This window comes from Streptomyces sp. MZ04 (assembly GCF_004684775.1).
Lineage (GTDB): Bacteria > Actinomycetota > Actinomycetes > Streptomycetales > Streptomycetaceae > Streptomyces.
The window spans coordinates 1-46,560 of the sequence record NZ_SRIC01000035.1; the positions used below are offsets into that span (position 1 = coordinate 1).

Below are 46,560 nucleotides of genomic sequence, written 5' to 3' on the forward strand. Positions count from 1 at the left end.
GCGCTGGTGGGGGCTTGGGTGGGGACGCGGTTGAAGGAGCGGTCGACGTAAGTGGTACCACCATGACCCCATCGGTAGTACCATCGCGGTATGGCTATGAACCTTCGTATGCGCGACGATCAGCAAGAGGCCCTCAAGGCGCGTGCCGAGGAAGAGGGCCGCAGCATGCACGCCATAGTGCTTCAGGCGATCGACCGGTATCTGGAGCAGGAGGCGGACCGGGCGACGGTTCGCCGTCTGGGGGCGAAGTACGCGGCGGCCCACTCTGACCTGCTGAAGCGGCTGGGTGAGTAGCCGATGAAGTACCTCACGGTCCAGGAGGTCCTGGACCTGGCCGAAGTCGCCTGTGGGGAGCAGCAGATCGCAGTGCGCGATCTGGGGCTGCTCACCTCCGCCGTTCATCGCCCGCAGTCCCAGATGTACGGCGTCGAGGCGTATACGGACCTGTTCGAGAAAGCCGCGTCACTGCTTCAGTCGCTGGCCACCAACCGTCCACTGGTGGACGGCAACAAGCGTATGGCGTGGATGAGCACGGCCGTGTTTCTGGACTTCAACGGCACCGACATGGTCGGTGTGGACCAGGACGAGACGTACAAGCTCGTCATCGAAGTGGCCAGCGGTGTCCTGGAGGACGTGGAGCTGATCGCCCGGCGTCTGCGGGCACTGCACGAAGGCATGTGACACCTGTCGCACCCCGGGGCGGACCCGAGCGTCTGCCCCGGGGCGCGGTCATGTTGACCGGTAGGGTGGCCCGGTTGTCATACGTGCAGCCGAACTGCGAACCCGGAGACCGTGACTACCACCGCCGCCGCCGCCAACTCCTCCTCCCACCACCTCTCTCCCGCCTTCCCCGGCCGCGCCCCCTGGGGCACCGCCAACAAGCTGCGAGCCTGGCAGCAGGGTGCGATGGAGCGGTATCTGCAGGAGCAGCCGCGTGACTTCCTCGCCGTCGCGACGCCCGGCGCCGGCAAGACGACCTTCGCGCTGACGCTCGCGTCCTGGCTGCTTCACCACCATGTCGTGCAGCAGGTCACCGTGGTCGCGCCGACCGAGCACCTGAAGAAGCAGTGGGCGGAGGCCGCGGCCCGCATAGGGATCAAGCTGGACCCGGAGTACAGCGCGGGCCCGCTGAGCAAGGAGTACCACGGCGTCGCGATCACGTACGCGGGTGTGGGCGTGCGGCCCATGCTGCACCGCAACCGCGTCGAGCAGCGCAAGACCCTCGTCATCCTCGACGAGATCCACCACGCGGGGGACAGTAAATCCTGGGGTGAGGCTTGCCTGGAGGCGTTCGAGCCCGCGACGCGGCGCCTGGCGCTGACCGGTACGCCGTTCAGGTCCGACACCAACCCGATCCCCTTCGTCACGTACGAGGAAGGGAACGACGGCATCCGGCGGTCCTCCGCCGACTACACGTACGGATACGGCAGCGCGCTCGGCGACGGCGTCGTGCGGCCGGTCATCTTCCTCTCCTACTCCGGCAACATGCGGTGGCGGACCAAGGCCGGTGACGAGATCGCCGCCCGGCTCGGCGAGCCCATGACCAAGGACGCGATCTCGCAGGCTTGGCGGACGGCCCTCGACGCGCGCGGCGAGTGGATGCCGAACGTGCTCAAGGCAGCCGACCAGCGGCTCACCGAGGTCAGGAAGGCCATCCCGGACGCGGGCGGGCTCGTGATCGCCTCCGACCAGGACTCCGCGCGTTCCTACGCCAAGCTGATCCGCGAGATCACGGGGACGAAGGCGACGGTCGTCCTCTCCGACGACACCGGCGCCTCGAAGCGGATCGACGACTTCAGCGACGGGGACGACCGCTGGATGGTCGCGGTCCGGATGGTGTCGGAAGGCGTCGATGTGCCACGCCTGGCGGTGGGCGTGTATGCCACCACCATCTCCACCCCGCTCTTCTTCGCCCAGGCCGTGGGCCGCTTCGTACGCTCCCGTCGGCGCGGCGAGACGGCGTCCGTCTTCCTGCCCACCGTTCCTGACCTGCTCGGCTTCGCCAACGAGATGGAGGTCGAGCGCGACCACGTACTCGACAAGCCGAAGAAGGAAGGGGAAGAGGACCCCTACGCCGAGTCCGAGCAGGAGATGGACGAGGCGAACAAAGAGCAGGACGAGGACACGGGAGAGCAGGAGCAGTTCTCCTTCGAGGCGCTCGAGTCCGACGCCGTGTTCGACCGGGTGCTTTTCGACGGTGCCGAATTCGGCATGCAGGCCCACCCGGGGAGCGAGGAGGAGCAGGACTACCTCGGCATCCCCGGTCTCCTCGAACCCGACCAGGTGCAGATGCTGCTCCAGAAGCGGCAGGCCCGGCAGATAGCGCACAGCAAGAAGCGGCCGGACGAGGAGGCGGATCTTCTCGAACTCCCGGCCGAGCGGCGGCCGGTGGTCTCCCACAAGGAGCTGCTCGAACTGCGCAAGCAGCTCAACACGATGGTCGGCGCGTACGTCCATCAGAGCGGGAAGCCGCACGGCGTGATCCACACCGAGCTGCGCCGCACCTGCGGTGGCCCGCCGAGCGCGGAGGCGACGGCGGGGCAGCTGCGCCAGCGCATCGCGAAGGTCGGGGAGTGGGCCACGCGGATGCGCTGAGGTCTGCTCGCGGTCCCTTGCGCGGGCCTTTGCGCGGCCCGCCACGGAAGGGTGTGTTCCATGTGGAGAGGTGGTGCACACCACGCTGCGCGCGCCCCGCGTAATGGGGCAATGAGGGGCGCAGCTCCCGTCGCGGTGCCCGGATTCTGGACGGAGTCTTCCGCTGAGCGGGACGACCTCGCTACTGTCCCCGCAACATAACCGCCCCGTGGCAGCGCCGCCGCGGAGCGCAGCCGGAGTTCCGACCGGCGGCCTCTGACGCGCGTCGCCCACGGGACCGGCGACGCAACCGCCGCGTCAAAAGGCCGCCGACCCTCACCTAAGGAGTGGGCGTCGTGACCGCGGAGACATCCCAGACGCTCGACCGAGGACTGCGTGTCCTCAAACTGTTGGCCGATACCGATCATGGACTCACCGTCACCGAGCTGTCGAACAAGCTCGGTGTGAACCGCACCGTGGTGTACCGCCTGCTCGCCACGCTTGAGCAGCACGCCCTGGTCCGCAGGGACCTGGGCGGCCGCGCCAGGGTGGGCCTCGGGGTGCTCAGGCTCGGCCGCCAGGTGCATCCGCTGGTGCGGGAGGCCGCGCTGCCCGCGCTGCGCTCGCTCGCGGAGGACATAGGGGCCACCGCCCACCTGACGCTGGTGGACGGCACCGAGGCCCTCGCCGTAGCCGTGGTCGAGCCGACGTGGACGGATTACCACGTGGCCTACCGGACGGGCTTCCGGCACCCGCTGGACCGGGGCGCCGCGGGGCGGGCCATTCTCGCCGCCCGGCAGGGCTCCGGCACCGATCCCGGCTATGCGCTGACCCACGGCGAGCTGGAGGCCGGCGCCAGCGGGGCTGCCGCCCCCCTGGTCGGGGTGACCGGCATAGAGGGCAGCGTCGGTGTCGTCATGCTGGCGGACTCCGTGCCGGAGCGGGTGGGGCCGAGGGTGGTGGACGCGGCCAGGGAAGTGGCGGACGCCTTGAGGTGAGGCGAGTGTGTCCTGAGGTGAGGCGAGCGTGTCCTGAGGTGAGGCGAGCGCGCTGGACCGGTCACGTTAGATTGATCCCGTGTTCTCCCTCTCCAGCCTCTCGCGCCCCAAGGCCCTCGCCGTCTGCGCCCTCCCCGTGGCCGCCCTGCTCGCCGTCGCGGGCCTCGCGCCGCTGCCGTTCGCCGTGGCCCAGCCGGGGTCGACGGCGAACGTACTCGGGAAGAGCGACGGCAAGCGGGTCATCACGATCACCGGCGCCCCCACCCGGGAGCCGAAGGGGCAGCTGCGGATGACGACGATCGTGGCGACGGGCCCCGAGACGGACGTGAGCCTGAGCGACGTGGTGGACGGCTGGTTCCGTACGGACCGTTCCGTGATGCCCAAGGACTCGGTCTACCCCACGGGCGACGACGTCAAGGAAGTCGAGAAGCACAACCTCGGCGACATGAAGAAGTCGCAGGACACGGCCACGCGGGCCGCGCTGGCCTACCTCGACGAGAGCGGCGTGGACGGCACGGACAAGGTGAACGTCAAGGTCGACCTCGGCAAGATCGGCGGCCCCAGCGCGGGCCTCTTCCTCTCCCTCGGCATCATCGACCTCCTCGACGGCAACGGCAGCGGCGGCGACCTCACCGGCGGCCGCGCCATCGCGGGCACCGGCACGATCTCCGACGACGGCAAGGTCGGCCCGGTCGGCGGCGTCTCCATGAAGACGCAGGCGGCAAGGCGGGACGGGGCGACGGTCTTCCTGGTCCCGAAGGCCGAGTGCGGGGACGCGGAGGCGGAGAAGCCGAAGGGCCTTCAGCTGATTCCGGTCACGACGCTGACGGGCACGATTGACGCGCTGCGTTCCCTGGAAAAGGGCGAGAAGGTCCCGAGCTGCTGACGAGGCGGAGGCCCAACTCGACCATCGTCCAGCCGAGTTGAGTGCGCAGATGGATGCGCGGTTGTCGTGCGGGTGCCGCCTGCTGTAACTCCTTGGCGCGGTCGTGATGCAGCATCAGGTGTATGTCAGGGTGCATGACCTGCCCCTCTCAGTCGCTGTCGGCCATCGGCCGTGTCGGGAAGATGTGGGAGTGGACGCGCACCTTGGCCGCGTCCGGAGTGCCTTCTTCCGGCGCCAATGCGCGGTAACTCTCCATGAGGTCATGGACTTTGCGGCTCAGGTCGGAGGCGAGTGCGGGTGTCAGCTCCAAGGTGAAGTCGCTGGTGTCCGCGGCCTCGCCCCACTCCTGTGACCACTCGTGCCTCGTGGCGATCCAGGTGGATACCTCTTGCGCGCGCTGTGTCGCGTACTCGTGCAGGAGGGTGTTGAGGGCGCCGCGCACCTCCGGGTTCTGGTCGCGAAAGAGGTCCTCGCCGGTGTACGTGCCCTGGTGGACGGACCGCCACCACCGCTCCCGCCCCTTGCCTCGCTCCGGATCGTCCTCGACGAATCCGTACTCCCCGAGTTGCCTCAGGTGATAGCTGGTGGCGCCGCTCGACTCTCCCATCCTCTCGGCGAGTTGGGATGCGGTTGCCGGGCCGTCCAGTCGCAACGACCAGAGCAGCCGCATCCGCAGTGGATGCGCGAGCCCTCGCAGGGAGCGGGCGTTGAGATGGTGGATCTTCCGAGTTGGCGGGATCGGCTGTTCGGTCATGCCGTCAGCGTAAGCATGCAAAGACTCCGTTGCAACGTCTCCTTTGCAACGGAGTCTTTGTAACGGAGTCTTTGTAACTCACCGTCAATACCTGCCAGTTGTGGCTACTCCTTGACGAACCCCTCCTCGATCAGCCAGTCCTTCGCCACCTCATGTGGATCCTGGCCCTCCACGTCCACCTTCGAGTTCAGCTCCTGCGCCACCGTGTTGTTCAGCTTCCTCGTGATCGGGGCCAGGACCTCCGCCATCTCCGGATACTCCTTCAGCGCCTTGCTGTTGATCTCCGGGGCCGCGTTGTAGTTCGGGAAGAAGTGCTTGTCGTCCTCCATCGGCGTCAGGTTCATCGCCTTGATGCGGCCGTCGGTGGTGAAGACCTCGCCGAACGTGCACGTTCCCTTGGCGACCTGGGTGTAGATGATCCCGGTGTCCATCTTGGTGATGTTGGAGTTCGGGAGGCTCATCCCGTACGCCTTCTGCATGCCCGGCAGACCGTCCTCGCGCGAGGCGAACTCGCTCTCCACGCACAGCGTGACCGCCTTCGGGTCCGACTTGGCGAGGGCCGCCACGTCGGACAGGGTCTTCGTCTTGTACTTGGTTCTGTTTTTCTGGTTCATGGCCAGTGCATAGGTGTTGTTGAGCGTGGACGGCGCCAGCCAGGTGACGCCGTTCTTCAGGTCCGCGTCGTGCACCGCCTGCCACTGCTTCTGCGGGTCGTCGATCGGCTCGGAGTTGCCCTGGTACGTGATCCAGGCGGTGCCCGTGTACTCGTACATGGCGTCCGCGTCGCCGTTCTTGACGGCCTCGCGCGCGCCGATCGAGCCCTGGATGCCCGTCCGGTCGAGGACATCCGCGCCCGCCGCCTCGAAGGCGATGCCCATGATCGCGCCGAGGATCAGCTGCTCGGTGAACTCCTTGGAGGTGACGGTCAGATCGGCGCCCTTCAGAGGAAGCCCCTCGCCGATCGTGCCCGGCTTGACGTCGTCCACCATGGGGCTGCCGCTGGTGAGACCGCAGCTCACGAGCAGGGCCCCGCCCGACACGCCGACCGCCACCGTACGCAACGTGACCCTCATGACCCCGCCTCCAACCCGCGCGGACGCAGGACAAGTTCGGCCAGGGACGCCAGCCAGTCCACCAGGAGTGCCAGCGCGATCGTCAGGATCGAGCCGAGCATCAGCACCGGCATCCGCTGCGTGGTGATGCCGGTGGTGATCAGGTCGCCGAGACCGCCGCCACCGCCGAACGTGGCGAGTGTCGCCGTGCCGACGTTCAGGACGAGCGCGGTGCGCACACCCGCGAGGATCAGCGGTACGGCCAGCGGGAGTTCGACCTTGCCGAGGACCCCCCACGCCGACATGCCGATGCCGCGCGCGGCCTCCATCAAGGTCGGATCATTGGCGTTCAGGCCCGCGATCGTGTTGGACAGGACCGGCAGCACGGCGTAGATGATGATGCCGATCAGGGCCGCCTTCTCGCCGATGCCGATCCAGATCACGAGGAGGGCGAGGAGGCCGATCGCCGGGGTCGCCTGGCCGATGTTGGCGACGGCCATGGCGACGGGCGCCGCCTTCCGCAGCTTCTTGCGGGTCAGCGCGATGCCCAGCGGGATCGCGATGATGAGGACGAAGAAGGTGGAGATCGCCGTCAGTTGGATGTGCTGGCGGAGCCGCAGCCACACCACTCCCTCCGCCAGCGCGTTCTTGGAGATCGAGTCCAGTTCGGCCTGCTCGAACCACCACCAGGTGAGCAGCAGGACAAGCGCGAGGAACGCGGGCAGGAAGGTGAGCTTCTGCCAGCCGATCCGCCGCGCCCCGGACGTGTCCGCCGGTGGCGGCGGCTCCTGTTCGCCGTCGCCGATGTCGCGGAACGGGTGGCCCTTGACATCGTGCTCGCCCTCGGGCCGGTCGTCGTCGGCGCCGTTGCCGTTGCCGGGCGACGGCTTGTGCTCGGGGATCCGGGGAGTGCTCCCGGGGATGCCGCTCACGCCTTCGCCTCCCCTCCGTCGCCCTCCTGCTCGTGATGGGTCAACAGGGCGCGCTGCTCCTCCAGTTCATGCTGGTGCTCCACGGCGTCGAGCCGGTCGGCCTCCAGCATTTCGTGGACGGAGTTCATCAGCGTCTCCATGTCCACCACCCCGGTGTACTCGCCGCGCCGCCCGGTCACCGCGACCCGCCCCGCGTTGTCCGTGAGGACCGCTTCGAGCGCGTCGCGCAGCGTGGCGTCACGGGTGACGGTGTCGTGCACGAGGGTGCCCGCGCGAGCCAGGGAGCCCTTGGCGCGCATCAGGTCGCCGCGCCGCAGCCACTTGTAGGGGCGGCGGCGCTTGTCGAGCAGCAGCAGTTCGTTCGTGCCGCTGGCCCGCAGCTTGTCGAAGATGTCCTGGAGCGGATCGTCGACGGTCACCGTCGCGAAGTCCGCGATCTCCACATCGCGTACGCGGGTGAGGTTGAGCCGCTTCAGGGCCGCGCCCGCGCCCACGAAGCCCGACACGAAGTCGTCGGCGGGGTTGGTGAGGATGGCCTCCGGGGTGTCGAACTGCGCGATGTGCGAGCGCTCGCGCAGGACCGCGATGCGGTCGCCCAGCTTGATGGCCTCGTCGAAGTCGTGGGTGACGAAGACGATCGTCTTGTGCAGCTCGTGCTGGAGCCGGATCAGCTCGTCCTGGAGGTGGTCACGGGTGATCGGGTCGACGGCGCCGAAGGGCTCGTCCATGAGGAGAACCGGGGGATCCGCCGCCAACGCCCGCGCCACGCCCACGCGTTGCTGCTGACCGCCGGAGAGCTGGCGCGGATAGCGGTGGTGGAACTCGGCGGGATCGAGCCCGACCAGGTCGAGCATCTCCTCGATCCGGTCCTTGATCCGCGACTTCCCCCAGCCGATCATCTTCGGTACGAGCGCGATGTTCTGAGCCACCGTCATGTGCGGGAAGAGCCCGGACGACTGGATCGCGTAGCCGATCTTGCGGCGCAGTTTCACCGGATCCATGTCGGTGACGTCCTCGCCGCCGATGCGGATGCGGCCGCTGGTCGGCTCGATGAGCCGGTTGATCATCTTCAGCGTGGTCGACTTACCGCAGCCCGACGGGCCGACGAGGATGACGATCTCGCCCGCCTTGATCTCCATGCTGACGCTGTCCACGGCGGGGTCGCCGCTGCCCGGATAGTGCTTGGTGAGGTTCTCCAGCTCGATCGTCGCGCCGGTCGTGGCAGCCGTGCCTTCGGCCGTCGTCGTATCGGCGGAAGTCGCGGTGGTCTCAGACACGGATACCCCTCGGGATCGTCAGCCGGCCGATCAGGACGTACGCGGCATCGAAGAGCAGCGCCAGGATGACGATCCCGAGCGTGCCCGCGAGCACCTGGTTGAGCGCGTTCTTGCTGCCGAGCGAGCCGATGCCGCGGAAGATCTCGTTGCCGAGGCCGGGGCCCGACGCGTACGCGGCGATGGCGGCGATGCCCATCAGCATCTGCGTGGACACGCGGATGCCGGTGAGGATCGGCGGCCAGGCGATCGGCAGTTCCACCCGCACCAGGCGGGTCATCCGCGACATCCCGATGCCCTTCGCGGCATCGACCAGGGAGGGGTCGACGCCGCGCAGGCCGACGATGGAGTTGCGCACGATCGGAAGCAGCCCGTAGAGGGTCAGCGCGATGACGGTCGGCGCGACACCGAGCCCGACGATCGGGATCAGCAGACCGATCATGGCGAGCGACGGGACGGTCAGAATGGTGGAGGTGGCGGTCGTGGCCAGATTGCCCGCCCACTCGCTGCGGTACGTGATGACGCCGATCAGTACTCCGATGACGGTCGCCACGACCATGCACTGGAATACCGCGCTGGCGTGTTGGTACGCGTCCGCCAGCAACTGCTGGTGGCGGTTGACGAGGTAGTCCCAGAAGTCCACTGAACTGCTCACCTCACCCAGGCGCGGGTTCAGACGGCACCGGGAGGCTCCCGGCGCCCGCGTGCTGCGTACGACGCTCGCTGTTCGTATCCCTACCTACCCGCGTCAGGCATCACCTGACGCCTGTTCGACCAACGGGATGATCCGCAGCGGAACAGGGTTCTCCATGACGATCGCCGTGGAGGCCCGGACGATGCCATCAAAACCCACCACCCGGTCGATCACACGCTGGAGATCCGCGTTCGACCGGGCGACCAGACGGCAGAGCATGTCGCCGTGGCCGGTGATGGTGTGCAGCTCCAGCACCTCGGCGACGGTCGCCAAATGCGCCCGCACATCGGCCCCCTGACCTTGTTTGATCTCCAGCGTGGCGAAGGCCGTGACGGGGTAGCCGAGGGCCGCCGGGTCGACCTCCGGGCCGAAGCCCCGGATGACTCCGTTCGACTGAAGCCGGTCCATCCGGGCCTGTACGGTGCCGCGCGCGACGCCGAGCCGCCGGGACGCCTCCAGGACGCCGATACGGGGCTCGCGGGCGAGCAGCACGATGAGCCTGCCGTCCAGATGATCGATCGTCATGGTGGCCCTGTCTCCCCTGCGGCGGTGGTCATCATGTACAGATAGCCCCGCCATACTGACCCGCGACTGGCCAGATTGCCCAGCGAAAACGCGAACTATTGCGCACCTTGCGATACGGCGGGAGCCTGCGGATATGGCAGCTACCGCGAACACCCAGCCCACCTCGGCCACCTCTGGCACCCCCCACACCGCGCGCGAGGCAGATCCCTTCCCGGTCAAGGGAATGGACGCGGTCGTCTTCGCCGTGGGCAACGCCAAGCAGGCGGCCCACTACTACTCGACGGCCTTCGGCATGAAACTCGTGGCGTACTCCGGACCGGAGACGGGCAGCCGCGAGACCGCTTCGTACGTGCTCACCAACGGCGCCGCCCGCTTCGTCCTCACCTCCGTCATCAAGGCCTCGACGGACTGGGGCCAGTTCCTGGAGAGCCACGTCGCCGAGCACGGCGACGGCGTCGTCGACCTCGCCATCGAGGTGCCGGACGCGCGTGCGGCGTACGCGTACGCCGTCGAGCACGGGGCGCGCGGGATCACCGAGCCGTACGAGCTCAAGGACGAGAACGGCACGGTGGTGCTCGCCGCCATCGCGACGTACGGCAAGACCCGCCACACGCTGGTGGAGCGCGCCGGCTACGACGGCCCCTACCTGCCCGGCTTCTCGCCCGCCTCACCGATCGTCGAGCCGCCGGCCAAGCGGACCTTCCAGGCGATCGACCACTGCGTCGGCAACGTCGAGCTCGGCAAGATGAACGAGTGGGTCGCCTTCTACAACAAGGTCATGGGCTTCACGAACATGAAGGAGTTCGTGGGCGACGACATCGCGACGGAGTACAGCGCGCTGATGTCGAAGGTGGTGGCCGATGGGACGCTGAAGGTGAAGTTCCCCATCAACGAACCCGCCATCGCCAAGAAGAAGTCCCAGATCGACGAGTACCTGGAGTTCTACGGCGGCGCGGGCGTCCAGCACATCGCGCTCGCCACGAACGACATCGTGGAGTCCGTCCGCACGATGCGCGCGGCGGGCGTCAAGTTCCTGGACACCCCCGACTCCTACTACGACACCCTCGGCGACTGGGCCGGTGAGACCCGCGTCCCCGTCGAGACCCTGCGCGAGCTGAAGATCCTGGTCGACCGGGACGAGGACGGCTACCTGCTGCAGATCTTCACCAAGCCGGTCCAGGACCGCCCGACGGTCTTCTTCGAGATGATCGAACGCCACGGCTCGATGGGCTTCGGCAAGGGCAACTTCAAGGCCCTGTTCGAGGCGATCGAGCGGGAGCAGGAGAAGCGGGGGAATCTCTGACCGAGGGTTTCTGAGCGGCCGGGCCCGCCTGCTTCGGGGCCGGGGCGTACATCTGCTCCGGGCCCCCCTCCGGGGGGTCGCCCAGGGACTCCAGGGCCGAGTGGGCCGCCGGGGCGAGCAGCGGGGAGAAGTACGGGTTGATGCGGAGGGCCTCGCCGATGTGGCGGCGGGCCGCTCCGTACTTGCCCAACTCCCGCTCGATCTCGCCCCGGTGGTAGGCGAAGGGGGCGCTGCGCGGGCCCTTGTCCGTCGCCTTCGTGGCGTACTTGAGGGCCTGTTCGTCGTCGCCGGCGCGGTGCAGCGCCCAGCCCAGCGCATCCGCCGCCTCCGGGCTCGCATGCCGCTTGAACTCCGCCCGAAGGCGCCGCACCGCCTCGTCCGCGTCGCCGTGGTCCGCCTCGAACAGGCCCAGGATCCGTTCGTCGTTGACGCCGTCGACCTCCTCCTGTTCCACCCGGGCCCGCAGCACGTCGTACTGGGCGCGGGCCGCCGGCGTCAGGTGGAGCGACTCGTACAACTCGCCAAGCGCCAGGGCGTATTCAGGTGCGGGCTGACGGGTCAGCGCGCTCCGGTACGCGTTCAGGGCCTCCGGCGTACGGCCCAGGGCGGCGAGCGCGCGGCCCTTTCCCGCGAGGGACGGGTGGTGGTCCGGGTCCGCCGCGAGGGCCGCCTCGTAGTAGCGCAGGGCCTCCGCCGGCTCTCCTCGCTCCCACGCCAGCTCGCCCACCCGGTGCAGGCACAAGGCCTTCTCCGCGGGCCCTTCCGCCAGCGCAGCCGCGTCCGTCAGCGTCGCCGCCGCGTCCTCGCGCCAGCCGCGGTCCCGGTAGACCTGCCCGGCCCGCGCCATCACCGGGCTGCCCGAGCGCAGCTCCTGCAGGGCGTCAAGGGCCTTGCCCACCGCCTTCGCGTTGCCCAGGCCGCTGTACGCGTCGATGAGCACCGCATACGTCGACCACCGCTTCGGCGACTCCTTGACCGCGCTCTCGCCCCACTTCCGCGCCCCACGGAAGTCGTGCCGCGCGTTCGCCAGCGCCGCGAGCCCCGTCAGCGCCTCCACGTTCCCGGCGGGCCGCGCCTTCAGCGACGTATGCAACGCCTGCTCGGCCTTGGGGTAGTACGCGGTGTCCGCGGTCCGCCGGCCCCGATCGACGTAGGCGGCCCCGAGCACCGCCCACGAGTGGTCGTCGGCCGGATGCGCCCGCAGATGCGCCTCGCGCTCCCCGATCAGCACCGCGAGGTCGGGCAGCGAGGCCGGAACCCCCGCACCCGCCGCCGCCATCGCCCGCCCGGCGGGCCCCAGCGCGGGCGGCGCCGCCTTCCCGCCCGATCCGGGCAGCACCACGAGTACGCCGCCGAGCACCACGCACCCGGCGACGGAGGCGATCAGTACGCGCTTCACCGAAGGCTTCATGACGCACACTGTGCGTCACGGTCCGTCTATACGAAGAGCACATCCCGGCGTGTGGACGGGCGTCGCCCACGGGTTCACACCGATGGCCCCGGGTGCGAGGCTGTGATCATGAGCCGCACACTCATCGAACTCCTCTGTGTCGGTCGCGAGGCCCTCCCCGCCGACGCCGTCCTCACGGACCCGGACATCACGTCCTCGTACGCGAACGACATGGCGAGCTTCTGCGACGCGGGCACCCCGGCCGTCGTCGTCCTGCCGCGCACCGTCGAGCAGGTCCAGCACGTCATGCGCACGGCAACCGAGCTGCGCGTCCCGGTGGTCCCACAGGGCGCCCGCACGGGCCTGTCCGGCGGCGCGAACGCCAGCGACGGCTGCATCGTGCTGTCCCTGGTCAAGATGGACCGCATCCTGGAGATCAACCCCGTCGACCGCGTCGCGGTCGTCGAACCCGGCGTCGTCAACGCCGCCCTCTCCCGCGCCGTGAACGAACACGGGCTCTACTACCCGCCGGATCCCTCGAGTTGGGAGACCTGCACCATCGGCGGGAACATCGGCACGGCCTCGGGCGGCCTGTGCTGTGTGAAGTACGGGGTGACGGCGGAGTACGTGCTCGGCCTCGACGTCGTCCTCGCCGACGGACGGCTCATGAGCACCGGTCGGCGTACGGCCAAGGGCGTCGCGGGCTACGACCTCACGCGCCTCTTCGTCGGCTCCGAGGGCAGCCTCGGCATCGTCGTCCGCGCGACCCTCGCCCTGAAGCCGCAGCCGCCCCAACAGCTCGTCCTGGCCGCCGAGTTCGGCTCGGCCGAGGCCGCCTGCGACGCCGTATGCAAGATCATGGAAGGAGGGCACGTCCCCTCGCTCCTGGAGCTGATGGACCGTACGACCATCAGGGCCGTGAACGCGCTGGCCGACATGGGCCTCCCCGAGACCACCGAGGCGCTGCTCCTCGCCGCCTTCGACACTCCGGACCCGGCGTCCGACCTCGCCGCCGTCGGCGCGCTGTGCGAGGCGGCGGGCGCCACCCAGGTGGTCCCCGCCGACGACGCCGCCGAGTCCGAACTGCTGCTGCAGGCGCGGCGGTTGTCACTCACCGCGCTGGAGGCCGTCAAGGGCACGACGATGATCGACGATGTGTGCGTACCGCGCTCCAGGCTCGCGGACATGCTCGCCGGCGTCGACCGCATCGCCGATAAGTACAGCCTCACGATCGGGGTCTGCGCGCACGCGGGCGACGGCAACACCCACCCCACCGTCTGCTTCGACGCGGCAGACCTCGACGAGGGCCGCCGCGCCCGCGAGTCCTTCGACGAGATCATGGCCCTCGGTCTGGAACTCGGCGGCACGATCACCGGCGAGCACGGCGTGGGCGTCCTGAAGAAGGAGTGGCTGGCACGCGAGATCGGCCCGGTGGGCGTGGAGATGCAGCGCGCCATCAAGACGGCGTTCGACCCGCTCTCCCTTCTCAATCCGGGCAAGCTCTTCTGATCCGCCTCCGCTGTCGCCCCCGTGGCTGCGGAGCTCACTCACCGTCCTTGGACTCGTCGCTCGGCCACGGGTCGCGCAGCCAGAGATCGTCGGCCGGGGTCGGCGTGAGCAGCTCGGCGAGGCCGTCGTCGATGCCGAGCCGCTCAGCCTCAGAGCCCGGAGGGACCACCCGCAGCGTGCGCTCGAGCCAGGCGGAGACGGCCGGCGCGGGCGCCTCGAGGAGCGCGTCACCGTCGGGTGAACTCAGCGCCATCAGGACGACGCTGCGCCCCTCGACCTTGGTCGGCCAGACCCGGACGTCGCCGTGGCCGCAGGGCCTGAACACCCCCTCGACAAGCAGCTCGCGGGCGAACGTCCAGTTCACCGGGTGCTCGGAGCCGATGTGGAAGGCGATGTGGACGGCGTAGGGATCGTCGGTGCGGTAGGTGAGGCGGGCCGGGACGGGAATGGCGCGTTCCGGAGAGAGGACGAGTTTGAGCTCAAGCTCGCGTTCCACCACGGTGTGCATGTCGGTGCGTTCCTTCCTTGTTCGGGGCCCTGGGAGCGGACCCGTGCAAGGAGAGAGCGCGAGGCGGCCGGAGCATTACGCGACTTCCGGAAAGTTTTTTCGCGGAGGTTCTCGGAGGTTCTCGGAGGTTCTCGGAGGGGGTCGGGGAACCGCTGAACTGTGCCCCGATGGGGGCCGGAAGGGCGGGACCCGCACAGGCGGAGGCGGAGGTCTGATAGATGTGGAGCCTCAAAAAGACCCCCGAGCAGATACGGGACGACGGACATGAGCGCCCCAACTCCGGCCCCAGGCGACGACAGGCCCCGCGAAGGCTACTACCCCGATCCGTCCATTCCCGGATATGTCCGGTACTGGAACGGCGCGGCCTGGGTGCCCGGTACGAGCCGTCCCGCCCCGTCCGACGGCGAAACGCTGCCCGCGCCGCCCGGCGCGGGTGCGGCAGCGGCGACTCCGGCGGCTCCCGCGGCTCCCGCTGCGGAGGAGACCGGTCCGGTCTTCTTCGACGAGGAGCCGATGCCGGAGGCTCCCGAGGGTGCCGCCTCTGCCGCCTCTGCCGCCTCTGCCGCCGACGCGCAGCACGGGGCGAGGCCCGAGCCCGCTTCGGCGTGGCAGGCGGACGCGGGCCGGCAGACCGGTCTCGGCGGTGAGCAGGACCGGCGGGTGTCGTGGGGTGGGGCAGGGCAGGGCGATCCGAGGGACCCGCGGGTGCCGAGCGAACGCCCGCAGCAGCAGCCGGAGCCTTCTTCCCCGTCCCCGTCCCCGTCTCCGTCTCCCTCTCCGGGAGAGGAGGGTCCTGGCACGGTGCAGATCCGTGCGATCAAGCCGGGTACGTCGGGTGCATCGGGTACGTCGGATACGTCGGGCACATCGGGTACGCCTGCCAAGCAGCCGCCTCCTGCGACCGACGGCACCGTCACGTTCCGCAGGCCCAGTGGGCCGGTGCGGCCCACTCCGGCGAACGAGCAGCCGTCGGCCGGTACCGAAGGCACCATGGCGATCAGGGCCCTGCGCCCGAAGTCCTCACCGCCGCAGGCCGCTGTTCCTCCGCAGGCCGCTCCCGCTCCCGCTCCCGCGCCGACGCCCGCGCCCGCGCAGCCTTCCGTTCCGCAGCAGGGCGGTGCGCACGGCGGCAGGCCGTCGCCGGTGACCTCGGGGCCCGGTGGCGGCTCGCCCTCGTGGGCCCAGCAGGTCCACCAGCTCGCCGAGTCCGACGGTCAGGCGCAGCAGCAGCCGGTGGTGCCGTGGAAGCCGGTCGCCAACGATCCGTTCCTCGCGGCGGCGCAGGCCCAGGCGGCGGCGCGGCCCGCGGGGATGGGCAAGCGGTTCGTGGCGCGGCTCATCGACACGGTGGTGCTCGCCGCGGTCACCGGTGCGGCCGCGCTGCCGCTGGGTACGAAGGCCGCCGATCACGTCGACAGCAAGATCGACGCGGCGAAGATGTCCGGCGAGAAGGTCACGGTGTGGCTCCTGGACGGCACCACGGCGGGGTACCTGGGCATGGTCCTGGCGGTCCTGCTCGTCTTCGGCGTCCTCTACGAAGCGGTGCCGACCGCCAAGTGGGGTCGCACGCTGGGGAAGAAGCTGCTGGGGCTCGAGGTGCGGGACATGGGCGAGCACGAGGCGCCGTCGTTCGGGGCGGCGTTGAAGCGGTGGCTGGTGTATGCGGTGCCGGGGGTCCTGGTGATCGGGCTCGTGGGCATCCTGTGGGGCCTCTTCGACCGCCCGTGGCGCCAGTGCTGGCACGACAAGGCAGCGGGCACGTTCGTGGCGGGCTAGCGTTTCCCACCGGCTCCGCCGAGTTCGTCCTCAAACGCCGGACGGGCTGAATGGTCTGCGGCCGGGCTGGAAGACCTACGGGTGGGCGGGGTTCTTAACCCGTACAGCCGCTCGCCGCGTGCGGACGTACCCCCTTCGCGGTCGACTCGCCCCATGAGTACCGAACCGCCGCCGTACCCGCCGCCCCCCGACGACGACGACAACGACAACGACCCCTTCAAGAAGCAGCCCCCGCCGAGCCCACCGCCGTACGGCGGCGACGGCGGTGATCCCTACGGCGGTGGCGGATACGGCGCGCAGGATCCCCTCGCCGGGATGCCGCCCCTGGCCGACAGCGGGAAACGTGTCCTCGCCCGCATCATCGACATGATCCTCGTCGGCGTGGTCGTCTGGTTGCTCTCCTGGCTCTTCCGTACGAACGAGTTCGATGTCGACCCGGACAAGGTCGAGTTCGGCAAGAGTTTCGGGCAGTCGCTGCTGGCCGCCGTGCTCTACATCGCGTACGACAGCTTCCTGATCGCCAAGACGGGCCAGACCCTCGGCAAGAAGTGGCTGGGGATGCGGGTCGCGAACCTCAACGACGGGGCGACGCCCACCCTGCAGACCGCGCTCGCCCGCGCGGCCGTCCTCTGGATCCCGTTCGCGTTCTGCTGCGCCTGCATCTGGACGGCCATCTGCGGCGGCTGGAGCTTCTTCGACAAGCCCTACAAGCAGGGCCTGCACGACAAGGCGGCCAAGACGGTGGTGGTCAGCACCACCTGAGGGCGGTCACCGGTCACCACTACCGCGGCGGTAGCGGAAAGGTATGCGGCGGGCTCGTGGTCCTCACGGGCCCGCCGGTTCGCGTACGGACTCGGCAAGCACGGGCGCGGCGGCGGCACGCCGCACCGGCACGCGCTCCTCGGCGGCGCGTACGACGGAAGCGACGCGTGCGGCGGCAGGAGCGGCGGGTTTCGGCTGGGGAACGGTCATGGCGACCAGTAACCCGAGGCCGAGCGCGGCGGCGGCTATGACCGCCACCCCGATCCCCGAACTCGTCTGGGAGAGCAGCAGCATGGCGAGCGTCGAGAAGACGACGGTCACTGTGCCGTACGTGAGCTGCGCGGGGGTCGGACGAGGCAGCGGCATGGGACGAGGCATGGCGTAATCCGTCCTCGGAAACAGCGGATGCGGAGGGGGTGTCGAACCGTATGAGTTGTGCTGTATAACCGTGGATCCGTAGTGCTGTACACGAATCAAAGGGTGCCCGGCGATGGCGACTTGAGAAGTGCCGTCGCACGCTGTAGCGCACCGTCGATTGACTCTATTCCGCTGCATGCCCGACGGGAACGGGCGGTAAGCGTGACCTAACCCACGGTGCGGCAGCACAGGGGGCGCACGGGTTCATGGCGTCCACCAAGTGGACGGTGGGACGCGCCCGTTGACCGTTTCGCAGGGCGCCCCCGCGCGTTCCGGCAGCCGCCCGCGCGCGTCCGGATAGCGGATGTCCGGGACTGCATAGTGCACTTGGCCTGTTCAAGTCAAGGTCTGTCTTTTCTCCCGCATCTCCGGTCGAATGTCGTCACTTGTGACGCGTATCGCGCGCGGACCTCCTCCGACCGGGACTCGTCCGCCCCCGCGCGGACGCGGGGGAGGACAGCATCAAGTGACAGTCAGCAGACGGACGTTCAGAGCCACCGCGGCTGCCGTGGCGATGGCCGCGGCCGCCGCCACGTTCTCGGCAGCCACCGCATCGGCCGAGGACAGCGGGCCCACCGGGGCTCCCGCCATCGACCGGCAGGACCCGAGCAGGGCCAAGGCCCAGGTCGACCACGACCTCGACGGGCCGTTCAGCAAGGAGCAGGCCCAGCAGCGCCAGTCGGCCCTTGAGCAGGTCGTCGCGGGCGACGCCAAGATCCAGAAGCGCGACGGTTCGCAGGTCGTGAAGCTCGACGACAAGAAGTACGTCGAGCTCGGCCGGCAGCAGACCGACAAGATCTTCACGATCCTGGTGGAGTTCGGGGACAAGGTGGACGACACCACCATGTACGACCCCGACGGTCCGGACGGGCCCGAGAAGCCGGTCAAGAAGTACGGCGGCAAGCCAGGACCGGCGCACAACAAAATAGCCGAGCCGGACCGTGCGAAGGACAACAGCACGGCCTGGCAGAAGGACTACAACCAGAAGCACTTCCAGGACCTCTACTTCGGTGAGGGCAAGGACGCCGACGGCAAGGCCAAGCACTCGCTGAAGACCTACTACGAGAAGACCTCCTCCGGCCGTTACTCGGTCAACGGTGAGGTCTCCGACTGGGTCAAGGTCGACTACAACGAGGCGCGCTACGGCTCCAATTACTGCGGCGACACCAACTGCGCCAACGTCTGGGACGCGGTGAAGGACGGCGTCACCGCCTGGACCGCCGACCAGAAGGCCCAGGGCCGCACGGACGCGCAGATCAAGGCGGACCTCGCCAAGTACGACCTGTGGGACCGCTACGACTTCGACGGCGACGGCAACTTCAACGAGCCGGACGGCTACATCGACCACTTCCAGCTCGTGCACGCGGGCGAGGACGAGTCGGCCGGCGGCGGCGCCGAGGGCGAGAACGCCCTCTGGGCGCACCGCTGGTACGCGTACGGCAACGACGCGGGCAAGACCGGTCCCGGCGAGAACAAGGCGGGCGGCACGCAGATCGGCGACTCGGGCATCTGGGTCGGCGACTACACGATGCAGCCGGAGAACGGCGGCCTCGGCGTCTTCGCCCACGAGTACGGCCACGACCTCGGTCTGCCCGACCTGTACGACACCACGGGCAAGGCCGAGAACTCGGTCGGCTTCTGGTCGCTGATGTCGGCCGGTTCCTGGCTCGGCACCGGCAAGGACGCCATCGGTGACCTGCCGGGCGACATGACCGCCTGGGACAAGTTCCAGCTGGGCTGGCTCGACTACGGCAAGGCGAAGGCGGCGACCAAGTCGACGCACAAGCTGGGTGTTTCGGAGTACAACACCAAGAACAAGCAGGCGCTCGTCGTCGAGCTGCCGAAGAAGGCCGTCACCACCACGGTGGTCAAGCCGACCGAGGGCTCCAAGCAGTGGTGGAGCGACCAGGGCGACGACCTCAAGAACACCCTGACGCGGTCGGTCGACCTGACCGGCAAGTCCAAGGCCGAGCTGTCCCTTGACGGTTGGTGGGACATCGAGGCCAACTACGACTACCTCTACACCGAGGTGTCGACGGACGGCGGCGCCAACTGGACGCCCGTGGACGGCACCGCGGACGGCAAGGCCATCCCGCGCGACGCCGGTGACAAGCCCGCGTTGACCGGTGTCTCGGGTGCGTACAAGAAGCTCGCCTTCCCGCTCGACGCGTACGCCGGCAAGAAGATCGACCTCCGTTTCCGGTACGCGACGGACGGCGGCACGGCCGGCAAGGGCTTCGCGGCCGACAAGCTCGCCGTGACGGCGGACGGCGCGAAGGTCTTCGAGGACGGTGCCGAGGGCGACGACAACGGCTGGACGTCCAAGGGCTTTTCGCGCATCGGCGAGTCCTTCACCAAGGACTACGACCAGTACTACCTCGCGGAGAACCGCCAGTACGTGTCGTACGACAAGACCCTGAAGGTCGGCCCGTACAACTTCGGCTTCTCCAAGTCCCGTCCGGACTGGGTCGAGCACTACGCGTACCAGACCGGCCTGATGGTCTGGCAGTGGGACACCTCGCAGAAGGACAACAACGTCAGCAAGCACCCCGGCCAGGGCCTGATCCTGCCGGTGGACGCGCACGCCAAGCCGCTGCAGTGGGCGGACGGCACGTTGCTGCGGAACAAGATCCAGCCGTTCGACGCGCCGTTCAGCACGTACGCGACGGACGCGTTCACGCTCCACAACGCGGACGTGGCGCTGAAGATCAAGTCTCAGAAGGGCGTCCCGGTCTTCGACGACCACAAGGGCACCTACTGGTTCAAGGAGAACCCCACGGGAAGCGTGAAGGTCACTGACACCAACACGAAGATCAAGATCGTCAAGGAGCCGAAGGATGGCTCGTCGATCACGGTCCAGGTGGCTCCCTCGGTGAAGTAGTTCGCATTTCCGCAGGTCAAAGCGTGATCGGCCGTCGCCCTCTAGCGGGCGGCGGCCGATCGTGTTTAGGTGCGTCCAGAGGATTTCTTATTGACGCGGGGTCCGGCCAGGGACCTCGTGCGATGTCTTACGGGGGTGTGACCAGCCATGTCCGCAGGAGGTTTCAGCCGGCTGCCGAACGGCACCGTGGTGGTGGCCCTGACGCTGCCGAGCCCGTCGGTGTGCGGGGGGAATGTCCGGATGATCGTCCACGCGGTGAACCGGGCGAGGGCGCTGACGCGCCTGCGCAATCTGGGCCTGCGGGCGGTCTATCTGCGGGGCAACGCGGAACCTCCGACCCCGGACGAGATCACGGCCGTCCTGCACCACCCCGACGGCCTCATATGGCGCACGGCACCGGACGCTGCGGCTGAGCTTTGGCATCCGATTCGCGCCCTGAAGCGTCAGAGGCCGGGGGCGCGGCCGTCCGGGGTGTGAGCGCTCCGGAATGGCCTCTAGACGACCGGCTTCCCCGTGAGCTCGACCCCCGCCTCCCGCAGCTCCTCCAGAGCCCGCTCCGTCGTCGCCTCCGCGACCCCCGCGGTCAGGTCCAGGAGGACCACCGTGCTGAATCCTTCCCGCACGGCGTCGAGCGCGGTCGCCCGTACGCAGTGGTCCGTGGCGATACCGACCACGTCCACCTCGGTGATGTGCCGCGCCCGCAGCCAGTCCGCGAGGGACACGTCGTTCTCGTCGACCCCCTCGAAGCCGCTGTACGCGGCCGAGTAGGCCCCCTTGTCGAAGACCGCGTCGATCGCCCCGGACGCGACCACCGGCGCGAAGTTCGGGTGGAAGCCGATCCCTTCGGTCCCCGCCACACAGTGCGGCGGCCAGGAGCGGGCATAGTCCGGGTGGTCGGAGAAGTGGTCGCCCGGCTCGATGTGGTGGTCCCGGGTGGCCACCACGTGCCGGTAGCCCGCAGGGGCCTGGCCGATCAGCTCGGTGATGGCGGCGGCCACGTCCGCGCCCCCGGCGACCGCGAGGCTGCCGCCCTCGCAGAAGTCGTTCTGCACATCGACGACGATCAGAGCGCGGCGCATCGGGTGTCCTTCGGTCGGCACGGCTGGCTGGGTAGCTGCGGGGACTCGGCCGGATGAACCGAGCGTAGAGACTTCCGTCGCGTTGCGGGAGGGGGCGTTCGGCTGCCCCGGCGCGCGAGGAGCGGCGGCCGCCTCGCCTCAGACGTACTCCGTGGGGATGACCGGCTCGCCCTTGGAGAGCTGGGTGGCGGAGAGGGGGAGCCGGGCCCGTGCCGCCGCGTGCCGGTCGCGGACCGTGTCCAGCGGCTCGCGCGCCACGACCTCGCCGCCCTTGATCAGCTCGACGAGCAGCTGGTGGTCGGCGAGGTCCATCGGCACCGGTCCTGTGCCGATCACCTCGGCCTCGGCTACCCCGTGCTCGTCGGGCCGCCGGGCGGCCCACTTGCGGCCGCCGACGGACGACTTCGCACCGAGCGACTTCTTGGCCACTGGCTCCAGCGGGGCCTTGGGGTCCGCCGAGTGGGCGCGCGCCACCAGCTTGTAGACCATCGAGCAGGTGGGGTGCCCGGAACCGGTGACGAGCTGGGTGCCCACGCCGTACGCGTCGACGGGCGCCGCGGCCAGCGAGGCGATGGCGTACTCGTCGAGGTCGGAGGTCACGACGATCTTCGTCTTCGTCGCGCCGAGCTCGTCCAGCTGCTGCCGCACCCGGTGCGCGACCAGGAGCAGGTCACCGGAGTCGATGCGCACGGCGCCGAGCTCGGGCCCGGCGACCTCGACGGCGGTGCGGACGGCCTCGGTCACGTCGTACGTGTCGACCAGGAGCGTCGTGCCGGGGCCGAGGGAGTCCACCTGGGCCTGGAAGGCGTCCCGTTCGTTGTCGTGCAGGAGGGTGAAGGCGTGCGCGGACGTGCCGACCGTGGGGATGTCGTAGCGGAAGCCCGCCGCCAGGTCGGAGGTGGTGGTGAAGCCGCCGACGTACGCGGCGCGCGATGCGGCGACGGCCGCCAGCTCGTGCGTGCGGCGCGCGCCCATCTCGATCAGCGGGCGCTCACCGGCGGCCGAGGCCATCCGGGACGCGGCGGCCGCGATCGCCGAGTCGTGGTTGAGGATGGAGAGGATCACCGTCTCCAGGAGCACGCACTCCGCGAAGGAGCCCTCGACGCGCAGGATCGGCGAGCCGGGGAAGTAGGCCTCGCCCTCCGGATAGCCCCAGATGTCACCGCGGAAGCGGTACGAGGCGAGCCATTGGAGGGTCTCCTCGTCGACGACACGGCGCTCGCGCAGGAAGCCGATGACGTCGGCGTCGAAGCGGAAGTTCTCCACGGCGTCCAGGACCCGCCCGGTGCCGGCCACCACTCCGTAGCGCCGTCCCTCGGGCAGTCTGCGCGTGAAGACCTCGAAGACGGAGCGCCGGTCGGCGGTGCCGGCCTTCAGCGCGGCCTGCAGCATCGTCAGCTCGTAGTGATCGGTGAAGAGCGCCGTCGACGGAACATCCACCGGCAGCCCAAGGTCCGCTGTGTTCATACGAAGGATGCTACCCCGCATCTCGTCACTCTGACGATTTCCCGGGCCCATTTGTGCGCGGCCCCCCTACGGGTGGCAGCATGGGACAAGTGAGTACGGCTCCCGCAGAGATCACGCGCCCGGAATCGGCCGAAGAGACGTTCGCCGTCCCTGAGCCGGACGTTCCCTGGATCACGCTCGTGCACAACGACCCGGTCAACCTGATGAGCTACGTGACGTACGTGTTCCAGTCGTACTTCGGGTACTCGAAGCACAAGGCCACAAAACTGATGATGGATGTGCACCACAAGGGCCGAGCCGTGGTCTCCACCGGCACGCGCGAGGAGATGGAGCGCGACGTCCAGGCCATGCACGGGTACGGGCTGTGGGCCACCCTCCAGCAGGACCGCAAGTAGCAGGCCGACAGCAGTGGACCGGAAGCAGCGACGCATCTGATGCCAGGACAATTCGAAGCGATCCCCGGGGGCGGCGCAGCCGTCGCGCTCGACGAGGTCGAGATCTCGATCATCCGCTCCCTCGCCGTCCAGCTCCTGGAGCTGATCGGCCCGGGCCCGGCCGAGGACGCAACCGGCGATCCGCTCGCCGAGCTGTTCGCGGAAGGCCCCAGCGAGCCGCCGACCGACCCGGTGCTCCAGCGGCTGCTGCCCGACGCGTACGGCGGACCGGGCAGCGAGAAGGCCGACGAGGGCGAACTGCGGGCGTACTCCGCGGAGTTCAGGCGCTTCACCGAGAACGACCTGCGGGCCAAGAAGCGGGACGACGCGCTCGTCGTGATCCGCTCCCTGGACTCCATGACGGCGGCCGGTGACGGCGGTGCCGTCCTCAAGCTGTCGGCGGAGGAGTCCCGGCACTGGCTCGGCGCCCTCAACGACCTGCGCCTCGCGATCGGCGCCCGCCTCGACGTCATCGACGAGGAGGACACGGACCTCCTCTACCAGCTGCCGGAGTCGGATGCGCGTAAACCGATGGTGATGGCCTATTTGTGGCTGGGTGGTCTGCAGGAGACGCTGGTCAGCACGTTGCTGGTGTAGTGAACCGGCTCACCCGGGCCGAAAATCGATGTAGACGGCACCTGCAACAGGTGTTCGCTCAGCGGGACCTCAAATCCGGATAACGATCACGTCACTTCAATGCCCCCGTATGACGCCGCGGGGGAATTTTGTCCGCTTCTTCCAGTGGCCTGCGCCACACGCGGCTGAACCGATCACTGTTGCGGCCGTGATAAATCTTCACGACCACTCGGCGACGCCACCCATGTCACCGATGGCGCTCGGGCCGGCAGACCGCCGGTAGCACTCCATCCATATCCGGGGGGATCAGGACCTGATCCGTGGCCATACGCAGACTTGCGGGCACGGATCAGCGTGGAGAAAGGCGTCACCATGACCTCAGTGCAGGTCGAAGAGCATCACGACGGCAATGAGGCCGATCAGGCCCATGGCTCGGCCGGTTCATCCGGCGAGGGCTATCAGCGCGGGCTCGGGGCCCGGCAGATCCAGATGATCGCGATCGGCGGTGCCATCGGCACCGGCCTGTTCCTCGGCGCGGGCAAGGCCATTCACAAGGCAGGACCCAGCCTCATCCTGGCGTACGCCATCGCCGGCCTCGTCATCTTCTTCATCATGCGGGCCCTGGGCGAGCTGCTCATGTACCGCGCCGTCTCGGGCTCCTTCTCGGAGTACGCGCGCGAGTTCATCGGCCCGTTCTTCGGCTACGTGACCGGCTGGACGTACTGGCTCTTCTGGGTCGTCACCGGCATCACGGAAGTCACAGCGGCCGCTCAATACATGCAGTTCTGGACGCATGGCAGCATCCCGCAATGGGCGTACGCGCTGATCTTCACGGTCATTCTGTACGGCGCCAACCTGATCTCCGTGAAGCTCTTCGGTGAGCTCGAGTTCTGGTTCTCGATGGTCAAGGTCACCGCGATCATCGGCATGATCCTCATCTGCGCCGGCATCCTCACGATCGGCTTCTCCGACGCCGGTGACACCGCGTCCGTGAGCCACCTGTGGGACCAGGGCGGGTTCTTCCCGAACGGCATCGGCTCCACGCTGATGACGCTGCAGATCGTGATGTTCGCCTTCCTCGCCGTCGAGCTCGTCGGCGTCACCGCGGGCGAGTCCAAGGACCCGAAGACCGTCCTGCCCAAGGCCATCAACACCGTGCCGTGGCGCATCGCCGTCTTCTACGTCGGCGCGCTGATCATGATCCTGTCGGTCGTGCCGTGGACGCAGTTCGTGCCGGGCGTCTCGCCGTTCGTCGCCGCCTTCGACAAGATGGGTCTCGGCGTCGGCGCCGCGATCGTCAACTTCGTCGTCCTGACGGCCGCGCTCTCCTCCTGCAACTCCGGTATGTACTCCACCGGCCGCATGCTGCGTGACCTGGCGCTGAACGGCCAGGGCCCGCAGTTCTTCACCAAGCTGACGAAGAACGGCCTGCCGCTGGTCGGCACCACCTTCTCCGCCGCACTGATGCTGGTCGGCGTCTGGATCAACTACCAGTGGCCGGGCGAGGCGTTCAACTACGTCGTCTCCTTCGCGACCATCTCCGGCATGTGGGCCTGGATCATGATCCTGGTCTGCCAGATCAAGTACCGCCGCAAGGCCGACCGCGGGGAGCTGCCGCAGTCCACCTTCCGGGCGCCGGGAGCGCCGTACACGAGCTGGTTCGCGCTGCTCTTCATCGGCATGGTGATCGTGATGATGGGCATCGACAAGGACGCCCGCATCTCGCTCTACGCCGCCCCGGTGTGGGCGCTCATCCTGGGCGTCGGCTACCTGGTCATGCAGAAGCGCAACGGGCAGTCGACGGGCGGCGGCTACGCCGAGCCGCAGGACGCGATCAAGTCCTGACTCCCGCCTGACTCCCGCCTGATCCCCGCTGATCCCAGCATGTGGGCCGATCCGTACCATCCCTCGGTACGGATCGGCCCCTCTGCTTATCCTGGCTCCCATGCTGACCCTGACCCAGGCCCTCCACGACCAGATCGTCGCGCACGCGCGCCAGGACCACCCCGACGAGGCCTGCGGCGTGGTCGCGGGCCCCGCGGGCACCGACCGCGCCGAGCGCTTCATCCCGATGCTGAACGCGGCCCGCTCGCCCACGTTCTACGAGTTCGACTCGGGCGACCTCCTCAAGCTCTACCGCGAGATGGACGACCGCGACGAGGAGCCGGTGATCGTCTACCACTCGCACACGGCGACCGAGGCGTACCCCTCGCGCACCGACATCACGTACGCGAACGAGCCCGCCGCGCACTACGTCCTGGTCTCCACGGCGGACACCGACGGCGCCGGCGACTTCCAGTTCCGCTCCTACCGGATCGTCGAGGGCGAGGTCACCGAGGAAGAGGTGAAGGTCGTCCAGGCATACTGACCTCACCCCCACCGATCCGGGCACGGCACCCTCCCCGTCCGCATGGTGGACGCAATTCGTCCACCATGTGAGATCACATTCCAGAACCCGGACCGGGAATCGATACGATGACCGCATGGTTCCCCACGACGTGAGCGACAAGATGCCGGGCATGCTGCTCGTTGCGCGTCTGCACGTCGATCTGTGCAGGCTCTCGAGCGCGATCTGTCCGCGCTGACCGCTGCCGCCGTACGGCCGTGAGCCGCGGCGCCACATCCGCGTCCTGCCCCTTGCACCACGCATCTCGCACTACGCACCCGCACGACCGGGCCGCCGCGCGCCCACCCACGTGACTCTCCCGACAGGAGCCCTCAGCCATGGCCATCGAGGTCCGCATCCCGACCATCCTCCGCACCTACACCGACGGCGAGAAGGCCGTCCAGGGCAGTGGTGACACCCTCGCCGCGCTCTTCGCCGACCTCGACTCGCGGCACGCGGGCATCGCCGAGCGCATCGTCGACGGCGACAAGCTGCGCCGCTTCGTGAACGTGTACCTGAACGACGAGGACGTCCGCTTCCTGGACGGCATCACCACCAAGCTCACCGACGGCGACAACGTCACGATCCTCCCGGCCGTGGCCGGCGGCATGGTCTGATCCCGGATGCCTCGCTACGACTCCCCGCTGGCGGCCGTGGGCAACACGCCCCTGGTCCGCCTGCCGCGCCTGGCAGAGCTCTATCTGTCCCACGACGTCCGCATCTGGGCGAAGCTGGAGGACCGGAACCCGACCGGTTCCATCAAGGACCGCCCGGCGCTGCACATGGTCGAACAGGCGGAGAAGGACGGGCGGTTGACGCCCGGCTGCACGATCCTCGAGCCGACGTCCGGCAACACGGGCATCTCGCTCGCGATGGCGGCCAAGCTCAAGGGCTACAACATCGTGTGCGTCATGCCGGAGAACACCTCGCAGGAGCGGCGTGACCTCCTCGCCATGTGGGGCGCGGAGATCATCTCCTCCCCGGCGGCCGGCGGCTCCAACACGGCGGTGCGCGTCGCCAAGGAGCTGGCGGCGGAGCACCCGGACTGGGTGATGCTCTACCAGTACGGGAACCCGGACAACGCGGGCGCGCACTACGCGACGACCGGCCCGGAGATCCTCGCGGACCTCCCCTCGGTCACCCACTTCGTGGCGGGGCTCGGCACGACGGGCACGCTGATGGGCGTCGGCCGTTTCCTGCGCGAGCAGAAGCCGGACATCAAGATCGTCGCGGCGGAGCCCCGCTACGACGACCTCGTCTACGGCCTGCGCAACCTGGACGAGGGCTTCGTCCCCGAGCTGTACGACGCCTCCGTCCTGACGAGCCGCTTCTCCGTCGGCTCGGCGGACGCGGTGACCCGGACGCGGGAGCTGCTCCAGCAGGAGGGCATCTTCGCGGGCGTCTCGACCGGGGCCGCACTGCACGCCGCGATCGGCGTGGGCAAGAAGGCGGTGGCGGCGGGGGAGTCCGCCGACATCGTCTTCGTCGTGGCCGACGGCGGCTGGAAGTACCTGTCGACGGGCGTCTACACGGCGCCGACGACGGAGGCGGCGATCGAGACGCTGCAGGGGCAACTCTGGGCGTAGGGGTCTCTGAGGCTCCCTCACAAACGCCGGACGGGCTGGATCTTTTTCCAGCCCGTCCGGCGTTTGTGAGGGCTACCGGCCAGGGCTACCGGCCAGGGCTACCGGCCAGGGCTACCGGCCAGGGCTACCGGCCAGGGCTGCGGGCCAGGGCTACCCCGCCAGGTACCGCACCTGATCCCAGAGTGCCGGGTCCACGATCCCCGCCCGCCTCCGGAACTCCCACACCGGCACGTCCCGCAACTCGTCCGTCTCCAGGAAACTGGGCCGGCCGTGCGCGTCCCCGACCGAGCCGGGCGGCAGCGGGATCACCCCGGCCCGCTCGTCGTGGTACTTACTGGTGATCTTCGCGACGACCGCGCTGTCGCCCCGCACGGACAGCACGAGACAGGGCCGGTCCTTGCCCCCGGGCCCGTCCTCGTACGGCACCTTCGCCCACCAGATCTCCGCGGGCTTCGGCGCGGGCACCGGCTGCCGCGCCCCCCGGGGCCGCGGCCGGCCCGGCGGCCGGGTGGCCCGCCCGCGAGGCCCGCGGGTTCCGCGAGGCCCGCGCCCCCAGCCGTCCATCAGCACGGCGACGACGGCAAGCACCACCACAGCGGCGAGCGCGAGCCACCATGACGTATCCATACCGCTGACGGTACCGGCGCGCACCCCCTCCCGCGCTCGGCTCCCTACGGGGCCGCCGGGATCAGGGAGTTGTGAAGCTCGACGACCACGGTGTCGAACGGCGGCGCTCCAAGCTCCGTCGCGGCCGGGACGACCGTCCCGTCCAGGAAGCGCCGGAACGCGTCTTCCGACTCCCATACGTCGATGACTTGCCAGCCACCCGCATCGCGAGGCGCCCCGAAGTGGGCGATGAGCCCGGCGGGTGGATTCGTGCGGTCCGGGATCACCCGGTCGAAGGTTGCCTCGTAAAGCTCCCGGGTCCAGTCGGCGCTTTGGTTGTGTACCAACACGGCCATGTGCGGATTCCTCGATTCACCGTTGGCGACAGCTCCTGCTTTCCGATCTTGCTTTCCGACGCTAAATCCGTACACGGCCGACAGCGAGCGCAGCTGAGCCGCGCTGCGCCGTCCGGCGCAACGCGGCGTGCGTGCCCTGGACGTCCCCTGGACGTGCGCTGGATGTGCCCCGGGCCTGAACTCGAACAACCGGGCGCCGATGGCAGCCGAACCGGTGACAGCGCAGGTGAGTTCCCCCACAACGGCCCGCGACGGAGGAGCGACCGGCAGTTTTGCGCCTTACGCTCGACGGATCGAAGAATTCCACGAGAGCCTCGCGCAGGTTTTCTTCGCGAGCCCCCTCAAGGCCCCCGCACAACCCCCGTTTCGCCCCCGGAGGTTCCAGCTCCATGAAGCTCACCGTCGTCGGCTGCTCGGGGTCGTTTCCGTCCGCGGACTCGGCCTGCTCGAGCTACCTCGTCGAGGCCGACGGCTTCCGGCTGCTTCTCGACATGGGCAATGGCGCCCTGGGCGAGCTGCAGCGCCATGTCGGTCTCTACGACCTCGACGCGATCTTCCTCAGCCATCTGCACGCCGACCACTGCATCGACATGTGCGCCTATTTCGTGGCGCGCTACTACCGGCACGACGGCGGCCGCTGCGCCCCCATCCCGGTCTACGGCCCCGAAGGCACCGAGCAGCGTCTGACGACCGCGTACGCGGACACGCCGTCGGCCTCCTCGATGAGCGAGGTCTTCGACTTCCACACGGTCAAGCCGGCCTCGTTCGAGATCGGCCCCTTCACGGTCCGTACGGAGAAGATGCGGCACCCGGTGGAGGCGTACGCCATCCGCGTCGAGCACGGCGGCAAGGCACTCACGTACTCGGGAGACACCGGTGTGTGCGACGCGCTCGACGAACTCGCCGCGGACACCGATCTCTTCCTCTGCGAGGCGGCCTTCACGCACGGCAAGGAGAGCATCCCCGACCTGCACCTGACCGGCCGTGAGGCGGGCGAGTCCGCCCGGCGGGCCGACGCGCGGCGGCTCGTGCTCACCCACATCCCGCCGTGGACGGACCCGCAGGTCAACCTGGCGGACGCCCGTGCGGTGTACGGGGGCCCCGCCGAGATCGCGGTGCCGGGCAGGTCGTACGAGATCTAGGGCGGCCCGCAGAGCACGACAAAGCCCCTCGCCGTCGGTACCGAAACGGCGAGGGGCTTTGTCGTGTCGTCGCGAAGTGCGGCGGAGGTGCTTCGACCTACTTCGACTCGGCCTTCAGGAGCTCGGCGAGCTCCTCGTCGGACTCGCGGCCCGGCGTCGGAAGGTTCCACTTGGTGATCGCGAAGCGGAAGACCACGTAGTAGACCGCCGCGAAGCAGAGGCCGACAAGGGCCAGGCCCCATGGGTTGCTCGCGATGCCGAGGTTGAGGAAGAAGTCGACCGCTCCCGCCGAGAAGCCGAAGCCGTCCTTCATGCCGAGCGCCCAGGTCAGCGCCATGGAGACACCGGTGAGCACCGCGTGGATCGCGTACAGGACCGGCGCGATGAACATGAAGGTGAACTCGATCGGCTCGGTCACACCGGTCACGAACGCCGTGAGCGCGAGCGAGAACATCATGCCGCCGACGACCTTGCGGCGCTCGGGGCGTGCGCAGTGGACGATCGCGAGGCAGGCCGCCGGGAGGGCGAACATCATGATCGGGAAGAAGCCGGTCATGAACTGTCCCGCGGTCGGGTCACCGGCCAGGAAGCGGTTGATGTCGCCGCTCTTGCCCTCGTACGAACCGGCCTGGAACCACGGGAAGGAGTTCAGGAGGTGGTGCATGCCGACCGGGATCAGCGCGCGGTTGGCGACACCGAAGATGCCCGCGCCCACGGCGCCCGAACCGACGAGCCACTCCCCGAAGTTGTGCAGACCCGTGCCGAGGACCGGCCAGATGTAGCCGAAGACGATGCCGAGGAGCAGGCCCGCGAAGGCCGACAGGATCGGGACGAGGCGGCGGCCGCCGAAGAAGCCGGCCCAGTCGGGCAGCTTGGTCCGGTAGAACTTCTGGTAGAGCAGGGCGACGACGATGCCCATGACGACGCCGCCGAGGACCTTGGCGTCCACCGGTGCCTCGGTCATGACTATCTTGCCGTCGACGACCTTGGCGATCTTTTCCAGGTTCGGGTCGGTGAACGTGGCGAGCACGTTCTTGAAGACCAGGTAGCCGGTGACGGCGGCGAGCGCGGTCGAGCCGTCCGACTTCTTGGCGAAGCCGATCGCGATGCCGACGGCGAACAGCAGCGCCATGTTGTCGAGAATGGCGTTGCCGCCCGCGGCCATGAAGCCGGCGATCTTCGTGACGAAGGCCGGGAACGACTCGCGTCCCAGCATGTCGGGGTTGCCGAGGCGGACGAGCAGGGCGCCTGCGGGCAGCACGGCGACCGGCAGCATCAGGCTGCGGCCGATGCGCTGCATGACAGCCATCGCGCCGGCGCCCTTCTTCTTCTCCGCCGCGGGAGCGGAACTGGCCGTGGACACAACTTCCTCCAGTGGGCAAGGCGCCGCCTGGGACAGGGAAGTGGAAGACGGCGGCGTCTCCGGGGGTCACGGCGCACGGCCGCATGGTCTACACCATTAAGTGGTGTAGACCTGTTGTAGCACGGTGAAGGTGACGTAAGGAACCCACGAGTTTTGTGGGGTCGGCCATAACGCGAAATGAACGACAAAAGTCCCCCGGATCGAGGATCCGGGGGACTTTCGAAGAGGGCGCGAGGGACGGGCGGTCAGGCCTTGGTGACGTCCTCGACCTCGTCCTCGGGCTCGCGGCCCGGGGTCGTCAGATCGAACTTGGTGATCGCGAAGCGGAAGATCACGTAGTACACGAGCGCGAAGCCCAGACCGATCGGAATGATCATCCATGGCTTGGTCGCCAGGCCCCAGTTGATCACGTAGTCGATCAGGCCCGCGGAGAAGCTGAAGCCGTCCTTGACGCCCAGCCCCCAGGTCACCGCCATCGAGACGCCGGTCAGCACCGCGTGCACGACATAGAGGAGCGGCGCGATGAAGACGAAGGAGTACTCGATCGGCTCGGTGATGCCCGTGACGAACGACGTCAGCGCCAGCGAGACCATCATGCCGCCGACCGCCTTGCGCCGCTCCGGCCGCGCGCAGTGGTACATCGCGAGGCAGGCCGCAGGGAGGGCGAACATCATGATCGGGAAGAAGCCGGTCTGGTAGATGCCGGCGCTCGGGTCCCCGCTGAGGAACATGTTGATGTCGCCGTGCACCGTGGTGCCGTCCGGCTTGGTGTACGAGCCGAACTGGAACCACAGCGGGACGTTCAGGAACTGGTGCAGGCCGATCACGAGCAGGGCGCGGTTGGCGACACCGAAGATGCCCGAACCCCAAGCACCCAGATCCTCCAGCCAGTTGGAGAAGCTCTCCAGGCCGTCACCGACCGGCGGCCAGACCCACAGGCACAGCACCGCGAAGACGATGCCGATGAACGCCATGATGATGGGGACGAGCCGGCGGCCGTTGAAGAAGCCGAGCCAGGAGACCAGCTTGGTGCGGTGGTAGCGGACCCAGAAGAAGGACGCGAGCAGGCCCATGATGATGCCGCCGAAGACGCCCGGGTTCTGGTACGTGTAGACGGTCACGGTCCCGTCCTCGATCTGACAGCCCGTCATCACCGCCTTCGACCCGCCCGGGCAGTCGACCGGGAACGCGCGCAGCACACCCCGGTAGACGAGGAAGCCGGCCACCGCCGCGAGCGCCGTCGAGCCGTCCGCCTTCTTGGCCATGCCGATCGCGACACCGATGCAGAACAGCAGCGGCAGACCCAGGTCGGCGTCGAGCAGGGCGCCGCCCGCGCCCGCGAAGACCCTGGCGACATCGGTCCAGCCGAGGCCGTCGTCGCCGAAGACGTCGGGCTGCCCGAGGCGGTTGACGATGCCGGCGGCAGGGAGCACGGCGATGGGCAACTGCAGGCTGCGCCCCATCTTCTGGAGGCCTTGGAAGAAGGTGTTCCAGGGGCTCGACCGGGGTGCTGCGGCAGCGTTCGCGCTCATGGGCGTCCTCCCGGAACGAGCCAGGTTTGGCGGTCGTCGAAAACTGGTGTAGACCAGTTGCGGAACGGGTGGGGAAGCCGTCCCGGGAGGGGCGACACCTTGATCGTCATCATTGGGCACGAGTGCCGTAACCGCCCGCGAAGATGCTCCAACCGTGCGTTACCGTGACAAAGCGGACCTACGGTGTGGTGAGGCCGCGTCCTTAGGAACAGGGAGAACACCATGGCCAGCAAGGCTGAGAAGATCGTTGCCGGGCTCGGCGGCATCGACAACATCGACGAGATCGAGGGCTGCATCACCCGCCTTCGCACCGAGGTCCACGACCCGAGCCTCGTCGACGAGGCCGCGCTGAAGGCCGCGGGCGCCCACGGCGTCGTCAAGATGGGCACCGCGATCCAGGTCGTCATCGGCACGGACGCCGACCCGATCGCCGCGGACATCGAAGACATGATGTGAGTCTCTGAACTCACCGGTCAGGGGCCCCTGCCACATGGCGGGGCCCCTCAGCCATGTCCGGATAGGCTCAGCCGCATGTCCTCAACGCCCCGCATCGACGGCCGCACCCCCGAACAGCTCCGCCCCATCACCATCGAACGCGGCTGGAGCAAGCACGCCGAGGGCTCCGTCCTCATCTCCTTCGGCGACACCAAGGTCTTCTGCACCGCCTCCGTCACCGAAGGCGTGCCGCGCTGGCGCAAGGGCAGCGGCGAGGGCTGGGTCACCGCCGAGTACTCGATGCTGCCGCGCTCCACCAACACCCGCGGCGACCGCGAATCCGTACGCGGCAAGATCGGCGGCCGCACCCACGAGATCAGCCGCCTCATCGGCCGGTCCCTGCGCGCCGTCATCGACTACAAGGCGCTCGGCGAGAACACCATCGTCCTGGACTGTGACGTCCTCCAGGCCGACGGCGGCACCCGCACCGCCGCCATCACCGGCGCGTACGTCGCCCTCGCCGACGCCGTCGCCTGGGCCCAGGGCAAGAAGCTCATCAAGCACGGCCGCAAGCCGCTGACCGACACCGTCTCCGCGGTCTCCGTCGGCATCGTCGGCGGCGTACCGCTCCTCGACCTCTGCTACGAGGAAGACGTCAAGGCCGACACCGACATGAACGTCGTCTGCACCGGCGACGGCCGCTTCGTCGAGGTCCAGGGCACCGCCGAGGCCGAGCCGTTCGACCGCAAGGAGCTCAACGCACTGCTCGACCTCGCGGTCGGTGGCTGCGAGGATCTGGCCGCGCTCCAGCGCGAGGCACTCGAAGCCACTCGGCTCGAAGCCACTCAGTAAGCAACCATCAGGCCCCTTAGGGGCGTTCTAACGAGTACGGGCGCGCGGGCCAAGCCGTGCGCCCGTCCGCACCCCTGGGGAGGGACCGAACCATGGCCGCGCGCCACCGCCGTATCGCCACCGCCGTCACCGCCGTCCTGATCGCCGTGCCGGCAGGTATCGGCCTCGTCGGCTGCGACGCCGTCAACAAGGCGATGGACTGCGTCCAGACCGCCGACTCGATCGCCGACAGCGTCGATGACCTGAAGACGGCCGTCGAGGGCGCGGCCAACGACCCGACACAGGCCGACAAGGCGCTCGACGACATCGGCAAGAACCTCGACGAGATCGGCGACAAGACCGACGACGCCGACGTGGACAAGGCCGTCGACAACGTCGACAAGGCCGTCGACAACGTCCGCCAGGCCATCAAGGACGGCGACGCGACACCGGACGTCGGCCCGGTGATAGATGCGGCCGGCGAACTGACCAAGGTCTGCACGCCGTAGCGGAAAGCGGGCGCGGATACTGGTGGCCATGACCCGCCTCATCCTCGCCACCCGCAACACCGGCAAGATCACGGAACTCAGGTCGATCCTCGCCGACGCAGGTCTGCCTCACGACCTCGTCGGCGCGGACGCGTACCCCGAGATCCCCGACGTCAGAGAAACCGGCGTGACTTTCGCCGAGAACGCCCTGCTGAAGGCGCACGCGCTCGCCCGCGCCACCGGCCTCCCCGCCGTCGCCGACGACTCCGGCCTCTGCGTCGACGTACTCGGCGGCGCCCCCGGCATCTTCTCCGCCCGCTGGGCGGGCAAGCACGGCGACGACCGCGCGAACCTGGACCTCCTCCTGGCCCAACTCGCCGACATCGACGCCGACATCCACCGCGCGGCCCACTTCGCCTGCGCGGCGGCCCTGGCCCTGCCGGACGGCCGCGAGCGGGTGGTGGAGGGCCAGTTGCGCGGTGTGCTGCGCCACGCCCCGTCCGGCGCGAACGGTTTCGGGTACGACCCGATCCTCCAGCCGGAGGGCGAGACGCGGACCTGCGCGGAGCTCTCCGCCGAGGAGAAGAACGCGATCAGCCATCGGGGGAAGGCGTTTCGGGCGTTGGTGCCGGTGGTCCGGGAGTTGTTGGGCTGACGGGCACAGGAACGGCCTGCGGATCGATCTTCCGATTCGCAGGCCGTTTATGTGCGGCGGAAGGGATTCGAACCCTCAAGCCCGATCAAGGGCCACAGATCCTAAGTCTGCTGCGTCGCCGTTGCGCCACCGCCGCTAGCCGCCCGCCATCGTACCGGGCAGGCGGCTGAGGCTGACTGAGGGCTGGGGAGGAGGAGCCTCAGACCCCCAGGTCCCTGATGATCTTGGCCACGTGGCCCGTCGCCTTCACGTTGTAGAAGGCGTGTTCCACCTTGCCCGCCTCGTCGACCACGATCGTCGAGCGGATCACGCCCGTCACCGTCTTGCCGTACAGCTTCTTCTCGCCGAAGGCGCCGTACTCCTCAAGGACGGACTTCGACGGGTCGCCGACCAGCGTGACCTTCAGGCTCTCCTTCTCGCGGAACTTCGCCAGCTTCTCCGGCTTGTCGGGGGAGACGCCGATCACGTCGTAGCCCGCCGCCGCGAGGACGTCCAAGTTGTCCGTGAAGTCGCAGGCCTGCTTGGTGCAGCCGGGCGTGAGGGCGGCCGGGTAGAAGTAGACGATGACCTTGCGGCCCTTGTGGGCGGCGAGGGAGACGTCCTTGCCGTCGGCGTCGGGCAGGGTGAAGGCGGGGGCTGTGTCGCCGGGCTGCAGTCGCTCGCTCATCTTCGGTCTCCTCGCACGGGGTGTTCGTCAAAACGTGTGGTGATGGAGCCGAGCGTAATAGGGGTGCCGTGGGGTGCGGTGCGCGGAGAGCTGACAGACTGTCGGGGGTACAGCCGGACACGACCATGGAGGCAGCGCGGTGTCGGACACGTCGGATATCAGGACCCCGGCGCAGATCGAGGCGGACATCAAGCGCCGTCGCGAGACGCTCGCCGAGACGCTCGACGAGATCGGGGTGCGGGTCCACCCCAAGACGATCGTCGGGGATGCCAAGGCCAAGGTCGTGGCGGGCTTCGACAACTCCCTTGGTCGGGTGTACGTCGGGGCGAATCGGCTCATCTCCGATGTGAAGGGCAAGTTGGTCTCGGCGGACGGGGCGCCGCGGCTCGAGCGCATCGTGCCGGTCGCGCTGGTGGCCGTGGGGCTCGTGGGGCTGCTCACCGTGTCCTCGCGGCGCCGCAAGGGCTGACCCGGGATCGTACGGGCGTGTCCACGGCAGGTAGGTTCGGGGCGTGAGCGCCAACAGCCAGGGACGCGGTTCCCACGACGACAAGCTGCCCATCCGGATGCTGCACGACCGTGTGCTCGTGCGGCAGGACACCGCCGAGGGCGAGCGCAAGTCGGGCGGCGGCATCCTGATCCCCGCGACCGCCGCCGTCGGCAGGCGTCTGGCCTGGGCCGAGGTCGTCGCCGTCGGGCAGAACGTGCGGGGTGTGGAGCCGGGTGACCGGGTGCTGTACGACCCCGAGGACCGGGCCGAGGTCGAGGTGCGTGGTGTCGCGTACGTGCTGATGCGCGAGCGTGATCTGCATGCCGTGGCCGCCGATCGGTTCGAGGGGTCGGAGGACTCGACGGGTCTTTATCTGTAGCAGTCCCGTTCTACGACTCCGAAAGGGGCTGGTGACCATCGTCACCAGCCCCTTTTGCGTGTTCTTTGCTACCTTTGAGGGACCCGACGAGACGCGCCGTACCGGGTTTTCGCAAAGACGACGCACCCCCATCAAGAACGCGATCGAGCGTTCCTACGTGTCGGAGGTGCCGTCGTGGCCTGGGTTCTGTTGATCGTCGCCGGTCTGCTCGAAGTGGGCTGGTCGATCGGGATGAAGTTCACCGAGGGGTTCACGCGGCTGTGGCCGAGCGTGTTCACCGGACTCGGGATCGTCGTGAGCATGATGCTGCTGTCGCAGGCCGCCAAGACGCTGCCCATCGGTACGGCGTACGGCGTCTGGGTCGGCATCGGTGCCGCCGGTGCGGCGGTGGTCGGGATGATGGTGCTCGGTGAGCCGGCCACCGCCGCCCGGATCTTCTTCGTGGTGCTCTTGCTGGTCGCTGTGGTGGGGCTCAAGGCGACCTCGGGGCACTAAAGACGACCTTGGGGCACTAGGGATCACTCGGGCCTGGTGCTCTGCCTTCTGGTGGCCGAGTCGTCCGTCAGGCCGCCCAGGGCGCCGCCCCCGTCGGTGGTGCCGCCGTCCGCGGTGCCGCCGTCGGTCTGGCCGCCCTGGGTCTCGCCCCCTTCGGTCTGGCCGCCTTCGGTCTGGCCCCCGTCGACCGCTCCGCCGTCGACCGCCCCACCGCCCGTCTGACCCCGGGTCTGGCCTTGGTCCTGGCCCTGCGTCTGCCCCTGGTCCTGGCCTTGCGTCTGGCCCTGGTCCTGACCCTGGGTCTGGCCCTGGTCCTGGCCGGGCGTCTCCTCCCCGCCCGTGGTCGCCCCGCCCGTCGTCGGGTCCTCGCCGATGTCCGTCGGGTCCGGGATCACCGGCAGGTCGGCGCCCTCCTCCAGGACCAGGGCGAAGTCCTGCACCGGCTCGCCCTCCAGGGCGTCCCTGGTGAACTGCGCCCAGATCTGCGCCGGGTAGGCGCCGCCGTTGATGCGGGGCTGGCCGAGCGCCCCGTACAGCGGGGCGTGCGCGCCCGTGTCCGGGTCCTGGCCCATCACGGCGACCACCGTGGCCAGCTCCGGGGTGTAGCCCGCGAACCAGGCCGCCTTGTCCTCCTCGGCGGTTCCGGTCTTGCCCGCCGCCGGGCGGCCCGCGGCCTGTGCGGCCGTGCCGGTGCCGCCGTCGACGACGCTCTGCAGGACGGACGTGGTGGTGTCGGCGGCCTCGCGGCTCACCGCCTGCTCGGTGTTCTGCTCGGGCAGGTCGACTTCCTGGCCGTCCTTGGTGACCTTCTCGACCATCGTGTACGTGCCGTGCCTGCCGTGGTTGGCGAGCGTCGCGTACGCCTCCGTCATGTCCAGGACGGAGGCCGTGGACGGGCCGAGCGCGATGGAGGGGGAAGCGGTCAGGTCGGGGGTGGACTCGGGGATGCCCAGGGCGACGGCCGTGTCCTTGACCTTGTCCGAGCCGACGTCGACGGCCATCTGCGCGTAGACCGAGTTGACGGACTTGTCGGTGGCCTCGCGGACGGTGATGTTGCCGTAGTCGACGTTGTCCTCGTTCTCGGGGGCGTACGTCCCGCCGTCCCAGCCCTGTACGGGGCGCTGGTCGGTGCCGTCGTAGATGGTGTTCGGGGTGATCGTGCGGCCGTCCTGGGTGACCGAGCCGTTCTCCACGGCCGAGGTGAAGACGAACGGCTTGAAGGTGGAGCCCACTTGATAGTCGCGGCGGGTGGCGTTGTTGACGTACTGCTTCGTGTAGTCGATGCCGCCGTACATCGCGACGACCTTGCCGGTGTCCGGGTCGATCGAGGCGCCGCCCGCGCGGACGTTGCGGTCGACCTTGCGGGCGTCCTTGTCGACCTTCGACATCACCTGGTCGTCGACCGCCTCCTTGAAGGCGTCCTGGCGGTCCTTCTGGAGCGTGGTGGTGATGCGGTAGCCGCCCTTGGCGAGGGTGTCCTCGTCGACGATGTCGTTGGTCGTCAGATAGTCCTCGACGGCCTGCACGAGATAGCCCCGCTGCCCGGAGAGGCCGGACGCGCCCTTGGCCTCCTTGGGCTTGGGGAACTTCACGTTCGCCCGGTCGGCCGCGCTGAGCCAGCCCTCCTTGACCATGCCGTCGAGGACGTAGTTCCAGCGGCCCACGGCGCGCGGCTTGTTCTCGGGGTGCGTCGCGACGTCGTACGCGTTGGGGGAGTTGAGGAGCGTCGCGAGGTAGGCGCCCTGCGCGGTGTCCAGGTCGTCGACGTCCTTGCCGAAGTACGCCTGGGCCGCGGCCTGCACGCCGTACGCGTTGCGCCCGAAGTAGCTGGTGTTGAGGTAGCCGGCCAGGATGTCGTCCTTGCTCACCTCGCGGTCCAGCTTGATCGAGATGAAGAACTCCTTCACCTTGCGGGTGACCGTCTGCTCCTGGCCCAGGTAGTAGTTCTTGACGAACTGCTGGGTGATCGTGGAGCCGGACTGTTTGCCCTTGCCGGTGACGGTGTTCCAGGCCGCGCGGATCATCGCCTTGGGGTCGATGGCGGACTCGCTGTAGAAGTCCCGGTCCTCGGCGGCCAGCGCGGCGTGCTGGACCTTCTTGGGGATCTGGCTGAGGGGGACGTTCTCGCGGTTGACCTCGCCGTCGCGGGCGAGTTGGGTGCCGTCGGCGTACAGGTACACGTTGCTCTGCGCGGTCGCCGCCGTGTTGGCCGGCGGGATGTCGACGATGAGATAGCCGGCGGCGAAGCCGCCGACGCAGAGCAGGATGATCAGGATGAAGCCGCCGAGGACCATGCGCCAGGTGGGGAAGATCCGCCGCCAGCCCTTGCGCTTGGGGCGCTTGGGCTTCTGGCCTTTCTGGCCTTTCTGGCCCTTCTCGCCCTTCTTCCCCGTCTGTTCATCGGCGCCAGGAGTGTCCACGGGTTCGCGGGGCGCCCAGCCCTCGGGCCCTTCGGCACCCTGCTGCTGCGGCTCGTCGCTGCTCATGTCTGGTGGAACTCCCGGTTCGCGTCGTACGTCACGTACGCCTCGTACGACCCATTGCACACTGTCGCTTCGCGCGTTCCGCGCCAGGCACGCGTCGGGCGTGGAAATTGCCTGGCACGGCGCCATCGACCGCACTAGGCTCCGACCCTTTGGCCCGGAAGAGGGCAAGGCTCTCGCTAAAGGGGATGCGTGTGCGTACAGGACGGTTCCGCTTGTACGCGGCCGTCGCCCGAGGAGGCTTCAGGCGGTACGCCACCTACCGGATCGCGACCCTGGCCGGGGTCTTCACGAACACCGTCTTCGGGCTGATCCTCGCGTACACCTACATCGCCCTCTGGGACGAACGCCCGGGGCTCGGCGGTTACGACCAGGCGCAGGCGCTGACGTACGTGTGGCTGGGGCAGGGGCTGCTCACGGTCATGGCGCTGATGGGCGGCGGATTCGAGGGCGAGCTGATCGAGCGGATCCGCACCGGGGACATCGCCATCGACCTGTACCGGCCCGCCGATCCGCAGGCCTGGTGGCTGGCGACCGACCTGGGCCGGGCGCTGTTCCAGCTGCTCGGGCGTGGTGTCGTGCCGATGGTGGTCGGCTCCCTCGTCTTCGACCTGGCGCTGCCCACGGACGCGGCGCGCTGGCTGGCGTTCCTGGTGGCCGTCGCGCTCGGCATGGTGGTCAGCTTCGCGATCCGGTTCCTGGTGGCGCTCTCCGCGTTCTGGCTGATGGACGGAGCGGGCACCACCCAGGTGGCGATGCTCGCGGGCACCTTCTTCTCCGGCATGCTGCTTCCGCTGAACGTCTTCCCGGGCGCGCTCGGCGAGTTCGCCCGCGCACTGCCCTGGTCGGCGCTGCTCCAGGTGCCCGTCGACGTGTTCCTGGGCAAGCACACGGGCACGGGCCTGCTGTGGACGTACGCCTTCCAGATCGGCTGGGCGGCGGCACTGCTCTCGGCAGGGCGGCTGCTGCAGTCCGTGGCCACGCGACGGGTGGTGGTCCAGGGTGGCTGACCTGGCACAGGTGCGGGACGGGCTGCGCGCCTACCGGCTGATCTCCGCCATGTGGATCCGCTCCCTCATGACCTACCGCCTGTCCTTCGCGATGACCGCGCTCGGCAACCTCGCGGTGACCGCCTTCGACTTCGTGGCGATCCTGCTGATGTTCTCCCAGGTGGACCGGCTCGGCGGCTACTCGCTGCCCGAGATCGCCTTTCTGTACGGCGCGTCGTCCACCGCGTTCGGCTTCGCGGACCTCGCCATCGGATCCATGGACCGGCTCGGCAGGCGGGTACGCGACGGCACCCTCGACACCCTCCTGGTGCGGCCCGCCCCGGTGATCGCGCAGGTCGCGGGCGACCGCTTCGGGCTGCACAGGATCGGACGCGTCACCCAGGGGGCGCTCGTCCTCGCGTACGCGCTCGTGGTTTTGGACATCGAATGGACCCCGCTGAAGGTCCTGATGGTGCCGCTGATGCTGGTCTGCGGCGCTGCCATCTTCGCCTCCGTGTTCGTGGCGGGCGGGGCCTTCCAGTTCGTGGCGCAGGACGCGGCCGAGGTGCAGAACGCCTTCACGTACGGCGGCACCACGCTGCTCCAGTACCCGCCGACCGTCTTCGCCAAGGACCTGGTGCGGGGCGTCACCTTCGTCCTGCCGCTGGCCTTCGTGAACTGGCTGCCCGCGCTGTACGTCCTGGGGCGGCCCTATCCGCTGGACCTGCCGGCGTGGGTGGCGTTCACGCCGCCGCTGGTGGCCGCGGCATGTCTTGCCCTGGCCGGTCTCGCCTGGCGCACGGGCCTTCGTTCGTACCGCAGCACTGGGAGCTGAACCGCCGTGGAAGCAGACCTCATTGAGCTCGAGGGCGTCGAGAAGGTCTTCGACGTACGCAAGAAGACCGGTTTCCTGCGGCGCGAGAAGCACGAGGTGCGGGCCGTGGACGGCATCAGCTTCACCGTGCCGCGCGGCGAGATGGTCGGCTACATCGGGCCGAACGGCGCGGGCAAGTCGACGACGATCAAGATGCTGACGGGGATCCTCACGCCGAGCGGCGGCCGGCTGCGGGTCGCGGGCATCGACCCGTCCCGTGAGCGCACCCGCCTCGCGCGGCGCATCGGCGTGGTCTTCGGCCAGCGCACCACCCTGTGGTGGGACCTGCCGCTGATCGACTCGTACCGCCTGATGCACCGGATGTACCGGGTCCCGGACGCCCGCTTCAAGGAGAACCTCGACCGGTGCGTCGAACTCCTCGAGCTGGACGCCCTGTTGGACGTGCCCGTGCGGCAGCTCTCCCTCGGGCAGCGGATGCGCGGCGACATCGCGGCGGCGCTCCTGCACGATCCGGAGGTCCTGTACCTGGACGAGCCGACGATCGGCCTCGATGTGATCAGCAAGGCCAAAGTCCGTGGATTCCTGCGGGACTTGAACGCCGAGGCGGGCACGACCGTCCTGCTGACCACCCACGACCTGACCGACATCGAGCAGCTCTGCAAGCGCGTGATGGTCATCGACCACGGGCGTCTGATGTACGACGGGGCCCTCTCCGGGCTGCACGAGGTGGGGGAGAGCGAGCGCACCCTGGTGGTGGACCTGGAGCGTGAACTTCCGCCCATCGAGGCCGAGTCGGCGCGGGTGGTGAAGGTGGAGGGGCCGCGGCAGTGGCTCGCCTTCCCGGCGGCGGAGTCGGCAGCCCCGCTCGTCGCGCGGATCGCGGCCGAGTATCCGCTGGCCGATCTCTCCGTCAGGGAGCCGGACATCGAGGCGGTCATCGCCAAGATGTACGCGGAGAAGGCGACCTCGTAGGCTGCGGGGCATGAGTGACGAACGCCCCGACCTCCGGGCATCCGACGCCGACCGCGAGCGGGTCGCCGAACAACTCCGGGACGCGATGGCCGAGGGCCGCCTCGACATGACGGAGTTCGAGGAGCGCCTCGACGCGACGTACAAGGCGCGTACGTACGGCGAGTTGGCGCCCATCACCCGCGATCTGCCGTCGCACGAGGCGCTCGAGGCGCTCGAGGCGCTCGACGCGCTCGACGCCAAGGTGTCGATGGTGAAGCGGCCGGGGAGCGACGATCCCGCCGCCATCGACTGGGCGCAGCGGATGGGCGGCGAGCCCACGTCGACCGGGGCCTTCGCCTTCTGGAGCGGGTTCAGCCGCAAGGGCGGCTGGACGATCGGCCGGGTCTTCACCGCGTTCGCCCTGTGGGGCGGCGGCGAGATCGACCTGCGAGAGGCGCGGTTCGCCTCCCGTGACGTGGAGATCCGCTGCTACACGATCATGGGCGGCATGCAGGTCATCGTGCCGCCCGAGATGGACGTCGTGGTCAAGGGCTTCGGCATCATGGGCGGCTTCGACGACAAGGCGACGGGCGTGGGCACCCCCGGCTCACCGCGCGTGCTCGTCAAGGGCTTCGCCCTGATGGGCGGCGTCGGCGTGGACCGCAAGCTCCGCAGGACGGAGAAGCTGCGGCTCAAGGAGGAGCGCCGTCGGGAGCGCCTGGAGCGGCGGGAGGAGCGGCACGAGCTGCACCGGCGCAGGCACGAGGAGGAGTGAGCCAGAGCCCGTCGAGGGGGCCCTGGAACTACAGCTCGGCGGCCTACAGCTCGGCGGCCTACAGCTCGGCGGCCGCGGAACCCCGCAGGTGCGCGAGGTTGAACGTCTCGGCCATCCGCCGGTAGCCCGCGTCGCTGGGGTGCAGGTGATCGCCCGAGTCGTACTGGCTCCGCAGCTTGCGGGGGTCGTACGGATCCCGCAGGGCCTTGTCGAAGTCGACGAACTCGTCGAAGACGTTCCCGTCCCGGATCTCCTTGTTCACCGCCTGCCGCACGTTCTCGAGCTGCGGCTCGTACCCCCGGTGTCCCCCGAAGGGCATGAGCGTCGCGCCCACGACCCGCAGCCCGCGGGTGTGCGCCTGCCGGGTCAGCTCGCGCAGGCCCTCGACGATCCGGTCGGGGTCGTTCTGGTGCGGGTTGCGCAGGATGTCGTTGACGCCGAGCGCGATCACGACGGCCTTGACACCCGTTCGGTTCAGTACGTCACGGTCGAAGCGGGAGAGGCCGCTCGGGTTGTCCGCGGGCGTCCCGTTCCCGTCCGAGAGGACGCGGTTGCCGCTGATGCCCTCGTTCACGACGCCGTAGCGCGGGCCGCCCGACTCCTCGCGCAGCCGGTCGGCGAGGACGTCGGTCCAGCGGGCGTTGGCGCCGATGGTGGAGGAGATGCCGTCGGTGAGCGAGTCGCCGAAGACGACGACGGTGCCGTCCGACTCGTTGCTCAGGACGTCCACGGCCGACAGATAGCGCCACGAGGTGCTCTGCTGGTCGTACGCCTGGCCGTTCGGGTCCTCTGTGCGGTCGCCCTCGGCGACGAAGCTGACCTGGCGGGCGTGCGGGTGGAAGGTGGCCGGGCCCGACGGCGTCGGCGAGAACGTCGTGACCAGCAGATCACTGTCGTGCGGCACCCGCAACCGGACCGCGTCGCTCATCACTTGCTGCCCCGCGGGGACCACCACCGACGTGTTGCCGTTGAAGTTCAGGCGGCGCAGCGTGCCCGGCGCCACGGCCGGGTTGTTCGCCCCGGCGGCGACGGCGATCGAGGCGTGCGTGATGCTCAGCGGCTGGCGCCCGTACAGGTTCGACAGGGTGATGCGGGCGCTGTCGCCGCCGACGCTGGTGTGCACGACGTTACGGATCGAGCGGCCCGCGTACCCGCGCTGATGCGTGTTCGGTTCGGCGGCCGCGGGGGACGCCGCCCAGGTGCCGACCCAGGTGCCCGCGGAGGCCGGCGCCGCGGAGTTGCGCGGAGAGCGCGGACCCGCGCTGATGGTGTCCTGCGAACCGTCGTCGGTGCGCGACACACCAACGTATATGGCGGCAGAAATCACCACTATGACCGCGAGGACCGCGGCAAGCAGGGCATAACCGTGACGCTTGGTCATGCGGGCTTTGTCTCCTCGAGCAGGGGGAGCCCGAGGCTCCGATGTGATCACCCCATGATGCGTCATGGGCCGTGAGGCGGCCGACACTGCCCCCCTCCGTCCACTCAGACGCCGGGAACTTGTGGTCCGTTCCAGGAGTCGTCAGGAAGGGAGGCGCTCGCCAGGAAGGGGTGCGCGGAGCCGGGGACAATGCGGATGAGGACGACGCGAACGGGCCAGGTGGATTGAGTGGATCGTACGAAACCATCAAATCCGGAGGATGCGGCAGAACCGTCACAGGCGGTGCAAGCGGACATTGGGCAGCATGCCCGTGGCCCGCGCGCTTCACGCGCCGCGGACGGCCCGTCGCGCGGGGGAGGCGTTGGGGGCGGCTTCACGTACAGCCCCGCCGACGAGGAGAAGCAGCGCGGCGTCCGCCGGATGAAGATCACCGCGACCGGCCTCCTCGTCTTCGTCGCGCTCGTCTACGTACTGGCGAAATGGGCGCAGAACTCGGGCGCCGGAGCCTGGGCGGGCTATGTCGCCGCGGCCGCCGAGGCGGGCATGGTCGGCGCGCTCGCCGACTGGTTCGCGGTCACCGCGCTCTTCCGCCACCCGCTGGGCATCCCCATCCCCCACACGGCCATCATCCCGAACAAGAAGGACCAACTGGGCGCGTCCTTGGGTGACTTCGTAGGCGAGAACTTCCTTTCTTCCTCTGTCGTACGCGACCGCCTGCGAGCGGTGGGCATCGGCAGCCGCCTGGGCGCCTGGCTGGCGGAGCCCGATCACGCCGACCGGGTGACGGCCGAACTGGCGACGGCGCTGCGCGGCGCCTTGACGGTCCTGCGCGACTCCGACGTCCAGGCGGTCGTCGGCGAGGCGATCACGCGCCGTGCCGACGCCCAGGAGATCGCGCCGGGCATCGGGAAAATGCTGGAGAAGGTCGTCGCGGACGGCGGCCACAAACGCGTCGTGGACCTGGTCTGCGTACGCGCCCACGACTGGCTGGTGGAGCACGACGAGTCGGTCATGGACGCGGTGCAGGGCGGCGCCCCCGGCTGGACCCCGAGGTTCGTCGACAAGAGGGTCGGCGAGCGCGTCTACAAGGAACTGCTCCGCTTCCTCGCCGAGATGCGGGACATGCCGGAGCACCCCGCGCGCGGCGCGGTCGACCGCTTCCTCGCCGACTTCGCCGCCGACCTCCAGTCCGACTCCGACACCCGCGAGCGGGTCGAACGCCTCAAGCGCGAGGTGCTCGGCCGCGGCGAGGTGCAGGACCTGATCGCGTCGGCGTGGTCGGCGGTACGCCAGATGATCGTGGCGGCGGCGGAGGACGAACGCAGCGAGTTGCGCCTACGGGTGCGGGCCGCCCTGCTCTCGCTGGGCGCACGCATGTCGACGGACGCGCGACTCCAGGAGAAGGTCGACGGCTGGGTGGAGGGCGCGGCGGTGTACGTGGTGACGACGTACCGGAACGAGATCACGTCCCTGATCACGGACACGGTGGCGGGCTGGGACGCGGAGCACACGTCGAAGAAGATCGAGGCGCATATTGGGCGCGACCTGCAGTTCATCCGGATCAACGGCACGGTGGTGGGGTCGTTGGCGGGGTTGGTGATCTATACGGTTTCGCGGGGGGTGGGGGCGTGAGGGTTGGTCTATCCAGCCCGGCCCGGCGAAATCTTCAGCCCGTCCGGCGTTTGAGGACGAACTCGGCGGAGCCGGTGATCTTCCGGTACGCACAGGCCGGCGAAGCCGGAAACATTCGGGAAGGGGCGGGGTTGGGGAAGGAAAGCGCTGTGAGGATCACCCCATGACCGGCGCACCCACCAACAAGCCCCACAAGCTCGCCGTCCTCGTAAGACACGGCGTACTCCCCATGGAGCTCGGCCTGGTCCACCAGCTCTTCGGCAACGCCCGCACCCCCTCAGGAACCCCCCTCTACCAGCCCCTGACCTGCGC

General features: G+C 69.0%; 49 protein-coding genes, 1 tRNA gene, 1 pseudogene and 1 riboswitch. Of the genes and pseudogenes, 32 read left to right on the plus strand and 19 right to left on the minus strand.

The features are described from left to right. Nucleotides 1-96: 96 nt before the first annotated feature. The 5 genes from E2651_RS10725 (at nucleotide 97) to E2651_RS10745 (ending at nucleotide 4,458) form a co-directional block, all read left to right on the plus strand. Nucleotides 97-294 (plus strand): Arc family DNA-binding protein, encoded by a 198-nt coding sequence (locus E2651_RS10725; RefSeq protein WP_135330877.1) that lies wholly within the window; start codon nucleotides 97-99, stop codon nucleotides 292-294. A 3-nt stretch (nucleotides 295-297) separates the two neighbouring features. Beyond that, nucleotides 298-681: a type II toxin-antitoxin system death-on-curing family toxin gene (locus tag E2651_RS10730; RefSeq protein ID WP_135330834.1), complete on the plus strand. Its 384-nt coding sequence runs from the start codon at nucleotides 298-300 to the stop codon at nucleotides 679-681. A 111-nt stretch (nucleotides 682-792) separates the two neighbouring features. Continuing rightward, nucleotides 793-2,595 (plus strand): DEAD/DEAH box helicase, encoded by a 1,803-nt coding sequence (locus tag E2651_RS10735; RefSeq protein ID WP_135330835.1) that lies wholly within the window; start codon nucleotides 793-795, stop codon nucleotides 2,593-2,595. A 335-nt stretch (nucleotides 2,596-2,930) separates the two neighbouring features. Further along, nucleotides 2,931-3,572 carry a helix-turn-helix domain-containing protein gene (locus tag E2651_RS10740; RefSeq protein WP_135330836.1) on the plus strand — a complete coding sequence of 214 codons (642 nt, stop codon included), beginning with the start codon at nucleotides 2,931-2,933 and terminating at the stop codon, nucleotides 3,570-3,572. A gap of 79 nt (nucleotides 3,573-3,651) precedes the next feature. Continuing rightward, nucleotides 3,652-4,458 carry a S16 family serine protease gene (locus E2651_RS10745; protein ID WP_135330837.1) on the plus strand — a complete coding sequence of 269 codons (807 nt, stop codon included), beginning with the start codon at nucleotides 3,652-3,654 and terminating at the stop codon, nucleotides 4,456-4,458. Between the two features lie 148 nt (nucleotides 4,459-4,606). On the opposite strand, the gene E2651_RS10755 is transcribed toward E2651_RS10745, so the two are convergent. The 6 genes from E2651_RS10755 to E2651_RS10780 all read right to left on the minus strand — a co-directional run bounded on the left by E2651_RS10755 (nucleotide 4,607) and on the right by E2651_RS10780 (nucleotide 9,689). Then, nucleotides 4,607-5,212 (minus strand): helix-turn-helix domain-containing protein, encoded by a 606-nt coding sequence (locus tag E2651_RS10755; protein ID WP_135330839.1) that lies wholly within the window; start codon nucleotides 5,210-5,212, stop codon nucleotides 4,607-4,609. 104 nt (nucleotides 5,213-5,316) lie between these two features. Further along, nucleotides 5,317-6,285, minus strand: a complete 969-nt coding sequence (locus E2651_RS10760) for a glycine betaine ABC transporter substrate-binding protein (RefSeq protein ID WP_135330840.1) — start codon at nucleotides 6,283-6,285, stop codon at nucleotides 5,317-5,319. Further along, a complete protein-coding gene (locus E2651_RS10765) occupies nucleotides 6,282-7,070 on the minus strand; it encodes an ABC transporter permease (RefSeq protein WP_245238733.1) in 789 nt (262 codons plus the stop codon). The genes E2651_RS10760 and E2651_RS10765 overlap by 4 nt, the downstream gene beginning before the upstream one ends. A gap of 122 nt (nucleotides 7,071-7,192) precedes the next feature. Beyond that, complete coding sequence (locus E2651_RS10770; protein WP_135330841.1) at nucleotides 7,193-8,473, minus strand: betaine/proline/choline family ABC transporter ATP-binding protein; 1,281 nt, start codon at nucleotides 8,471-8,473, stop codon at nucleotides 7,193-7,195. Beyond that, entirely contained in the window at nucleotides 8,466-9,113 is a 648-nt protein-coding gene (locus tag E2651_RS10775) for an ABC transporter permease (RefSeq protein WP_135330879.1), read from the minus strand. The genes E2651_RS10770 and E2651_RS10775 overlap by 8 nt, the downstream gene beginning before the upstream one ends. Nucleotides 9,114-9,218: 105 nt before the next feature. Further along, on the minus strand, nucleotides 9,219-9,689 hold the full coding sequence (locus tag E2651_RS10780) for an Lrp/AsnC family transcriptional regulator (RefSeq protein ID WP_135330842.1): 471 nt from the start codon (nucleotides 9,687-9,689) through the stop codon (nucleotides 9,219-9,221). Nucleotides 9,690-9,822: 133 nt separating this feature from the next. Between E2651_RS10780 and hppD the strand changes: the two genes are divergently transcribed. Then, complete coding sequence (hppD, locus tag E2651_RS10785; RefSeq protein WP_135330843.1) at nucleotides 9,823-10,992, plus strand: 4-hydroxyphenylpyruvate dioxygenase; 1,170 nt, start codon at nucleotides 9,823-9,825, stop codon at nucleotides 10,990-10,992. On the opposite strand, the gene E2651_RS10790 is transcribed toward hppD, so the two are convergent. Beyond that, nucleotides 10,937-12,403, minus strand: coding sequence for a tetratricopeptide repeat protein (locus E2651_RS10790; protein WP_135330844.1), 1,467 nt, complete (start codon nucleotides 12,401-12,403; stop codon nucleotides 10,937-10,939). The genes hppD and E2651_RS10790 overlap by 56 nt on opposite strands. A gap of 108 nt (nucleotides 12,404-12,511) precedes the next feature. Here E2651_RS10790 and E2651_RS10795 point away from each other — a divergent pair, with 108 nt between their 5' ends. After that, nucleotides 12,512-13,891, plus strand: coding sequence for an FAD-linked oxidase C-terminal domain-containing protein (locus tag E2651_RS10795; protein ID WP_135330845.1), 1,380 nt, complete (start codon nucleotides 12,512-12,514; stop codon nucleotides 13,889-13,891). Nucleotides 13,892-13,925: 34 nt separating this feature from the next. Here the strand turns inward: E2651_RS10795 and E2651_RS10800 are convergent, their stop codons facing one another. Next, on the minus strand, nucleotides 13,926-14,399 hold the full coding sequence (locus E2651_RS10800; protein ID WP_135330846.1) for an SsgA family sporulation/cell division regulator: 474 nt from the start codon (nucleotides 14,397-14,399) through the stop codon (nucleotides 13,926-13,928). Nucleotides 14,400-14,663: 264 nt separating this feature from the next. Between E2651_RS10800 and E2651_RS10805 the strand changes: the two genes are divergently transcribed. Then, nucleotides 14,664-16,175 (plus strand): RDD family protein, encoded by a 1,512-nt coding sequence (locus E2651_RS10805; protein WP_135330847.1) that lies wholly within the window; start codon nucleotides 14,664-14,666, stop codon nucleotides 16,173-16,175. A gap of 153 nt (nucleotides 16,176-16,328) precedes the next feature. Beyond that, complete coding sequence (locus E2651_RS10810) at nucleotides 16,329-16,937, plus strand: RDD family protein (RefSeq protein WP_135330848.1); 609 nt, start codon at nucleotides 16,329-16,331, stop codon at nucleotides 16,935-16,937. Between the two features lie 63 nt (nucleotides 16,938-17,000). Here the strand turns inward: E2651_RS10810 and E2651_RS10815 are convergent, their stop codons facing one another. Next, nucleotides 17,001-17,297 (minus strand): hypothetical protein, encoded by a 297-nt coding sequence (locus E2651_RS10815; protein WP_135330880.1) that lies wholly within the window; start codon nucleotides 17,295-17,297, stop codon nucleotides 17,001-17,003. Between the two features lie 523 nt (nucleotides 17,298-17,820). On the opposite strand from E2651_RS10815, the gene E2651_RS10820 reads away from it, so the two are divergent. Together E2651_RS10820 and E2651_RS10825 are read left to right on the plus strand one after the other, a co-directional pair. Next, nucleotides 17,821-20,235 (plus strand): immune inhibitor A domain-containing protein, encoded by a 2,415-nt coding sequence (locus E2651_RS10820; RefSeq protein WP_135330849.1) that lies wholly within the window; start codon nucleotides 17,821-17,823, stop codon nucleotides 20,233-20,235. 147 nt (nucleotides 20,236-20,382) lie between these two features. Further along, nucleotides 20,383-20,712, plus strand: coding sequence for a hypothetical protein (locus tag E2651_RS10825; protein ID WP_135330850.1), 330 nt, complete (start codon nucleotides 20,383-20,385; stop codon nucleotides 20,710-20,712). Nucleotides 20,713-20,729: 17 nt separating this feature from the next. On the opposite strand, the gene E2651_RS10830 is transcribed toward E2651_RS10825, so the two are convergent. After that, nucleotides 20,730-21,314: an isochorismatase family protein gene (locus E2651_RS10830; RefSeq protein ID WP_135330851.1), complete on the minus strand. Its 585-nt coding sequence runs from the start codon at nucleotides 21,312-21,314 to the stop codon at nucleotides 20,730-20,732. Between the two features lie 138 nt (nucleotides 21,315-21,452). After that, nucleotides 21,453-22,781: a nicotinate phosphoribosyltransferase gene (locus E2651_RS10835; protein WP_135330852.1), complete on the minus strand. Its 1,329-nt coding sequence runs from the start codon at nucleotides 22,779-22,781 to the stop codon at nucleotides 21,453-21,455. An 80-nt stretch (nucleotides 22,782-22,861) separates the two neighbouring features. On the opposite strand from E2651_RS10835, the gene clpS reads away from it, so the two are divergent. The 7 genes from clpS to E2651_RS10870 all read left to right on the plus strand — a co-directional run bounded on the left by clpS (nucleotide 22,862) and on the right by E2651_RS10870 (nucleotide 27,763). Then, nucleotides 22,862-23,176 (plus strand): ATP-dependent Clp protease adapter ClpS, encoded by a 315-nt coding sequence (gene clpS, locus E2651_RS10840; protein ID WP_135330853.1) that lies wholly within the window; start codon nucleotides 22,862-22,864, stop codon nucleotides 23,174-23,176. A 39-nt stretch (nucleotides 23,177-23,215) separates the two neighbouring features. Beyond that, a complete protein-coding gene (locus tag E2651_RS10845; RefSeq protein ID WP_135330854.1) occupies nucleotides 23,216-23,812 on the plus strand; it encodes a DUF2017 domain-containing protein in 597 nt (198 codons plus the stop codon). A gap of 351 nt (nucleotides 23,813-24,163) precedes the next feature. Next, complete coding sequence (locus tag E2651_RS10850; protein WP_135330855.1) at nucleotides 24,164-25,636, plus strand: amino acid permease; 1,473 nt, start codon at nucleotides 24,164-24,166, stop codon at nucleotides 25,634-25,636. Between the two features lie 100 nt (nucleotides 25,637-25,736). Next, a complete protein-coding gene (locus E2651_RS10855) occupies nucleotides 25,737-26,159 on the plus strand; it encodes a M67 family metallopeptidase (RefSeq protein WP_135330856.1) in 423 nt (140 codons plus the stop codon). 115 nt (nucleotides 26,160-26,274) lie between these two features. Further along, the gene (locus tag E2651_RS46105; RefSeq protein ID WP_323178622.1) at nucleotides 26,275-26,376 is read left to right on the plus strand and encodes a putative leader peptide; all 102 of its coding nucleotides are present in this window, start codon (nucleotides 26,275-26,277) and stop codon (nucleotides 26,374-26,376) included. Nucleotides 26,377-26,515: 139 nt separating this feature from the next. Beyond that, nucleotides 26,516-26,794, plus strand: coding sequence for a MoaD/ThiS family protein (locus tag E2651_RS10865; RefSeq protein WP_135330858.1), 279 nt, complete (start codon nucleotides 26,516-26,518; stop codon nucleotides 26,792-26,794). A gap of 6 nt (nucleotides 26,795-26,800) precedes the next feature. After that, entirely contained in the window at nucleotides 26,801-27,763 is a 963-nt protein-coding gene (locus E2651_RS10870) for a cysteine synthase (RefSeq protein ID WP_135330859.1), read from the plus strand. Nucleotides 27,764-27,913: 150 nt separating this feature from the next. Here the strand turns inward: E2651_RS10870 and E2651_RS10875 are convergent, their stop codons facing one another. Together E2651_RS10875 and E2651_RS10880 are read right to left on the minus strand one after the other, a co-directional pair. Next, the gene (locus E2651_RS10875) at nucleotides 27,914-28,390 is read right to left on the minus strand and encodes a type II toxin-antitoxin system PemK/MazF family toxin (RefSeq protein WP_135330860.1); all 477 of its coding nucleotides are present in this window, start codon (nucleotides 28,388-28,390) and stop codon (nucleotides 27,914-27,916) included. Nucleotides 28,391-28,434: 44 nt separating this feature from the next. Then, nucleotides 28,435-28,725: a hypothetical protein gene (locus E2651_RS10880; protein WP_135330861.1), complete on the minus strand. Its 291-nt coding sequence runs from the start codon at nucleotides 28,723-28,725 to the stop codon at nucleotides 28,435-28,437. A gap of 389 nt (nucleotides 28,726-29,114) precedes the next feature. Between E2651_RS10880 and E2651_RS10890 the strand changes: the two genes are divergently transcribed. Continuing rightward, on the plus strand, nucleotides 29,115-29,867 hold the full coding sequence (locus tag E2651_RS10890; protein ID WP_135330862.1) for an MBL fold metallo-hydrolase: 753 nt from the start codon (nucleotides 29,115-29,117) through the stop codon (nucleotides 29,865-29,867). Nucleotides 29,868-29,964: 97 nt separating this feature from the next. Here the strand turns inward: E2651_RS10890 and E2651_RS10895 are convergent, their stop codons facing one another. Then, a complete protein-coding gene (locus tag E2651_RS10895; protein ID WP_135330863.1) occupies nucleotides 29,965-31,230 on the minus strand; it encodes a PTS transporter subunit EIIC in 1,266 nt (421 codons plus the stop codon). A gap of 245 nt (nucleotides 31,231-31,475) precedes the next feature. After that, nucleotides 31,476-32,762 carry a PTS transporter subunit EIIC gene (locus E2651_RS10900; protein ID WP_135330864.1) on the minus strand — a complete coding sequence of 429 codons (1,287 nt, stop codon included), beginning with the start codon at nucleotides 32,760-32,762 and terminating at the stop codon, nucleotides 31,476-31,478. Between the two features lie 222 nt (nucleotides 32,763-32,984). Here E2651_RS10900 and E2651_RS10905 point away from each other — a divergent pair, with 222 nt between their 5' ends. The 4 genes from E2651_RS10905 (at nucleotide 32,985) to rdgB (ending at nucleotide 35,171) form a co-directional block, all read left to right on the plus strand. Continuing rightward, complete coding sequence (locus tag E2651_RS10905; RefSeq protein ID WP_135330865.1) at nucleotides 32,985-33,218, plus strand: PTS glucose/sucrose transporter subunit IIB; 234 nt, start codon at nucleotides 32,985-32,987, stop codon at nucleotides 33,216-33,218. Nucleotides 33,219-33,293: 75 nt separating this feature from the next. Then, nucleotides 33,294-34,049 (plus strand): ribonuclease PH, encoded by a 756-nt coding sequence (gene rph / locus E2651_RS10910; RefSeq protein WP_135330866.1) that lies wholly within the window; start codon nucleotides 33,294-33,296, stop codon nucleotides 34,047-34,049. 92 nt (nucleotides 34,050-34,141) lie between these two features. Further along, nucleotides 34,142-34,537, plus strand: a complete 396-nt coding sequence (locus tag E2651_RS10915; protein WP_135330867.1) for a hypothetical protein — start codon at nucleotides 34,142-34,144, stop codon at nucleotides 34,535-34,537. 28 nt (nucleotides 34,538-34,565) lie between these two features. Next, nucleotides 34,566-35,171 carry an RdgB/HAM1 family non-canonical purine NTP pyrophosphatase gene (gene rdgB, locus E2651_RS10920; protein ID WP_135330868.1) on the plus strand — a complete coding sequence of 202 codons (606 nt, stop codon included), beginning with the start codon at nucleotides 34,566-34,568 and terminating at the stop codon, nucleotides 35,169-35,171. A 52-nt stretch (nucleotides 35,172-35,223) separates the two neighbouring features. On the opposite strand, the gene E2651_RS10925 is transcribed toward rdgB, so the two are convergent. Both E2651_RS10925 and bcp read right to left on the minus strand, forming a co-directional pair. Beyond that, nucleotides 35,224-35,307: transfer RNA gene (locus tag E2651_RS10925), tRNA-Leu, on the minus strand. 63 nt (nucleotides 35,308-35,370) lie between these two features. Next, entirely contained in the window at nucleotides 35,371-35,838 is a 468-nt protein-coding gene (gene bcp / locus E2651_RS10930; RefSeq protein ID WP_135330869.1) for a thioredoxin-dependent thiol peroxidase, read from the minus strand. A gap of 139 nt (nucleotides 35,839-35,977) precedes the next feature. On the opposite strand from bcp, the gene E2651_RS10935 reads away from it, so the two are divergent. The 3 genes from E2651_RS10935 (at nucleotide 35,978) to E2651_RS10945 (ending at nucleotide 37,202) form a co-directional block, all read left to right on the plus strand. Continuing rightward, nucleotides 35,978-36,307 carry a DUF3618 domain-containing protein gene (locus E2651_RS10935; protein WP_135330870.1) on the plus strand — a complete coding sequence of 110 codons (330 nt, stop codon included), beginning with the start codon at nucleotides 35,978-35,980 and terminating at the stop codon, nucleotides 36,305-36,307. Nucleotides 36,308-36,404: 97 nt separating this feature from the next. Then, complete coding sequence (locus E2651_RS10940; RefSeq protein ID WP_135330881.1) at nucleotides 36,405-36,707, plus strand: co-chaperone GroES; 303 nt, start codon at nucleotides 36,405-36,407, stop codon at nucleotides 36,705-36,707. Nucleotides 36,708-36,765: 58 nt separating this feature from the next. After that, nucleotides 36,766-36,834, plus strand: a riboswitch (guanidine-III (ykkC-III) riboswitch). A gap of 47 nt (nucleotides 36,835-36,881) precedes the next feature. Beyond that, nucleotides 36,882-37,202, plus strand: a complete 321-nt coding sequence (locus tag E2651_RS10945; protein WP_135330871.1) for a multidrug efflux SMR transporter — start codon at nucleotides 36,882-36,884, stop codon at nucleotides 37,200-37,202. A 23-nt stretch (nucleotides 37,203-37,225) separates the two neighbouring features. On the opposite strand, the gene E2651_RS10950 is transcribed toward E2651_RS10945, so the two are convergent. Next, nucleotides 37,226-39,688, minus strand: coding sequence for a transglycosylase domain-containing protein (locus E2651_RS10950; protein ID WP_135330872.1), 2,463 nt, complete (start codon nucleotides 39,686-39,688; stop codon nucleotides 37,226-37,228). 185 nt (nucleotides 39,689-39,873) lie between these two features. On the opposite strand from E2651_RS10950, the gene E2651_RS10955 reads away from it, so the two are divergent. From E2651_RS10955 to E2651_RS10970, 4 genes are read left to right on the plus strand one after another with little or no spacing between them, the layout of a single operon-like run. Next, nucleotides 39,874-40,695: an ABC-2 family transporter protein gene (locus E2651_RS10955; RefSeq protein ID WP_135330873.1), complete on the plus strand. Its 822-nt coding sequence runs from the start codon at nucleotides 39,874-39,876 to the stop codon at nucleotides 40,693-40,695. A gap of 49 nt (nucleotides 40,696-40,744) precedes the next feature. Further along, nucleotides 40,745-41,509 carry an ABC transporter permease gene (locus E2651_RS10960; protein WP_135330882.1) on the plus strand — a complete coding sequence of 255 codons (765 nt, stop codon included), beginning with the start codon at nucleotides 40,745-40,747 and terminating at the stop codon, nucleotides 41,507-41,509. A 6-nt stretch (nucleotides 41,510-41,515) separates the two neighbouring features. Further along, on the plus strand, nucleotides 41,516-42,481 hold the full coding sequence (locus E2651_RS10965; RefSeq protein ID WP_135330874.1) for an ATP-binding cassette domain-containing protein: 966 nt from the start codon (nucleotides 41,516-41,518) through the stop codon (nucleotides 42,479-42,481). A gap of 10 nt (nucleotides 42,482-42,491) precedes the next feature. After that, on the plus strand, nucleotides 42,492-43,235 hold the full coding sequence (locus tag E2651_RS10970; RefSeq protein WP_135330875.1) for a DUF1707 domain-containing protein: 744 nt from the start codon (nucleotides 42,492-42,494) through the stop codon (nucleotides 43,233-43,235). A 58-nt stretch (nucleotides 43,236-43,293) separates the two neighbouring features. Here E2651_RS10970 and E2651_RS10975 read toward each other — a convergent pair whose 3' ends face one another. Further along, complete coding sequence (locus tag E2651_RS10975; RefSeq protein ID WP_135330876.1) at nucleotides 43,294-44,616, minus strand: SGNH/GDSL hydrolase family protein; 1,323 nt, start codon at nucleotides 44,614-44,616, stop codon at nucleotides 43,294-43,296. A gap of 420 nt (nucleotides 44,617-45,036) precedes the next feature. Here E2651_RS10975 and E2651_RS10980 point away from each other — a divergent pair, with 420 nt between their 5' ends. Continuing rightward, the gene (locus E2651_RS10980) at nucleotides 45,037-46,248 is read left to right on the plus strand and encodes a DUF445 domain-containing protein (RefSeq protein ID WP_135330883.1); all 1,212 of its coding nucleotides are present in this window, start codon (nucleotides 45,037-45,039) and stop codon (nucleotides 46,246-46,248) included. A 163-nt stretch (nucleotides 46,249-46,411) separates the two neighbouring features. Further along, nucleotides 46,412-46,560 (plus strand): annotated as a pseudogene (locus E2651_RS45205) (AraC family transcriptional regulator); the annotation flags it as partial.

Bases quoted from the DNA above. Each gene is read 5' to 3' on its own strand.
- E2651_RS10790 (WP_135330844.1), bottom strand. From the start codon at position 12,403: ATGAAGCCTTCGGTGAAGCGCGTACTGATCGCCTCCGTCGCCGGGTGC.
- E2651_RS10780 (WP_135330842.1), bottom strand. From the start codon at position 9,689: ATGACGATCGATCATCTGGACGGCAGGCTCATCGTGCTGCTCGCCCGC.
- E2651_RS10955 (WP_135330873.1), top strand. From the start codon at position 39,874: ATGCGTGTGCGTACAGGACGGTTCCGCTTGTACGCGGCCGTCGCCCGA.
- E2651_RS10845 (WP_135330854.1), top strand. From the start codon at position 23,216: ATGCCAGGACAATTCGAAGCGATCCCCGGGGGCGGCGCAGCCGTCGCG.
- E2651_RS10855 (WP_135330856.1), top strand. From the start codon at position 25,737: ATGCTGACCCTGACCCAGGCCCTCCACGACCAGATCGTCGCGCACGCG.
- E2651_RS10800 (WP_135330846.1), bottom strand. From the start codon at position 14,399: ATGCACACCGTGGTGGAACGCGAGCTTGAGCTCAAACTCGTCCTCTCT.
- E2651_RS10875 (WP_135330860.1), bottom strand. From the start codon at position 28,390: ATGGATACGTCATGGTGGCTCGCGCTCGCCGCTGTGGTGGTGCTTGCC.
- E2651_RS10950 (WP_135330872.1), bottom strand. From the start codon at position 39,688: ATGAGCAGCGACGAGCCGCAGCAGCAGGGTGCCGAAGGGCCCGAGGGC.
- E2651_RS10975 (WP_135330876.1), bottom strand. From the start codon at position 44,616: ATGACCAAGCGTCACGGTTATGCCCTGCTTGCCGCGGTCCTCGCGGTC.
- E2651_RS10755 (WP_135330839.1), bottom strand. From the start codon at position 5,212: ATGACCGAACAGCCGATCCCGCCAACTCGGAAGATCCACCATCTCAAC.
- rph (WP_135330866.1), top strand. From the start codon at position 33,294: ATGTCCTCAACGCCCCGCATCGACGGCCGCACCCCCGAACAGCTCCGC.
- E2651_RS10760 (WP_135330840.1), bottom strand. From the start codon at position 6,285: ATGAGGGTCACGTTGCGTACGGTGGCGGTCGGCGTGTCGGGCGGGGCC.
- E2651_RS10805 (WP_135330847.1), top strand. From the start codon at position 14,664: ATGAGCGCCCCAACTCCGGCCCCAGGCGACGACAGGCCCCGCGAAGGC.
- E2651_RS10865 (WP_135330858.1), top strand. From the start codon at position 26,516: ATGGCCATCGAGGTCCGCATCCCGACCATCCTCCGCACCTACACCGAC.
- E2651_RS10725 (WP_135330877.1), top strand. From the start codon at position 97: ATGAACCTTCGTATGCGCGACGATCAGCAAGAGGCCCTCAAGGCGCGT.
- hppD (WP_135330843.1), top strand. From the start codon at position 9,823: ATGGCAGCTACCGCGAACACCCAGCCCACCTCGGCCACCTCTGGCACC.
- bcp (WP_135330869.1), bottom strand. From the start codon at position 35,838: ATGAGCGAGCGACTGCAGCCCGGCGACACAGCCCCCGCCTTCACCCTG.
- E2651_RS10900 (WP_135330864.1), bottom strand. From the start codon at position 32,762: ATGAGCGCGAACGCTGCCGCAGCACCCCGGTCGAGCCCCTGGAACACC.
- E2651_RS10870 (WP_135330859.1), top strand. From the start codon at position 26,801: ATGCCTCGCTACGACTCCCCGCTGGCGGCCGTGGGCAACACGCCCCTG.
- E2651_RS10940 (WP_135330881.1), top strand. From the start codon at position 36,405: ATGCTGCACGACCGTGTGCTCGTGCGGCAGGACACCGCCGAGGGCGAG.
- E2651_RS10810 (WP_135330848.1), top strand. From the start codon at position 16,329: ATGAGTACCGAACCGCCGCCGTACCCGCCGCCCCCCGACGACGACGAC.
- E2651_RS46105 (WP_323178622.1), top strand. From the start codon at position 26,275: ATGGTTCCCCACGACGTGAGCGACAAGATGCCGGGCATGCTGCTCGTT.
- E2651_RS10825 (WP_135330850.1), top strand. From the start codon at position 20,383: ATGTCCGCAGGAGGTTTCAGCCGGCTGCCGAACGGCACCGTGGTGGTG.
- E2651_RS10915 (WP_135330867.1), top strand. From the start codon at position 34,142: ATGGCCGCGCGCCACCGCCGTATCGCCACCGCCGTCACCGCCGTCCTG.
- E2651_RS10795 (WP_135330845.1), top strand. From the start codon at position 12,512: ATGAGCCGCACACTCATCGAACTCCTCTGTGTCGGTCGCGAGGCCCTC.
- E2651_RS10890 (WP_135330862.1), top strand. From the start codon at position 29,115: ATGAAGCTCACCGTCGTCGGCTGCTCGGGGTCGTTTCCGTCCGCGGAC.
- E2651_RS10905 (WP_135330865.1), top strand. From the start codon at position 32,985: ATGGCCAGCAAGGCTGAGAAGATCGTTGCCGGGCTCGGCGGCATCGAC.
- clpS (WP_135330853.1), top strand. From the start codon at position 22,862: ATGGGACAAGTGAGTACGGCTCCCGCAGAGATCACGCGCCCGGAATCG.
- E2651_RS10980 (WP_135330883.1), top strand. From the start codon at position 45,037: ATGAAGATCACCGCGACCGGCCTCCTCGTCTTCGTCGCGCTCGTCTAC.
- E2651_RS10850 (WP_135330855.1), top strand. From the start codon at position 24,164: ATGACCTCAGTGCAGGTCGAAGAGCATCACGACGGCAATGAGGCCGAT.
- E2651_RS10835 (WP_135330852.1), bottom strand. From the start codon at position 22,781: ATGAACACAGCGGACCTTGGGCTGCCGGTGGATGTTCCGTCGACGGCG.
- E2651_RS10880 (WP_135330861.1), bottom strand. From the start codon at position 28,725: ATGGCCGTGTTGGTACACAACCAAAGCGCCGACTGGACCCGGGAGCTT.
- E2651_RS10730 (WP_135330834.1), top strand. From the start codon at position 298: ATGAAGTACCTCACGGTCCAGGAGGTCCTGGACCTGGCCGAAGTCGCC.
- rdgB (WP_135330868.1), top strand. From the start codon at position 34,566: ATGACCCGCCTCATCCTCGCCACCCGCAACACCGGCAAGATCACGGAA.
- E2651_RS10960 (WP_135330882.1), top strand. From the start codon at position 40,745: ATGTGGATCCGCTCCCTCATGACCTACCGCCTGTCCTTCGCGATGACC.
- E2651_RS10830 (WP_135330851.1), bottom strand. From the start codon at position 21,314: ATGCGCCGCGCTCTGATCGTCGTCGATGTGCAGAACGACTTCTGCGAG.
- E2651_RS10970 (WP_135330875.1), top strand. From the start codon at position 42,492: ATGAGTGACGAACGCCCCGACCTCCGGGCATCCGACGCCGACCGCGAG.